This is a genomic window from Microcoleus sp. Z1_B2, from assembly GCF_036700325.1.
Classification (GTDB): Bacteria; Cyanobacteriota; Cyanobacteriia; order Cyanobacteriales; family Microcoleaceae; genus Microcoleus.
Genome location: NZ_JAUBOQ010000020.1, coordinates 86,677 through 128,529, shown reverse-complemented (window position 1 = coordinate 128,529; position 41,853 = coordinate 86,677). Strand labels below are relative to the sequence as shown.

The following is a 41,853-nucleotide window of genomic DNA, read 5'->3' as shown; positions in this document are numbered from 1 at the left end:
ACTTTGATTGGGGGTATGGGGAACGATCGCTTTGTGTTAAGCGCTAATAGTGGTATTGATACTATCCTCAATTTTTCCGTAGGAAGTGATAAGTTTGTTCTGGCTGGTGGCTTGAGTTTTGAGGCTTTGCAAATTAATTCGACTGCCAATAGCACACTGCTACAAGTTGCGGCGACTGGGGAGGTTTTGGCTCAGGTTTTTGGCGCTGATAATACTATTACTTCTCTGGATTTTATGACTCTTTCGACTTAAGACAATTCTCACAAAAAACAGCGTGTAGGGTTCCATTCACACAGCACCTTACCGCTGTTCATTCAAAAATTCTAATCCTAAAAAAATAGCTGCGATGCTTCCTGCTACACAAATTTCTCGGTTTTTTATTTTCAACAAAACTTCGGTAAGTGGGATTAAAACTACTTCAATATCTTCTGTAATATCTAATTGTATTTGGCTGGCAAGCTTGACATTTTTAGCAAAGTATAGGTAGATAGAATTGGTGTCTTTTACGGGGTTATCATATAAGGTTGCTAGTTCCAAAATTTCTTCAGCAACATATCCCGTTTCTTCGGCAAGTTCTCTGGCGGCTGCCGATTTGCCGCTCTCTTCAGCAGGATTGAAAGATCCAGCAGGCAGTTCCAGCAAAATTTCGCCTACTCCGTGCCTGTATTGGCGCACTAATAAAAGTTCTTGCTGCTCTGTCGTGGCAAATACGAGGGCGATGTTGGGTCGGACATTAACAAAAAAGTCGTCTATAATTTGTCCGCTTGGCAATTCTATTTCATCTTGTCTAACCTGACACCACTTGTTGTTAAGAACGAAGCGCGATCGCAATAATTTCCATTTAGTTAAATTTTTCATATCGCAATAATGTTAAACTTTCAGCGTTATCCGAAGGCAAAATTTTCCCATCCATAATCTATTTCAGATCAAAAATTTCACCCAGCAGCCATGCCATACAAAAAATTACCACGAAAATTTTGGGAAGACTTACAAAAATTGACTGTTAATTATCTAGCACCCGGATTGTTTGCGATCGAGTCACTGAGTCTGAGTCTAGCAGTCGTTGCCGCAGTTGCAGCAGTGCCAGCAACACTGGAACCAGCAAATGCTTCTACAGTCACAAGTTGGAAATTCGATCCGGCGACAAATCAGCTAGAAATTACTCTCCCAGAGGGAACAACCCCCAGATATTCTCTACTCAATCCGTCTCAGATTGCTGTGGATTTGCCCAATACTGAGATCGGAGTAGATACAACTCAGCTATACCCGCAAGGCAGAGTGCGTTCTGTGGAAGTGAGTCAACTTCAACCGGGAACGGCGAGAATTCTGGTCAATTTGGCTCCTGGAGTCGGTTTCAGCGCGGGGAAAGTTCAATTCCAAAGAAGCGGGTTAGAAAATCGCTGGGTGTTGCGTCCTTTGATCGAACCGACTCGAATTATGGAAACTCCCGAAACTCAACCCCAGCCTGCCATACAAGTACCGCAAAACCAGCGGCTGACAGATTCCAACTCAACTGCTGCCCCAGAGGTCGATCGACCTGAGCCTCCTACTTCCCCGAATCCCGCTACAAATTATTCGCAGCCGCCAACTCCCAATGACCAAATCCGGCCGCTAAGAGTGCCTTTAGTCAATGTTCGCCTTGACGAACGCCGTGGGGTACAAGCTGCTGCTCTACCCCGCCTAGATCCTCAAATAACGGCTGCTGCACCCCAACAGCGGACGCTTACTTTTGGTGAACCGCTTCCTGGGGGACGATCGAATGCTCCTTTGCAGGCTGCGACTGGGGCGAATGTCTTGTTGCCGGCGGGCACGGAGCTGAGTTTACTATACCCGGGCGATCGGGCTTTGCGGCTGCAAGCGAAGCCCAGCCAAGAGGAAGTGCTGTTGCTGCAAGGGGGAATTTTCGACAGTCGCGGCAATACGATCGTACCTGCTAATACGCCGGTCATCGGCCGATTTGAAACAACGAACCTCGGCAGTAGATTTGTGGTCGAAGCTATTAGTCTCAACGGCCGCAATATTCCTCTGTTGGCTCGCTCAGAACCCGTGGGAGGCCGCCGACAACAGCCTTCCGATCGCAGTTTGTTGCGAAATACTGGTATTGGTGGCTTAGCTTTGTTCTTGCTGAGCGGCTTTTCAGGTGTCGGTTTGTTGGCGGGAGCAGCAGGTGGTGTTGCTACAACTTACGTGGCTGCTCCTCAACCTGCTACGATTCAACCCGGCCAAATTTTTCAAGTTCAGTTAACGGAAGATTTCCCCCAGTTTGGTTTTTGAAGCCAGAAGGAGTTTTCCATTCTCTGAAATAAAGTAGGGACTTAGGCTTTGCCTAAATCCCTACCCCATATCTGTAATTGACTCAACTGAAAACCGCTATATCGGCGATTTAGAAATTTTGACCTTCACTGGTTGGAGCTATCGAACCCGGTTGGTTGAGGAACAGGTTTTTAGCGCCGTCGTTTTGGTAGATACAGTTAATTTCGGGTTGAGCTTCCAGGGGGCCGGTGAAGCCAAAGGTGTTCATGCGATTTTTGCAATCGCGCACTTGGTCTTGGCTGATGAGTTTTCTTTGTTCGAGAATTGCCCAGTTATTGGTTCGCAAAACGCATCCGGGGCGCATACTCGGCTGCGAGATGTAGACGTTGAAGGGGTTGAGGGTGACGTAGAGGCGCATATCTGTCACCATCGCGCTGGCTCCAAACTGCACGCAAAGTTCTGGGTTCGGGGCGCTGCGATCGATAAATTCGCGGGAGGCTACGTTCTCTGGGCTAATTGTAGCTGTGGAGCTAAAGGCAATGCCAATGCCAATTCCCAGAATAAAGACGGCTGTTAAAATCCCTAGGGTGGCGGAATTGAGGAAAGAGGGTTTACCGGACTGAGGTTGACGCCGCGACTGTCCGCCAAAGGAGCCTGGGTAGTCGGAGTCTTCATCTGCTCGGGATGGGTCGCCGCTGAATCTGTCGTTGTAGGATTTAGGTTTGCGTTTCATATAATGTTCGTTCCCTCAGTTCTGGAGACTCAACAGGTAGTAGTTTGTTATTTTTAACCGATCGCGCCTTTCTAATATTATGGCGCTAGGAAGGTGGTTGCCCAGGGCCCAGGACACGCCCTGTGGGTTTGGTGTTGGGTTCACAGCTTGCGATCGACCAAGGGGCTGCCTTGTCTGAATTTTCAGATTTCAATAAAATAGCTGAAAGTGAGATAGTCTTGCACAGCGGAGGAATCCGGCTCAAGATTGTTGACAAATTTTAACATTTTACAAGTCAGGAGGTATAGATTAGTGTCTGTCGAAATTATTCAAAAGCCTTCCACAGTCCGCAAGCTTGCACCACGCTACCGCGTTCTGCTGCACAATGATGATTTCAATCCTATGGAGTACGTGGTGCAGACTTTGATGGCGACGGTACCGAGTCTGACTCAGCCACAGGCGGTAAATGTGATGATGGAAGCCCATACTAACGGGATGGGATTGGTGATTGTTTGCGCTCTCGAACACGCTGAGTTTTACGCTGAAACGCTCAATAATCACGGATTGAGCAGCAGCATCGAACCTGACGATTAGAACCTGACGGTACTGCAACGGATTCGCCCAGCCGATTTCCGACTTATACCGTCAACCCTCATACATACCAAAAAGCCAAGGGTTAGGCCCTTGGCTTTTTGGTATATTTAATCGGGTAGATATGGAAATTTGAAGAGCATAGATTTTTCGGAACGACCGGAAGTGGTTCGGAGCTAGGTGAGCTCTGGCGCCAATTTCAACTCTCCAATCTCAAATCTTTCTCAGAGGAAATTAATAACGTCCTCCGCCGCCGCCCCCTCCGCGAGCAAATTTTCCAGGGCCACCGCCGCCCCGGTTGCCGCCACCCCGGCCTTCATCTTCGCGGGGTTTAGCTTTGTTAACTTTGAGGTCGCGACCCATCCACTCTGCTCCGTCGAGAGCGCTAATGGCTGCATCTTCTTCTGCATCTGTGGACATTTCTACAAAACCGAAGCCGCGGGGGCGACTGGTTTCTCTGTCGGTAGGTAGATGTACTCGCTTAACGGTTCCGTATTCGGCGAAGACGGTGGTGATGTCTTCTTGGGTAACTTGGTAGGATAAGTTACCGACGTATATCGACATGAGGAATAACTCCAAAATTTAGACAGTGCGAAGATTTCAGTTTCGGAGAGTCCCCTGCCGATACAGAAGGGCAAGTTTTTAGACAATTCTGTAGCAATGAACAAAGCCTGCAACTGAATCTGATTCACACTTGATACTTTAACATAGAATAGAGTCTTTTGAGTAGGTTTCAGGAGTTAATTAAGTTGTTCTAATTAAAGGTAAAACTTTTAGGGTATTCAGAAACCTGGTCGATCGGTGTGATGTTTTGCCTGCAGTGGAAGCAGAGAAAGTTATGCCGCGCCCTCTCATCGCAGGAAAGATACATCCACCTTGCCAAAGTTGGTACTCAAAGCTAGGTTTACGTTTTCCAGGGCTTTGACTAACCAGACTACGCCTTCTCGAGTACTGCATTCGTAGTGACCGAACAAAATTGCCAGCCGCTTTTCTAGGTAGGGCTTGACTTTGCCGCAAATTAGTACGATTTTCAGCAGCAAACCTGTGGTTTGGGTGGGACCGAGGTTTGAGATCAAGTCGATGAAGACAAAGTGGTTGGGCCGCACAGGACTCTCTACTACTAAAAAGTTCAATAACTGGCTGCAAGTTCTGATCATTAAAAATTCATTAAACTTCTGATCGTCGCTGTGGGGCAGGGTATTTTGTAGTTGCTTATACAATTTTTCGTTAAAGAGACGTTTGCCGTAGCGATCGTCGGTGACAGAAGAAATCAGGTATTCGTACAAGTCGTCTTTAAAGGAGCGGTAGGACTGATTTGTGCTGGCGTTCGCCGTGAAACGGCCCGCTAGCTGTCTGTAGGTATCTGCTCCTTCTACTTTTCCGACAAATTGCTTGAGGGCAAAGAATAGTTCCGGGTCGGTCAACAGGGTCGGATTTTTTATAGGTTGTATACTTCTTTTGAAGACAATTGAGGTTTCCCGACGCGCTGTTTGGGCTTTTCTCACTTGGTGAGCAACATACTGGGAGAGGTTGATCTCAAATTGCTGCTGCTTTTGAGCTTGGATTTTTTTAATGATTTTTTGCTGTTCGTAGCTGCTGTCGTCGCTGAGCAGGCAGTGTTTGTACAGGTAAGGGTAGCGGGGAATTAAGGTTCCGAGGGCGAGGGTAGCAGGGGTTTTGCTGCTGCTATCTTCATTGTTGTGAGTTATGACTTTGGCTAAACGTTGGAGGGTGAGGTACTGTTCGCTTTCGGTAAATTGATTTACTAATTGGGGGATGGAGCCTCGCCCCCGCGATCTATGGTATCCAAATAAGATTTTGGGTGCTTCTTCAAACAGAGCGATCAATTCAGGGATGGCTGCTTGCTTGCTGGGGTAGGTTTGCCAGCGGTTGATCAGGATGTGGCAGCAGCGGTTGAGAATGTATTTGAATTCTTGTTCGGCGTGTTTTGAGGCTGCTATTTTTTCGAGTGCTTCGGCGATCGAGCGATCGGGATATCCGGTACCCTGGATAAACAAAGTGCGAAAGCGGCTGATGAGTTCGGCAGGCTGCTCTCGTTGTACCAACTCCAGCCAGTGCTTGTAAAGTAGCTGTTCTTCTTCGTGGCTTTGTCTGTTGTAGTCGTTCACTGTGGATTAACCCTCCGAGGCTGGGGCAGGAGCTTTCAGCGCTATTATTTTGATGAATTGGCAAATGAATCGCAATAATTGAGTCAACCGAGCTTCTCGCCGGCGGAGACTTATGGGTAGAAGCGGTCAGCAGCTTATGCCGATCGATATTTTTTGCTTAGTTAAACTATTTATCAACACCAGCATGACATGAATTGTTGGTAATTAGCAAGGCCTTAAATACCATCGACTGTGTAAAGTATTGGTAAAGATCGTGGGTGGGTACGGGATAATTTTTTGGTGAACCGACGATTTAGTATTAGGATGATCGAGGTCAATCCCGATCCGCCGCCCGCTGTTAGTTAAATTTGAGGTTGGGCGAGGTAGAATTAGCTGTGAAAATAATTATTTTAAATGTGAGTGCTGGTTATGGTTTGTCGCGTAAGTATCGCCCAACTTGCTGAAATTTTAACTGTACCTTTGCCTACTGTGTCTGAAGGCGTTTTGACAGTTGTAGGGACAGGTATTGCCACAGATACGCGCACTCTTGAGGGGGGTGAAGTATTTTTGGCGCTGCGGGGAGACAATTTTGACGGCCATCAATTTGTGGCAAAAGCCAGGGATTTGGGGGCGATTGCCGCGATTGTCGATCGACATTGGCAAGAGGAATTGCCTAATTTTCCGCTGTTGCGCGTTGACGATACTTTAAAAGCTTACCAGTCGATCGCCCGTTGGTGGCGTGACCAATTCAGTATACCTATAGTTGCTGTTACTGGGTCTGTAGGTAAAACTACTGTTAAAGAGTTAATTGCAGCGGTTTTGTCAACGAGTGGAAATGTTCTTAAAACTCAATATAACTACAACAATGAAATTGGAGTACCGAAAACTCTGTTGGAGCTTTCATCGACACACAATTATGCTGTAATCGAAATGGGAATGCGCGGGAGTGGCGAAATTGCGCTGCTGTCGCAAATTGCGCGTCCTACTATTGCGGTAATTACTAATGTAGGAACGGCACATATCGGGCGATTAGGTTCCGAAGAGGCGATCGCCCAAGCTAAGTGCGAACTTTTAGCCGAAATGCCTGCTGATAGCATTGCTATTCTAAATCACGATTGTAACAGATTAATCGCAACTGCGACCGAAGTTTGGCAGGGAAAAACTTTAAGTTACGGTTTAGAAGGCGGGGATTTGTGCGGAGAATTGCTCAACAATGATACAATACTTATAGATGGTATAGAATTACCATTACCGCTGCCGGGACGGCACAATGCTGTAAACTATTTGGCGGCTTTGTCGGTAGGGAAAGTGTTAGGTATTGATTGGGAAGTTTTAAAGCAAGGTTTGTCTGTGCAGTTACCGGATGGAAGGGCGCGCCGTTACGATTTGCCGCAGGATATTGTGATTCTGGATGAGACTTACAATGCTGGTTTGGAGTCGATGTTGGCGGCCCTGAGACTGTTAGCAGATACTCCAGGAAAGCGCCGGATTGCGGTGTTGGGAACGATGAAGGAATTGGGCGACAGGGCGATCGAATTTCACCGACAAGTGGGAATGGCGGCGCGAGAGTTGAATCTGGATGCTTTGTTTGTTTTTGCTGATTTTGAGGAAGCAGCGGCGATGGCCGCGGGCGCGGCGGGTTTGCCTTTTGTGGAGATAGGAGATATTACAGCCAAGGATGGGCGGGAAGATTTAGCAAAGCGGTTGTTGGGATTTGTCGAAAAGGGCGATCGGATTTTATTTAAAGCTTCTCATTCGGTTGAGTTGAATCGAGTTGTGGAGAAAGTTATAGCTGATTTGGCGGGGGAATAGACAGAAAATCGGTGATTGAAACTCGGCGATTGAAATCGCTTCTTGTCAAACAAAGTCCGCCTGCGCGGACTGAGGAGAAATAGGGGCGATCGACCTTAATTGATATACTGGCAACTTGCTCTGCTTCCGCAGCTACTTCGATCGCCACTCTCGCCCTTACTGACTTACTCCGGCAAGCATTCGCTTCAGCACTCGCTGCATCACCTGAAGTTCTCGATCGTCCAGGTGACAGCCAAAGTATTCTGCAATTCCCTCAGCATAAACCGTCCACATTTGCTGTTGGATTGCCAATCATGCCTCAGTCAGCACGGCATAGGTGCCCCGCCGATCGCTCGGACAGGGTTCTCGATATAGCAGTCCGGCTTTTTCCAGGCGATCGGGATTTATTGTAGTGAAATTCGATTTTCTTTAAAGGGCGATCGCAGCTATCCTTCTTGTGGGTTTTTCAAGCGCGTTCTCAGGCGTTGCAGCACATCCATCCGCTCGTGATAAATAGCAACAACCACCATCAGACTTCCCGATCTCATGATGCCAAAAATATAATGGTGCTGACATCGGGTTACGCGCAAACGGGGATGAATGTTTTTCAGATCCCGATAGAAGCCCTGGCTACCCGCAAGGTTTTCAGCACAGGTTTCCAGCGCAGCAACGTAATCTCGCGCCTGGGCTATGCCGTAATTGTTAACGGTGTACTCGATAATATCTGCTAAATCCTCTTCTGCGTAGGAGGTGAGTTCGTAGGATGGCATTACACTTTTCCCATCGCCGCCAGCTTCTCTTCCAAAACCTGGCTGAATGTCTTAGCCGATACTTCGCCGCGTTCGGCTTCCGCTATGCGCTCCCTCAGCAGTTCTTTGAGTTCCTGCCAAGCCTGTTCTTCCTCTCGATCGTTAGAAGGAAACAGCCTTTCGAGTACAAACTCTTTAATAGATTTGCCCAGCACAGCCGCCATTGCCTTAATTTGCTGGTGCTGTTCGTCTGTTACCTCGATCGTTATCCTGCTCATAACGCCACATTGACGGAGTACCTTTCTAAGATATCCTAAAATGTAAAAAATTACAATTGTGATTTTTAGACTCTTCCTGGTGTCCCCAATGCGATCGAGCAGCTTAACTGGCAATTGTTATCATAAGTTTATGGATCGAGAGGTTATCTAATGCGATATAGTTACTAGATATCTCCGGAAATTCGCTCTCAGCCCACACAAGGCAAGGGTTGAAGGTATTCTTTCGGAGATGTCTACTAGCTATGCGGAACTTACGAGTTGTCTTTGATTCGCCGTATAGGTATTTTGTCAGCTACTACCTGAATACTTACCAAAGAACTTTCCCAAACTTATGTATATCTATATTACACAGCAGTGCCAGGATAACGTTGAAAAGTATGATCTTCAACCTGAAATCGATAAACTTTATGATAACTCCGAAGTGTTAGATCGCTTCGATCCAATTTATCCTTACTGGAAGCGAAGAATAGGGAAATACAGGTTATTAGCAAAGATCGAAGAGGTAGATAATGAGAAGATTCTCTGCTTAGTAAATATTCTGGAGCGAAAAAGTCAAGAGTATGAAGAATTTATAGACAAAAAGAAACGTCAAAAATTTGGTCAAGACAAGTTAGAGTCATTACTGAATGATGATGAGATTAAGGAATGGCTAAATGAACAAAAAGAATCGGTTTGTCAACAGCAAAACAAACGCGAGCCTCTTCCAAACGATCTGTTAGTCTGGCTAGAGCTACCTAGCTGGAGTAAAGACTCTAAAGACTTGGTGATTTACGAAAGCGAACAATGGTTGAAAAAGTGCGGACAACAGAAAATCAAAGACCGACGGGAAACTTTAAAAAATATTATTCTCGACATTATTAGTCAAAATGATGTGGAAGATGAAAGCACAAGTTGCTCTCGTGTAAAGTTATATAGCGACACGGAAGGGTTATCGATTTTGTTTAGTAGGATCGAAACTATTGCTACTGAAGATACGTCCTCTAGAAAAATTTTATTTTTGCTTGCTCCTTTTCTTGAAAAACCATCGGATGACCCTATAAGAGAAGTAGTAGAGGCGATCGATCTTCCCGACTTTGATGAAAATGTTAATAATCTTCCGGCTCAATTGAGTATGGATGAGTTAGCTCGTCTAGCCCGACGTTCTTATCCAGCATACCTACTATTAGATTTTGAAAGTTGGCTAGCTATTGAAAAAGATGACGAATCAAATCTAGCTCTCTCAGTGGAAGAAGAACAAATTTTAGAATCTATTTCAACTCCACAAAAACCCTCCCTACCGATGTTTATCAATGGACGAGCTGGGAGTGGCAAATCTACAATGTTATTCCACCTTTTTGCTGATTACTGCGATCGCCACTGGAATTATTGTCAAGAAGGAAATTATGATTTTTATGAAAAGCCACACCCTCTTTTTCTAACTTACAGCGAGAGTTTGCTCAAGGCAGCTAAAGATTCAGTGCAAAGCCTTTTAAAATCTCATCATAAATTTTTATCATATAGAGGAAAGCAAGAAGAAGAAATACCAGATGTAGAACCATTCTTTCAACCCTTCCAGAAATTTTTATTAAATTTTTTACCACCTACAGAATACGACCGATTTAAGCCAGAAAAATACATTTCTTATAACCAGTTTCGACAGCTTTATAATGATTCTAAACTCCCAGAAGCAAGAAATAAACGCTACTCAGCAGGGCGATGCTGGTACATCATTAGAACTTTGATTAAAGGCTACTCTCTTGATGGATATATAAACGAAGACGATTATAAAGAATTACCGCGCGAGGAACAACGTAAAATTCCAGAAGAGACATTCAAAGGAATTTATAAAACGGTTTGGAAATGGTATGAAAGGCTAATTGAAGATAAGGGCTACTGGGACGATCAAGACTTAATTAGAATAGTCCTAGAAGGGAAACGTTTCTCTTCTGAATACACGGCAATTTTTTGCGATGAATCTCAAGATTTTACGAGACTAGAACTGCAACTCATCGTCAAGCTTTCTGTTTTTTCTAAATATGATTTTGGATTTAACTATGTTTCTGTCCTACCCTTTACCTTTGCTGGCGATCCTTTTCAAACCTTAAACCCTACTGGATTTCGTTGGGATAGCGTCGGGGCATTGTTTTACAACGAAGTTGTAATGAGGCTCGATCCAGCAAGTAAACTTAATATAAAGATGAATTTTAAGGAGCTACAAGTTAATTATCGCTCTAGCTCATCTATCGTTAAAGTGACCAATTTAATCCAATTGTGGCGCTGTGTTCGTTTCGGCCTACCTGACATTAAGCCACAAACTCCGTGGGACAAAAAAGACAGTTTTTCTAAACCGCAAAAGTTTATTTTTGGTCAGAATCTCTCGTTAGACGATTTAAAAAGCCATATCGACAATAAGCCGATTTTTATCCTACCCTGTGAAGCTGGCGGGGAAATTGACTATATCAAAAGTGATGAAGTTCTTTTGGAATTATTTCCACAAGCCAAGGAGGGAAAAACGCCAGAGAACGTATACAGTGCCATCAAAGCAAAGGGTCTGGAGTTCCCGCTGGTCATCCTATACAAATTTGGGCATGAGTTGGCTCAAGAAAAATACGATGCGAAGGTTGTATGGAACTTTGACGCTAATGCTCAAAGAGATTCAGTAGAGTTAGAATACTACTTTAACAAGCTTTACGTTGCGGCTAGCCGAGCGATGTCTGATTTGGTTGTCATTGACTCACAAGAAGGAGATGAATTGCTGTGGCAGCAGGCTAGTGACGATCGGATCGCTGGATTCCTTGAGCGGTTGGAAGCTGGTAAACGCCACGATTGGACAGAGTTACTCGGAACTATCAGCATAGGGCAAAGTCTAGAAGTGCTGGATCAGGACAACCGAGAACTCCAAGCCAAGCAGATGAAGAAGCAAGGGTTGGCAGAGGAAAACCCAGAGTTACTCAGAAATGCAAAAGCGTATTACTATGTGTTAGGAGATACAAAAGAAGTTGAAATCTGCGAAGCTTGGGCGCTCAAATTCGATAATCAGTTTAGTGAGGCTGGTAAACTTTTCTTGAAGCTAAGTAAGAAGGAAGAGGCTTGGAAGTGCTTCTGGGAGGGAGCTTGTTGGAAAGAATTGAAGCGATGGTGTGAAGAAAACCCCAATCAGAAACCAGTAGAGCGTTCTTTAGTGGAATTCATGATGGAGGAAGCTCCAAAATCTTTCGATGTTCTCAATAAATTCACCGAGTTCCTTGAAAAGCGTAATGAGGACCACTCACTGAAAAACTGCCGTTCGAGCAAACCCTGGCAAGCAGCGATCGAGGAATATGCCAGCCAAATTGATATAAAGTTGATGAACGAACAGAGTCTCACCTGTGAGCAATGGCAACGATTTGGAAATCTATTAGAAGAGTTGCACCAAGCTGGGTATAACAAAACAATAGAAGTGGCGGGAAGTTCTTTCCACCAAGCCAAATATTATCAAGGTGCTGTGCGCTGCTGGGATCGGTGTGGAGTTCCCCAAAAGCGCAAATATAACTTAGCTAAAGCTGAAGTCGAAGGTTTTCCCCAAGGCTTACAATACCTCCAAAAAGAAGGAGAAGATCTGCGGATTATTCAGGAGTGGGAAACAAAAGGAAAACCCGATAAATCTCAATGGTTAGACTATGTTGTACCAGCCCTTCAAAACCAGAATGGACATCAAGAGCTAGTTGATTACTTAATTCAGCGAAAATTGTGGATCAAAGCCATAGAAGCAATAGCTAAGCATCCTGATGCCAATGAAGCAAAAAGTTTGAAGTTTAAGGTCGTGCGTGGAATTGCTTACTCAGATATTACACCAGATACTGCTCGATCGGAACGCCAACGTTATCAGAACTTTATAACTTCAGTTCGAGGTTTTTCCGACTGGCAGCAGCATCTAACTGTACAAGAAGTTGGTGCTGCAATGGAGAGAATTGGTGAGTTTGTGCCATGCTTAGAATTTTATGAGCAATTTGTTGTTGATGATTCCAGCTCTAAGCTACGAAATTTTGCACGAGAACGTTGGATTGCCACTAAGAAAAAGCAGGTAGACTACGAGCGAAGCACAGATGGTGTCAAATTGAAGCAAAGACAGGACGAACTTGATGAGAATGCTCGTAAATGGAGCATAAATCTAGATTCAGTCTCTGACCTTCCGGAGCTTGCTGTTCCACTAGCAGAGACATCAAAAACGGAAGTCAAGGGAGAAGCTGATTGGAAAACTTTAGGCCCTGGCATTGAACAGCGTGACATAGGTCGTCTTAAAGTGATGAGAATCAAGACTATGAAGCAGCTAACTATTACTGATGATACATCCAAGATATTGCAAGTAACTTTGGAGTCTGAGAAATGCACCGTCAAAGGTAAGGTTGAAGATGTGGAGGTATCGGGCAGCAACAGATTATTTTTCAAGGTTCCTGAAAGTGGTTACACCTGTGAAGTCTTTTACAGTGATGCTTCTCCCACGCTTGAATTGAAGATTCAAGGTCTATCAGATAAAATCATCATAAAACTCTAAAGATGAAAGTATCTTGAAGATAGCTGTTGCAGTCAGCTAGGGCAATTACAGTTCTGAGCTTAGGTTGAGTTGAGCGTAGAGGTAGCAGTTGGTAACGGTAATGATCGAACCCAGGTATATTGGCATGAATTGATGTGGGCTCAAGCGCACACGATACTCTGGCGCTTCTTTGAGCCTACATTCCGCACTTCTGACTATGTTAAGAAGTGCGGAATGTAGGTTAAAAACTAGAGTTTTCTAGTTTTTAACCTCGGTGATTGAGTGCGACGAATCGATTCGTCGCACTCAATACATTACTTCGCAGCTTGACGCTCTTTTGCCGCCTTAATAACTTCTTCAGCGATGTTATTCGGACAAGGAGCATAGTGCGAGAAGGACATTGAGAACTGTCCGCGCCCAGAGGTCATAGTACGCAAGTCGCTAATGTAACCAAACATTTCGCTCAACGGTACATCTGCCTTGATCCGCGCTCCTGTCTGGCTTGTTTCTTGAGATTTCATCATCCCCCGGCGGCGGTTGAGGTCGCCGATCACGTCGCCCATGTAATCATCTGGAGTGAATACATCGACATTCATAATCGGTTCGAGCAACTGAGGCCCCGCTTTCGGCAGAGACTGACGATAGGCCGCTTTGGCAGCAATTTCAAAAGCCATTGCTGACGAGTCAACGGGGTGGAAACCGCCTTCTAGAAGGGTGAATTTCAAGTCCAAGCAGGGGAATCCGGCCAAGACGCCTTTGTCGATGCAGCTTTCAAAGCCTTTTTCGACCGCTGGCCAATATTCTCTCGGCACGCTACCACCGGTCACTTTTGACTCAAACTGGAAGCCGCTTCCAACCTCACCAGGCTCGATCACATAGCCAATTTTGGCAAATTGACCGGAACCACCTGATTGCTTTTTGTGGGTGTATTCGTCTTCGAGGCGCTTGGTAATCGACTCGCGGTAGGCTACCTGCGGTTCGCCGACTTCTACTTCGATGCCGTGGGTGCGCTTGAGAATGTCTACTTTGATGTCGAGGTGTAACTCGCCCATCCCCTTGAGAATCGTTTCGCCACTTTCTTGATCCGTCACCATGTGGAAGGAAGGGTCTTCTTGCACCATCTTGGTGAGGGCTGCTCCCATTTTTTCTTCGCCGCCTTTTTGTTTCGGTTTGACCGAAATCGAAATAACGGGATCGGGGAATACCATCGGCTCTAGGGTTGCGGGATTTTTGGGGTCGCAGATGGTGTGTCCGGTGCGGACGTTTTTCATACCGACGATCGCCACAATGTCCCCTGCTTGGGCCGATTCAATTTCTTCGCGAGAGTTGGCGTGCATTTCCACCAAACGACTGATGCGCTCGGTTTTGCCTGTGGCGGTGTTGAGTACGGTGTCGCCCTTGGACAGAGTACCGGAGTACAAGCGTGTGAAGGTTAGAGCGCCGTAGCGATCGTCCATGATCTTAAACGCGAGTGCCCGCAATGGCCTGTTGGGATCGACGATCGCAAACTCGCCGGTTTCCTCGCCATCGAGATCGACTTCTGGCTGCGGTGTGACTTCCATCGGGTTTGGTAGGTAGTCAACTACGGCATCGAGAACCAACTGCACGCCTTTGTTTTTAAACGATGAGCCGCAGTAGGTGGGGAAAAATGCCCGATCGCGAGTACCTTTGCGAATGCAGCGCTTGAGGTCGTCGAGGCTCGGCTCGTTGCCTTCGAGATACTGTTCCATCACAGTGTCGTCTTGCTCGACGGCCAGTTCGATCAACTTTTCGCGCCAAGTTTCGACATCATCCACCATATCGGCGGGAACATCTTTAATTTGATAGTTCAGGGGATCGCCGGAATCATCCCAGATCCAGGCTTTGCGGGTCAGCAAATCGACTACGCCGCAAAACTTTTCTTCTATGCCGATCGGCAATACCATTACCATCGGTTTAGCGCCGAGGATTTTATCAACTTGCTGGACAACGCGGTAAAAATCTGCACCGGTGCGATCGAGCTTGTTGATGTAGATGACGCGAGCGACTTTGGAATCGTTAGCGTAGCGCCAGTTGGTTTCAGATTGCGGTTCAACTCCACCCGAACCGCAGAACACACCAATGCCACCATCGAGAACCTTCAAAGAACGGTAAACCTCGATCGTAAAATCGACGTGTCCGGGAGTATCGATGATGTTGAGCTGATGCTCGTTCCAGAAGCAGGTGGTAGCAGCGGATTGAATCGTAATACCGCGCTCTTGCTCCTGTTCCATGAAGTCAGTAGTCGCCGCGCCTTCGTGAACTTCACCGATTTTGTGGATTTTACCCGTCAGTTTCAGGATTCTTTCAGTTGTGGTGGTCTTGCCAGCATCTACGTGGGCGAAGATGCCGATATTTCGATAACGAGTGAGATCTTTCATAAATTAGTGTTGAGATTAAATGCGACGAACCGTCGGCGACCACCTGCAAGCGTGACAAGCGAGGAATCAATGTTGCCTGGTAAGGCCAGTACAGGCCGGATTTCCTTTTTCCTGTTTCTGGCAGGACTATCTTAATTTTGACACTTCTCCGTCATTCCTGCGAAGGATTCTTGGTTTAATAAGAGCCCCAAGCCTGACAACTCATAAAAATACCCTAGACCAAGGGAAAAATCGTCTCCGAAAGTAGGTTGGGTTGAGGCACTCCTACCCAACAACTTCGTGTTTTTGACGTTTCGCTCAACCTGATATTTTGCAGCAGTCTCAGCAAAAAAGTATAAACCGCGTTTCCTGACAAAAAACCTAGGATTTTACGTGAGTTTATGGGAAGAAAACCGATTTCTTACATTACTGACATTAAATAAGTAGGTGCAAATAAACCTCCCTGTGGGGAGGAGGGGGGCTGAGTGCAGCAATAAACTGGCAGCTTTGATATATCTTTGCTTAACCGGCCACTACAAAATATTATTAAAAACCCCGTTGCTGCGTTCAAAACACTCTAAGTCAAAATCGACCCACTCATCATCCGCTGATATCTCCGCTCCAATTCATCCCGCACCACCGGCCATTGATTCAAACTTTCATCATTCTCAATTACCATTTGAGCCGCCGCCCTCGCCAACTCCAAAACCTCCTGATCCTCCACCAAACTCGCCAAAGCAAAATCCGGCAAACCCGACTGCCGAGTTCCCAAAACCTGACCAGGCCCGCGCAATCTCATGTCCATTTCCGCAATAAAAAAGCCATCTTGAGATTGTTCTAAAACCTTCATTCTCTGCATAGCTTCCGCCGTTTTGGAACCGGGCATTAACAAACAATAAGAACGGTTGCTGCCCCGACCGACTCGGCCCCGCAACTGGTGCAGTTGCGACAGTCCAAAACGCTCTGAATTTTCAATCAGCATTACCGTGGCATTCGGCACGTCTACTCCCACTTCGACCACAGTAGTAGATACTAAAATATCAGTTTCTTTGTCCCGAAACTTAGAAATTGCGTCATCTTTGTCGGCACTGCTCATTCTCCCGTGGAGCAAACCCACCTTAAACTCAGGAAAGACACTTTTTTCAAGTTTCTCTTTTTCCTCAATTGCCGATCGCACATCCAACTTTTCCGACTCCTCCACCAGCGGTAGCACCACATAAACTTGACGCCCGCTCGCCACTTCCCGCCGAATCAAATCGTAAGCTTGGATTCGTTCTTTGGCAGACAGTACAGTGGTTTGAATCGCCTGCCTACCGGGGGGAAGTTCATCAATTTGACTCACATCTAAATCCCCGTGCAGCGTCAGCGCCAGCGTTCGGGGAATGGGAGTTGCCGTCATCGTCAAAACGTGGGGAGCTTCGCCTTTTTGCTGCAATTTAGCGCGCTGCTGCACACCGAATCTGTGCTGTTCGTCAATTACCGCCAAACCCAATTTATGGAAATTCACTGTATCTTGAATCAGCGCGTGAGTTCCCACTAAAACAGGTAATTCTCCGGTTTCTAATTGGTTGTGAATTTCGCGGCGCTTGGCTACTTTTGTGGAACCAGTTAACAGTTCGACAGACAAGTGCATCAAGTTAAACCAACCTACCAATTTGCGGTAATGCTGTTCTGCTAAAACTTCTGTCGGCGCCATTAAAGCGGCTTGATAGCCGGATTGAATTGCTGCTAGCATTGCCACGACAGCTACTACGGTTTTGCCAGCACCGACATCGCCTTGCACTAATCTGTTCATCGGTTGCGATGAAGCTAAATCGTTGAGGATGTCATTGATGACTCTTTCCTGAGCATTAGTCAAGGCAAAAGGCAAGATTTCATAAAAATGTTCGATCAATTTGCCAGTAGGAAGGATGACTGCACTAGCTTGAGCTTTTCTTTGGGTTTGGCGGCGCTTTAAAAGTCCTAATTGCAGGTAGAAAAATTCGTCAAAAACTAAGCGACGGCGGGCGGCGGCCAAACAATCTCGATCGAGCGGAAAGTGAATATTAGTCACGGCATCGGCTAAACCCATTAAACCGTAACGCTCGCGCAAATCCTCTGGTAGCGATTCTGGCAACATTTTCGCCGCCGGCATTGCAGCCAAAATCGATCGCCTCACCGAACCGGCATCCACCCCTTCCGTCAGCGGATAAACTGGTATCAGGCGGCCGACTTTCATTGATTCGATCGCACCGCCGGAGTCGTCTAATACTTCTAACTCAGGATTTTCTAAAGTAATTCCATATTTACCCTGCTTCACCAACCCCGAAGCTGCCAGCACTGCACCAGTACAATACTCGCGCTTTTTGAATTCTTGCCAACCGCGATTGCTGTAGCGAGGGCCTGCAAAAAAACGACTAATTTTTATCTCTCCGGTGCGGTCTTTTAAAATTACTTCTAATATGGTTAATTTCTTATTCTTCGGACTAGAAAAGCAATTGCATCGCTTTACTTCGGCGATTAAAGTGACAGTTTCCCCAGCTACTAGCTCGCGAATTTGTACTTGCTTTGCATAGTCGATGTGATTGCGGGGATAGTAGTAAAGCAAGTCATATACAGTGTATAAACCAAGTTTGACCAAGCGGTTGCCGTTGGCAGGGCCGATGCCGGTGACGCGGGTTAACTGTTGGTCAAGAGTCAGGCTTGGTGGTGCGGCGGCTGTACTCAGGGGTGCTGTTCGGGGAACGGAAACTGCCGGGGCGGTTGGTTGGGGAGCGTTTGCGGGTCTGACTTGTGCTACTTGTTCTTGCTGGTGGCGAGTTTCTTGTTCCCAAACTTGCTCCATTTGTCTGAGGAAACTGACCGTAATGGCGATCGAATGTTGGCGCTGTTCGAGATCCTTCTGAGGGTAGATGTCAAATTCAGCGGCTAGTTGTCTAGCTCGATCGCGCGCCGAAGCCGCCACCGAACCTGCCAACTGTCTCAAACTCAGGCCCAGAAACTCGCTGAAGCGGTATTGACTGCCTTGGATGTCGTTAAATCCGCGATCGGCTTCTACTGAAAGAGCTTTTTGCAATCGCTGCCATTCGGGTTGATTATTAGTCATCAGTCATTAGTTATTAGTCATTAGTTATTAGTCATTAGTCATTGGTCATTGGTCATTAGTCATTAGTGGTTAGTCATTAGTTATTAATCATAGCTCAAGAATTCCCGACAATTACCTACGGACAACTGACAACTGTCAACTGACAACTGTCAACTGACAACTGCCAACTGACAACTGTCAACTGTCAACTGACAACTGTCAACTGTCAACTGACAACTAACAACTGACTAATCTTCAAACCAACTCGATCGCCAAGCCGACTCAGCCTCCACCACAGCAAGTTCCCGCTGCTTTTTCTGGTAATCGCGGCCCAGCGAGTTCAACTTGACAGACAGGTTACGAATTTGCTGGCGCCAAGCCGAGGTTCCCGCATCGGCAAACTCTATTTCCGACAGCCGCAGTTTAATCGCTGTAATGTGCAGTGCCCTACTACCAAAGGTTGCTGCCGCCAATTTGCGCGATGCTGATGAGGCATCGGTTTCAATAATTATGTTTAATAAGTTAGGCGGCCCGGCAACACTATCGCCGGAGGATTCAGCAGCAGAAGCAGCTTCTAGAACCGGTTCTGGTAATTGACTCGGCAAGATTCCCGACTGTTGCAGCAAGCGGTTGGTGTCGCGAGAAAGCAGCTTGAGTATATGGACGATCGACTTTTCAATACTATTTTGCCAGCGTGCCAAACTTTCCGGGGAATTGGCATTTGGCAATTGATAATTTGCCAATGAAAATAGATAGTTAATCGCGGAAACTTGGTTTTTTTCCTTTTCGTCTTCTTCGTCTTCCTCTTCTTCCTCTTCGTCTTTGTCGAAGTCGTCTTCCTCTTCCTCTTCGTCTTCCTCTTCCTCTATTTCTTCCTCTATTTCTTCCTCTGTTTCTGATTCAGTCACCAGCGATCGCAATTTTTCCTCCGACGCCGCAGCCAAAGCCTTTACAGACTGCTGCATTTTTTGCCGCCCATCGAAGGACAACTTAAGAAACGACTCCGGTACTGCTTGAGTGCAAAGGTGATAGCAAGCCAAAATTAACTGCTGTCGCACCGCTTGTCCCAACGCAGTTAAATAACCATCGTAGGTACTGCGAAACTCCATATTCAAGGCTGCTAAAGCCTCTTCGAGTCCTGCCAAATCTTGCTCTATTCTCTCTCTTGGTCGCACCATATCTCTCGTATAAAATTAAAATAAGCTAATCCACTTTTAAATTCCATGGTCAAATAAATTTTCACTTTTGTGGCGTGGGCAGCCGATCCCGCCCTCAACAAAAAATTTAAATGCACAACAGCTTAAGACTTACGCAAATTTTAACTTTTTACGCTGTCTGTAGTAGTAACTTTTGCAGTGCCCAGCCTACAAATATAGTCTGTCCATAAGTCCTATAAAAATTAAAAATTAAAAATGCAAAAAATCAAGTTTTCACATTTTTAATTTTTAATTCTCAATCTTAATTGGGATTATTGAACACCCATTTGGGCTGCCACTTCATCGGCAAAGTTAGCTTCTACCTTTTCAATGCCTTCGCCCAAGACAAAACGCACGAAGCGGCGCACTTGGATATTTTCTCCAATTTGGGCGATCGTTTGTTTCACCAACTCTTCCACCGAGATATTCTGATCTTTAATAAAAGGCTGATCCATCAAAGATAACTCTTTCATGCGCTTCTCAATCCGCCCTAGAACAATCTTTTCTTTGATGTTTTCCGGCTTATTGCCCAAGTCATCTTTGCCCATTTCAATTGCCTTTTCTCTTTCGACAACTTCGGCGGGGATATCTTCAACTTTCACGTATTCCACATTCGGGCAAGCTGCAATTTGCATCGCAATATTCCGCACCAAAGTTTGGAATTCTTCGCGACGTGCCACAAAATCTGTTTCGCAGTTAACTTCCACCAGCACTCCCACGCGGCCGCCCGTGTGAATGTAGCTACCTACAAGTCCTTCTGAGGCAACTCGTCCACCTTTTTTACCTGCCGAAGCCAGACCTTTTTTCCGCAGCCACTCGATGGATGTTTCCATATTGCCTTCGTTTTCAACGAGGGCTTTTTTGCAGTCCATCATGCCCGCGCCAGTTTTTTCGCGCAGTTCTTTAACAAGTTTTGCAGATATGTCCGCCATCTTCTTTAAGTTCCCAATCAAAATTAGTTATTAGTCATTAGTCATCAGTCATTAGTCATCAGTCACTAATTTTAATGTTAATGATTAGACCAGAGTGAAGAAATACCCAGTCGATCTTAGTACCGACTTTGTAGGTGTAGCGCCAGAATTAATTCTGGCCCTCACACAATGAATGCTTTTGCCAGATATCTACTAATGACTTAGACTCGTGCTAAGCAGTCGCCCATTTAAATTGTATATTCAGGGCGGCCGGGACGCCCACCCCACAAGACTTTAATCTTTTTTGACATACAATTTAAATGCAGACCAGCTTATGTACAATTAAAAATTAAAAATATCCAACTAAAAATAATTATTATTTTTAATTTTCAATCTTTAATTTTTAATTTCCTGGTGTCAGATTCCGATCGCAATACTAGCTCTCGGTTTCTTCGCCGTCAGCGTCAGCGGCGTCGTCGGGATCTACATAATCGGGGTCATCCAATTCTTCGATTTCGACATCATATTCAGCGCCTTCGTAACCACCGTCGTAGTCGTAGTCTTCATCAGAGTCGCCGCCTTGCTGACCGTGACGACCTTCGTAGATGGCATCAGCCAACTTGCCGACAATCAGCTTGATCGATCGAATAGCATCGTCATTTGCCGGAATCGCAATGTCAACCAAATCCGGGTCGCAGTTGGTATCCAACAGAGAGACGATCGGAATTCCCAACTTTTGGCATTCCAACACCGCATTATACTCGCGGCGTTGGTCTACCAGCACCACTCCGTCGGGAATCTTCCGCATAGATTTAATCCCGCCCAGATATTTCTGGAGTTTTGCCATTTCTCGGCGCAGTACCGAAGCTTCTTTTTTCGGCAACAAATCGAGGGCGCCGATTTCCTCGCGGCGTTCCAAATCCTTGAGGCGCTCCACGCGGGACTTAATCGTCGTCCAGTTAGTGAGCATTCCCCCCAGCCAGCGCTGGTTGACGTAATAAGCACCGCAGCGTTGAGCTTCTTGGGCTACAATCCCGGCAGCTTGGCGCTTTGTACCCACGAACAAAAACTTTTTGCCTTTTTCTGAGGCAACTCTCATGTACTCGTAGGCGTCTTCCATAAGCTGAGCGGTTTGCACGAGGTCGATGATGTGAACCCCGTTGCGCTCTGTAAAAATGTATGGAGACATTTTCGGGTTCCACCGACGGGTTTGGTGTCCGAAGTGAACCCCTGACTCTAACATTTGAGCCAAACTGACTACTGGCATTGTATTTTTAACTCCTAATTCGGGTTAATCCTCCACCCGGTCGTATTTCTGAAGGTTTGCGCCCTAGAAACACCCGAAAACCCGGATGTGCGAATTTAAACAACTTTTCTAGTTTATCACAGCGCGCGCTACTTTTTCTGACAATTTTATATCACTAGGTTTAAACTCAGATGTTGCAGCAATATCAATAAGAGGATTTTTCGTGGGGTCGGGCGGGTTTATAGAACCTATTTGCAAGCTTTAAGGCTGTTGGCGAACCCGCCCCTACGGCTAATTGAGAATGGTGCAAGATATCAGTTTAAACTCAGATGTTGCACCATTGTCAAGAACGGGCTCTGGGGCCCGTTCCACAAAGAACGAGTTTTCTTGTGGAACAGGCCGAAAAGCCTGTTCCTAAACAAGTAATTGAGAATGGTGCAAAATGTGAGTTTAAATGGGCGGTGGGCAACCGGAGGTGAGATAGAGTCCGGGGTGCAGAGGCTGCGGTTAAAGTTACTTGCAAGCGCTTCTAAAAAACAAAAAATCCAAGTGGGAAGTTGCCAAAGCCTTTGTTGGCTTGTGAGAGAATGGCCTTGTTGGTGCGCCTCTGGTACCTTCTACCTTCGATCGAGCTGGTATCGATTTTTTTCGATCGGCAATTCAGTCAGCTTTACTACCCTGCCCTCTCCATCCGCAAAAATCCCCAAGCTAAAAACGCCATGCCCATACCCATTCTCGTCCTGCTTGAAGTTCTAATTGTTATCGCACTTTCGAGACTTGTCGGTTTAGGATTTCGAGCGATCAAACAACCTCAAGTCATTGGAGAAATTGTAGCAGGAATTATGCTTGGGCCTTCTCTATTTGGCTTAGTTGCACCAGCCACCGCAACTGCACTTTTTCCAGCCGAAGCCGTTCCCTTCCTCAACGTGTTGTCTGAGGTGGGGCTGATTTTTTTCATGTTCTTGATTGGTTTGGAACTGAATCCCAAGTACCTCAAAAGCAATTTAGATATAGCGATTTTAACTTCCCACGTCAGCATTCTAGTGCCGTTTTCCCTGGGAAGCTTGCTCGCACTGCTGCTGTATCCCATCGTTTCAAATAATAGCGTTTCCTTTACCGCATTTGCTTTGTTTTTGGGCGCGGCGATGTCAATTACGGCTTTTCCAGTGCTGGCAAGAATTATTACAGAACACAATTTGCAGAATACCAAATTGGGGACGCTGGCCTTGACTTGCGCTGCGGTAGACGACGTGACAGCGTGGTGTTTGTTAGCGGTGGCGATCGCAGTTACTCGTACTAATTCGATGATCGGTGCTTTGCCGACAATTATTCAATCTTTAATTTACATCGGTTTCATGCTGACTGTAGTGCGCTGGTTCTTGCAGCGACTTTCCAAACAGTACAACCGCACTGGCAGATTAACACAGTTATTGCTGTCCGGCATTTACATGGGAGTTGTAGCTTCTGCCTTAATTACTGAATGGATCGGCATTCATTTAATTTTCGGTGCATTTTTGCTGGGTGCTGTTATGCCTAAAAATGCGGGATTAACCAGAGAATTAGCTGAAAAAACCGAAGACTTTGTACTAATATTTCTGCTGCCCATATTTTTTGCTTACAGCGGCTTGCGGACTGAAATCGGCTTGCTCAACAGTCCCGAATTGTGGCTGCTGTGCGCCGCAGTTTTGGGAGTGGCAATTATCGGCAAATACCTCGGCACTTACGTTGCGGCCAGAGTTTGTGGCATCAGCAATCGCGAAGCTTCAGCCCTGGGATGGCTGATGAATACTCGCGGTTTGACTGAACTAATTGTGCTGAATATCGGTCTTTCCCTAGGTGTAGTTTCGCCGCTGCTATTTACAATGTTAGTCATCATGGCTTTAGTGACAACTTTTATGACTTCGCCTCTGTTGGAGTGGACTTATCCAAAACGGTTAATTAGGTTAGATATTTCAGAAGTTAACTCTGAGGATTCAGAATTAGAAAATTCACAAATGGCTGACAGCAGCGAAGAAACTGCTAACAAATTGCTGCCAACTTATCGAATTTTAGTACCGGTTGCCAATCCCAGCACGCAGAAAGGTTTACTGCGACTAGCGGTAGCGCTGGCGCAGCCGGCTGCTGGTATGGGTGGTGAGGATTTACAGTCGGCGGCGGTTCATCCTCTGAGTTTGATAGAATTAAATGATGACTATGCCTTTGAAAGTACGCCTGCGGAAGCCGATCGCATTATTCAAGAACGCCGCTCGAAATTATCAGAATTGATTGAGAGTTTGGAAGTGCCGGAGGCACAAAAATTCGTACATCCCATCATTCGGGTTACTAATGATGTTGCCAGGGAAACGGCACAAATTGCGGAAATAGATCGCGCGGATTTGATTTTAGTAGGATGGCACAGGCCAACTTTTAGCAGCAACCGTTTGGGAGGACGTGTCGGCCAAATTCTCAGCAACGCTAAGGTGGATGTAGCAATTTTTGTTGACAGAGGCCGGGAAAGGTTGAATAACTTGTTAGTACCTTACGCGGCAAACATTCATGATGATTTGGGTTTAGAATTGGCGCTGAGACTATTAGTTAATAGCGAGGAACGCCGTTTGACGGTGCTGCGGGTGGCGGTTGACGGGGAAGCTGAAAACAATCTGAGTTACGAGTTTGGGCGAGTGATGGATCAGTTACCAGTTGAGGTGCGATCGCGCATTGAGACTCCGATTGTGGAGGCTGCTGAGCCAATTCAAGCAGTAGTAGCGGCTTCTGCTAATGCTGATTTAACTATTGCGGGTACGAGTCGGGAGTGGGGAATTGAGCGCCAAACTTTGGGACAGTATACTGATGAATTGGCTGTGCAGTGTCATTCTTCGCTACTGATTGCGCGGTGTTACGTTAAAGTGCGATCGCACTTGGCATCGGTACTCAGTCAAACTACTCAGTATTAGTCATGAGTAGGGGCGCACTGGGCATTTTACCCAATTACCGATTACCAATTACCAATTACCAAGATGATGAATCATTTAAGCCTCAAATCCCTGGCATTTTACGGGATTGCGATCGGCTCAGTTTCACTGCTGTTTAAAGTAGTAACTGCTTACGGGGAAGCAAATTTAAAGGCGGCCCCGGCAATTGCGGGAACTTATCGCTTCGATCCTAAAAGTTTGCCCGAATGTCTGAATTCTGATGTTTTGGTATTGACAATCGAGCAATCGGGTGTTTATTTGAGCGGTAATTTGCGATCGGGCAGCAGGGAGGGCAGGGAAAAAACAGCCCAAGAGAAACCTTCTCTATTTGGTAGGTGGGAAACTCAAGGATTGAACTTGTCGGGTGCGGTTCCTAATTTAGCGGGTTGCAGGGACTCCACAGCAACCGGTCAAAACAGTTCTGTTAAAATGCGCGGAATTGTGGAGCAAGAAAGCCTCAAGGGAAAAATTAGTCTAACTGATAAGACGGCGGCTACTGATTTTACTGCTCAAAGAGAAGCGGCGGTGCAACCCCAGAAGCAGGAAGATTGATCGATCCCAATAGAGAATAAGAAAGGGGAAATGGGTAATTCTTGGTCGCTTTCCGACAGAAAGCATCCAGGATACCCGCCACGTAATTCATCCGTCCAGAAATAAAAAACCTGTATCCGATAAAGGAACCCCAGAATTTATCCGTGGGATCAATGCTTCAATTCTAAAATCTAAAATCTAAAATCTAAAATCGCGCAATCGATTGACTCTCCCCTTCTCCCCCCTCAAGAAGCAAGGAATCACAAAGCGGCGGGGTGGGGGAGTGGGCGATCGAACTCCGGCCGCCGGAGCTCGCCCGCGACGGTCGGTTGCTGCTAAATTAGAAAATATACCTAAAAGTCAATGATAAAAATAAAGTATCCCAGAGAAGTTCTTGGTTGAGAATTTGTCTTGCTCAAGACCCCCCGTGCCCGTATAGTTTGTTTGGAATGGATGTTGCCGTGATATTAATGCCGTCAGAAACTTCGCTTACCCAGTCAAACCCGTTGATTTTAGACAGTTTGCCAGACTTGTCGCCCTCCGATGGGGGATGTCCCCGCCGAGCCAGATTGCAAATTGACTTGATGTTGCTGGCGATCGAAGCCTTGTATCTCGGAGGTGCAGAAGAAATGCTGGCTGTGTCAAGGGACCTGGAATTGGAATCAATTATCAAAAATCGGGTTGCTCTTTGGCTGATGCGTAATACTAACCCGCTGAGACGCTACACCCAGCGCCGCTCCCTTACGATGGTGGAGGCAAAAGCGCTGGTGGCGATCGCCTGTAATATGGCGCGCAAGTTAACCGCCACAATTCGGCAGTTGCTGCTAGACTCCCAGCAGTTGCGATCGAAAAATATCCCCCTCAACCAGAACCAGTCGCTGGCGGAGTATTTAGAACGCTTTCGAGCTCACTTTCGATCGCGCATGAACCCCAAGCGATCGCTAGTTGCAGCTTACGATTCCGACGACAAGCTCAACGAACTAGCTTTGAACTTGTTGAGCAAACTGCTATTTTGTACAGGCACAGCCGGAATGCAGCGCTTCTGGGTTAGCCTGTTTGATGGAGAAGTTGAATAAAAAATGACTATTAGGCGTCAGTACAGTCTGCCAAATTGCACCCTGGTTCTAGAAGGGTTGAGCGATGGATCGGCAGCCAGCCAGTTAGATTTACGGCCGGTGCTTTCAATATTAATGAGCGCTGAATGCTATGTTACAGGTCTTGGCGAGCCTTTAAGCGGGGGACGGGAGTTTTTTGAAAGCTTGGTGAGGGCCGTCAGCAGCTACGCTCAAGAATTTATGAGCGGAGTGCATTATCCCGATCGCTACGGCCCGAATGTGGGTATGGTGCAGTTGCACAGAATTGACGGGAATTTGCACCGATTGACCGTTCTACCCGCCTCCACAGGCAGCGCCACCCAAATCGATCAAAAAACAGAACTGTCGGCAAAAGTGGATTTGACGACGGTACAGCTATTTGACTTGGTAGAGGCGATCGATCAGTTTTTTGCCGACACGCAGACACTGCCGGAATTGTCGCTGCAATTAACCCCAATTTCCAAGCGTTACGTCAAGTCGGCCGAACCTTTGGCGAAGCGGACTTTACCTGCTGTCGTGGGGGTGTCGAGTTTGGCTTTGGCTGCGATGGCGTTTTTCTTGGTGCCGATACCGGAAGTCCAGCGGCCGAGAGATCCGGTGCCGCAGCCCAATCCTGCAGGCCAGAATCAGGGGACGCCGAATCCGGGCGGATCGGGTTCGCCTAATCCCAATCCCACGCCCCCTGCTGACGGTTTGCTGCCTGGGACTCAAACTCCGAACGCTGAATCGCTTTCGCCGACTCCGATCCCCGCGCCGCAGCCGGACGCTTCACCGTTGGCCACACCGCAGTCGAGCACTTCGCCGGAAAGCACGCCCACTCCTGTTGCGGAAGGTTTGGCAAGCCCAGATGTGGCAGCGGTGCCAATTACAGATCCAGGGGAAATTGACCTGTTGAGGGGCAAACTTTCCCAGCAAATTGACGGAGTTGTGAAGGATAAGCCTCCGGTTGATGCGGAGTTGGTTTATCGGGTGAGTGTGGCCCCAGACGGGGCGATTGTCGGTTACAAGCCGGAAAATTCGGCAGCAGTCGATCGATCAGAAACGCCGTTGTCTGAGTTGCTTTACCAACCGGTTGGCACCAGGACACCTGCGGAACCGCTGGCTGATTTCCGCGTAGTTTTGGCACCAGACGGCACTGTTCAAGTCACTCCTTGGTAATGGTTAACTGTTGACTGTTGACTGTTAACGGTTGACTGTTGACTGTTAACGGTTGACTGTTGACTGATACCAAATCCCGCTTAAATGCTGCCTCATACCATGTCCGATCGATCGCGCATAATACAATTGCCGGGGCGGGTTTTTGAGATTGTCGGTTTTTAGCAAATATTGTTGGTGAACCCGCCCCTACAGGAATCAGGGTAATTGACCGGACATGATATCAATCTCTTAGTCTGGGGAGGCAGACTTGGTTTTTCTAGTAGCGATTTAAATCGCCGAATCATCTACAAACCGATTGCTGATTCAAAACCCTGTTGGTGCGATCGGCTTAATGTCTGGGTCAAATCCTCCAACTTGATTGGTGCGAATTATCCACAAAAAAGCTCCTTGTTTTAATAAAACTTTGGCTATTTCATCTTGGGTTCGCCTCGGCAGCATTGTTCGGTAACTAATAGCAGTTTTTATCAGGGTTGCTATACCTGCAAAAAAGGTTTTTTTCAGTTCCGCATCAATCCCCGCCAATGTCGAATTTTTCCGCCAATCTGGACGAACAATTCCGAGGGGCATTAATACTTTTTCTAAACTCTCTCCTAAAGCTACTAATTGGTGAAACCTTTTGCTTTGTGCGTCGGTGGGATGTGTTTTTAACCAGTCTTGAATCTGAGGATTTGACTCTATTTCGGAAGTGATTTTTTTAATTGTGGCGTAAATTGCCTGACTTGAATCTTGGACGCAAGAAGTTGCTGGCGTGACTAAACTTGCGCCGGTGCCGTCTCCGCTGCGGTAGCGGGCCATCATGATATCTAGTTGCTGGTTTAATTCGGTTAAAGGTGACAAGGTGATGCCGTCAAAATCGTAGTCGCAACACACGCAGTCTAATTTACAGATGATATCGCAAACCGGGCGATCGCCCAACCAGCCGCGCTGCAAGTCTCCCATGTAGCTTTGCCATTTGCTGGAACCGGCAACAATTCCGTCGGGATTGTGGGCGTAAACTTGTTTGTATTCTATGTCAAAACGCAGTTCGCTGGTAAAGCGATCGCGCACTACTTTTGCTACTCCGAAAGCAAAATGTCCGGTGACAATTCCCAGGGGTTGCCGTTCGCCTTTTTTGCCGCCGATACCCCCGAAACTGTGAATCACTATCCCGATATCTCCTTCTTGCCAAGGAGAGATTGAAGCGTTTTCTTTAGCGTCATTTGGGGTTAACAATACTATTTTTGCTTGCCCTTTTTGGGCTGGTGTATTTTCCCAATTTTGGCTGCTTAAATAATCGATAGATTTTTTTAGTCCGAAATGTGTTTCATCTGGGATTAATTGGGCAATTTTGCGGGGTTCGATTGCCTGTACTACAAATATACTGTCTTCGTCTCTTTCGCCGTAAATGTACCAGCCTTCTGGATTTAAGGGCGATTGTTCGATTAGGTGATTGGTAGACCTCGCTACGCCATTTTTGTCTGGCTGTACTTGTGGAATCCGAATGATTTCGGCGGCGCCGTCAAATTGTTGAGATGTTTTGTTGAAATGCCGGACAATAAATTTGTCGCTGTCGCGTTCTTTTCGCTGTAAAATAGAGACTAAGGCGCAGAAACGTCCGATAATTTGTACTGGTTCGCGATCGATCGTGAGTTCCTGGCGATCGCTGCTGCTATAATGAATCGCAATCACCGGCCTCCGCAGCATCACAGTCACGCTGTCTTCAAGTCTGCTGCCTGCTAGAGTTTCTAAAGGCCCGACATTTCGCCAGCCGTTTAATCTATCTGGATGGATGTTGCCAGATTTTTGACTTTTTTGAGTTTCTTGTGTGAAGTTTATATCTTGACTGACTGCGTGGACAAAAAACTGTACTTCGCGATTTGTACTCCATTTCAAAAATGCTGTTTTGCCAATAAAGTTTTTATATTTTTTGGGTGCATTTATTACTTCAAAAAACACTGTGCCGTAGGGCAGCCGCTGTTCGTTTGATGGCAAAATTAAGCGCCCGTGCCAAAGAGCGATCGGCTTGTAGAGATAGGCAACTGCTGCTGATTTTTCGCAGATTATCTCCGGCTCAATCGCTCTTGAAATATCGCTTTTGCCTCCAAAAATAGTAGCAGTTAAATTGCCGTCACTTTCTACGAATCTGGGTTCTAAAAAAACCTTTTCAGGTTCGGAAATATGAGCGGTTGAATTGCCCGTCTTTCTGGTGAACGAGCGTATAAAAAAATGGCGGTTTCCCTCCAATTTCGCTTGCAACCAATTAAGAAAAATCCGAATAAAAATAAAAGCTGTTAGACCGGAAATAACAGCCAGAACTATCAGCCCCAGGGTCAAAATGAATTGGTTAAAAGACTGACCTGACACTAGAAAAATTGTGGGCCATATCCAAGAAAATGCCGCCATAATATCTAAAAACGAGTTTTAGGTTCGATCCAGTCTGTGCTGGCTTGACTGCCGAAAACTAGGGGTTTGTCCTCGGTGACTGCTACTGTTTGCCCTGTCATATCCACTGCACAAAGAGGCCAAGATCGATCGCCCAAATTGCCTGCGCGGAACAGAACTTTTCCGGGACAAACTTGACTCCAACCCAACAATACAGCATGAGTGTAAAGACTGCGAGCAGGAGCAACGGTATAAGTGTAATTATCATTTTTGTCCCAAATGACACCGTAGTCGGACATATCGGAAGAGTTGAAAAGTGCTTCAAATTCGCGGGCGAGAATGCGGGAACCGTCTTGATTCCAAGAAACAGGCACTAAAATGGCGATCGTCCCGGACATATCTGTATCATCGCTAGCATACATCCCACTTTCGGCCAGTGGCGAAGCAGCCGCCACTGTTTGCAGTTCGCCGGTTTTGAGATTTTCCACAAACATGACGCTGCTAACCCGACATCGGGAGAATTCCGGCTGTACTTGCAACTCAATTCGACTGTAAGCTGCGTATTGGCCGTTAGTTGATACTAGAGATGGACTGCGATAATAGCGGAGGCCTGTGCCTGCAGTGGAGCTCACTTTAGCATGAGTGGCACTAATCCACTCCCAAGGAACGGGATAAGGGCTATTTAAAGGGTCAGTCATCGGTTTTTTTTCCAAAAGTTTTACTGAATTATCCAACAGATTCAGGCTGGCACGCAACGGACTAGAAACCAGGTTTCTAGTCCGTTGCGTGCCACCAAACCACAGATTTATATAAACCGGGTTTCTTTTTTATATTTTAGATTGGAGGACAAATCTCAAATCTCAAATCTCAAATTTCAAATCGGATAGGTAAGATAGTATCGAAATTAATGTGGTCTGTACACGGAGAGGGATGAAATATGACGCGATCTTTTAACCAAAAACCTTCAATCCCCCCCACTCGCGTCTCCAAGTCGCGGGGAAAAGGTTTGCTTGTACTGTCGCTGATTTTTCGACTGCTGCTGCTGGGGGTGGGCAGCGGTTTTGCGTGGGTTTTGGGGATGGCGATCGCTCAAATTTATCCGTCAGGGGCGACGGAAATGCCGATCGCAGAGAGATTGCTGCGTGTAACTCAAAATTTGACCTCCAGCCCGAAACGCGCCCCAGCAACGCCAATTCCGGCACTCCCGCCACCAACCGCTACACCGACTCCCCAGTCAACAGTCAGTCCTGCCCAGAGAGAGAAATTGCAGTCGGATTTGAGACAGTTGCAGGGCGAACTCAACGCGCTGATTGGTCGCACTGCCGCTTTGGAGAGTCAGTTGGGCAGCAGCCGCCCGACGGAAACTTTGGAAAAGCGTTTGCAGTTGATGTCGCGGGAATTGGCGGGGCCGGAAACGGCGGCAACTCCTGTTCCGCCTTTACCGGCGATCGGCAGCAGCCCCAGTCTGAACCCTGAAACGGTGAATACTGCCCCACAGAATGCCAATAATCCGGTGTTTGGGGGAGATGGGCTGATGGTGACTCTGCCCAGCGATGTTTTGTTTGATACTGGCAGCATTTCTTTGCGCGCGGGCACAAGTGCGATTTTGGACAATTTGGTGGCGGAGTTGGGCAATCACGAGGGGGCAACTGTGCGGGTTGCGGGCCACACTGACGACGCGGGGGAAGCGGCGGATAATCGCAATGTGTCGTTTGCCCGGGCTCAGGCTGTGGTGCAGTATTTGTCTGGTGTGCTCGGTCAGAAGTATCATTGGGTGGCGATCGGCTATGGGGAAAGTCGCCCTTCGGTAGACAATAGTTCTGATACTAATCGGCAGCGCAACCGCCGCATTGAGGTGGCAATTAGTCCTTAGTTTTTAGTCATCAGTCATCAGTTATCAGTCGGCAGACTTGTAGATACTGTTGAAGTGTTAATGGTAGCGATCGAATAATTGGAGTCAATCGATTTTAGATTTTAGATTTTAGATTTTAGATTGACTTGCGCGAGATAAATGCGGGGGCAATAAGTGATTTTCGATTTTCGATTTTGGATTGATTCCACGGATAAATAACGTGGCGGGTACCACATGAAGAAATTCGTGGTCATATCACATCCGGTTGAACCGGAATGATTTAATCGCAGAGGGCACAGAGGACGCGGAGGAAGAGAAGAGAGAGATGAATAATTCCGATGCCAACGGGTTTGATATCGAACGGCTTCTGGGATGTTAAAATTGCTGTTGTGAATTTAAGATCAAACCTGGCAACTACGGAATTATACCCAAGTACGAGTGTCCCCGCGATCGGTCACGTAAGCGCTGAACTCCGAAAATTATTATTCCGATGCCAACAGAAACGATATAAATTGTATGTTTCAATTCCCTACTCCCCTTCTCCTCTTCTCCCCTGCTGTCACGCCGAAGGTGTAAGAGGTGGCAAGTCAGAATTATTTTTAGCCCGATCTATTGCCTCTCGATGTTCGCTCCTAAGTTTCGGTTTTAAATACAAGTTCTCAATCAAAGCTGCCACTCCCGCAAACCAAGGCGGCACAATTACTGCCCCAATAATTCCTAATACTTGAACGCCTCCCAATACAGACAGCAATTGATATAAAGGATGCACACCAACCGAGGAACCAACCAGCAAAGGATCGAGTACGTAAGTTTCTAAATTCTGGATAATTACAAATAACAGTAATACCCACAAAAGTACCCAGCCACCTTTAGCTAATGCTACAATTAATGCTGGTACTGCTCCCAATACTGGGCCGATGAACGGAATCAAGTTTGTCACACCTGCGATCGCACCCAAGCCTAAAGCAAATTCCGGCATTCCCAAAATGCTTAAACCTGTGGTAATAAATATCCCTAAAATGCCCGAAACTAACACTCGCCCGCGAATATAGCTCCCCATTCTTTGACCAATTGGCGCCACTTGTGCGGCTAATCTTGTATCCCAAGGTTTTGGGAAAAATTGCACCAAACTTTTGATTAATGTGTCGCTGTCGGCAACCATGTAACCGGAAATAAATAATGCTAAAACTAAGCTGAAAAAACCGCCTAGAATGCCTCTGGTTAAACTGTACGATCGCAAAACCAGTTGTTGACTCGATCGAATCAGCCAATTAGTCAGCGATTGAGTGTCCACCAGACCCACCAAGGTTGGGGCGTCGTCGGTTAGGCGACTCAATAGATTAGTTGCCACAGTTCGCAAACTTTCGACATAAACTGGTAACTGCCGCAGCAGTAACTCTATTTGTTCGATGACTGTGGGCCCGATTAACACTACCGTCCCGCTAAATCCACCGATGAGAGTTAAATAAACCATAATCACCGCCAGCCAGCGGGGAACCCGCATCGTTTGGGCCCAATTAACGATCGGGACGATCGAAGCAGCCAGCACAACTGATATCATCAGAATTACTAGCAGGCTCCGCAATTGCCACAGCAGCACTAGCAGCAAGGACGATGCTACAATTAGCAGCAAGTTAGGTAAAGAAATGGTAATCCGCTGTTCTGACATGATTATTCTGACAAAATTGAGTAATGATATTGTTGTCGATCGTGTCACTCTCTATTTTATGATAAACGATATGATATAAATAATATAATTAAGATTATGAAGTCGCTCTTAAAACCCGTTGAATGGATCGGCAGTTCCCGTGACGACTTGCGCGACTTTCCTGAAGATGTTCAGCAAATTATGGGTTTTGCTTTGTACCGCGCTCAACTGGGTAAAAAGCATCCTGATGCTAAACCGCTTAAAGGATTTAAAGGTGCTGGCGTTCTAGAAATTGTTGAAAATTTTGATGGAGACACTTACCGAGCTGTATATACCGTAAAATTTGAAGGAATAGTCTATATTCTTCATGCTTTTCAAAAAAAATCAAAGCAGGGAATTGCTACCCCCAAGCAAGATATAGATTTGATTGAATCTCGACTTAAGCGTGCCAAAGAACACTACAAAAAATATTTAGAACAGCAAGAAGTGGAGGAACAAAATGACTGAAAAAATAAAAGTGCATTCCAGTAGTGGAAATGTTTTTGCTGATTTAGGGCTACCCAATCCAGAGGAATTACTGATTAAGGCAGAACTAGCTCATCAGATTAGTGAATTAATTTCGGAACGCCAACTAACCCAGAACCAAGCAGCAAAGCTATTAGGAATCGATCGACCTACACTCTCAGCATTGATGCGCGGTAAATTATTAGATTTCTCTACGGAACGCCTATTTCGTTTTCTCAACGCACTCGGCAGCAACGTAGAGATTAGGATTGCCCACTCGCCACCAAATGTTCAAGCTAAAACTCACATTGTCGTAGCATCATAAGTAAACAAACAAGTAAAAAATTAAAAGATTAATATGCAATCACCACCTTCAAATAAAGATTTGTCAACCATTTCATCTATAAAATCACCAACGCTGTTTTACGAATGGCAAAACTATCGCTGTGCTTATGATGTTTATAACCCAACTACTGCGACAGAAGATAGCATCCCTTTGTTATTAATTCACCCGATAGGAGTTGGTTTGTCAAGAATCTTTTGGCATAGATTTTGTGAGAGTTGGTACAAAGCAGGGAACAGTAATCCGATTTATAATCCCGACCTTTTGGGCTGCGGCGATTGCGAAATGCCGGCTGTGGCCTGCTATCCTGACGATTGGGCGGCACAGTTGCAGTATTTCTTGGAAACTGTAGTCAAAAAACCTGCGATCGTCCTCGTGCAAGGTGCTTTACTGTCTGTAGGCTTGGCTTTAGCAAAAAAGCAGCAGGAAAGCGGCTCAAATTTAATTCGCGGCTTAGTTCTCGCAGGGCCTCCAGCTTGGGCGGTGATGAACAAACATTCGACAGAAAGACAGCAAAGAATTGTCTGGAATTTGTTAAATTCTCCCCTGGGAAACGCTTTTTACCGCTACGCCAGACGCGCTGAGTTTTTGCGTTCTTTTTCTGTGAAACAACTGTTTGGCGATGCGGCACAAGTTGACAGCGAATGGTTGGATGCTTTGCAGGCTGGGGCGGCCAATCCTGACAGCCGTCACGCGGTTTTCTCGTTTTTAGCGGGGTTTTGGCGCCAGGATTATAGTAACACGATTCAAAAGTTCGATCGACCTGCACTCATTGTCATGGGAGAAAAAGCCTCAAGCATCAGTCAAGCGGGTAAGGAAGAGAAACCGGATGAAAGATTAGCGCAATATTTAGCTTATTTTCCCAATGGGGAAGGTTTATTAATGCCGGGGCGCAATGTTTTGCCCTATGAATCCACCGCAGAATTTGTCGCGGCTGTTGCCGAATTTGTGAACAAGTTAAATAAAACTTAAATCTATTTGTGGAGTTATTATCTAATAATAACTGATATCGTTTCCGGTTGCATCGGTATTGTTCAAATACTCAACAGTTAACAGTCAACAGTCAACAGTCAGAACCAGTTGTCTCATGCTTCCGGCTCGTCCAAAGACTGGCGTAATGTTGCAATAACATCCTCGGCTGACTGGTGTCGAAATTTGCCTGTACGGAAATCAGCTAAGGTTCGTTGGGCATCAGCAGCTATTTCCGCGCGGACACTCTCGCGGTGACGGTTTTGCAGGATTTTTATCAGCATTTCCTGCTGTTCGTAGGACAGTTGTAAAGCAGTTTCTAGCACTTGGTCGAGGGTATTCATAGAGCTAGGCTATTACCTCTAAGGTTGAACAAATTGCGAAGTTGAGTAAATTATATCGCTTATTCAAAGACTAGGCTACACTAAAAAAAATGTACTAAACTCGGTTTGGTCATGAGCGATCGCAAAATCATTACTATCGAACCAGGTAAACGCGGTGGAAAGCCTTGCATCAGGCGAATGCGAATTACCGTTTATGATGTGTTGGGTTGGCTGGCTGCGGGAATGTCTCACGCAGAGATTCTAGACGATTTTCCAGAGTTGACGGAGGAAGACATTAGAGCGTGTTTAGAATTCGGCGGTTGAAACCGCTTCTTGTCAAACAAAGTCTGCCTCCGCAGACTATGAATTTAGTTTCAACCACGATGCCAGATGGTTGTACCATCCTTTTGATCGATCAAAGTAATCCCATTATCCTTAAGCTCGTTGCGGATGCGATCGCCCTCAGCAAAATCCCTAGCTTTCCGAGCATCTTTCCGCTGCTGAATCATCACCTCAATCTCCCCATCACTCAAACCATCAACAGCATCATTGCTGTCACCTTCCGGCTGAACTTCTAAACCCAAAACCCCCGCCAAACTCACCAATGTCAGCCATTTTTGCTGCAACAAATCCGGCGCAGTTTCTGTTTTTCCCTGATGCACTAAAACATTGCCTTCTTTGGCCAATTCCTTAGCCAATTCAAACAAAATCGTCACAGCGCCGGGAGTATTGAAATCATTGTCCATCGCTGATTGGAATTCCTGCACAGCTTTGCTATCCTGTCCAGTTTTCTCAACGTCCCAATTCAGTTGAGAACCGTAGCGCAGCCCAAACAGCAAACCTTCATTGATGGTATTCCAGCCATTTCTAGCGCTAGCGATCGCCTCTTCGGTAAAATCAATTTGACTGCGATACTGCGCCATCAACACAAACAGCCTCACCGCCATCGGTTCCACCGCTTTTGCATTCTCGCTTTGATTCTTACTCCCATCCTGCGTAGGGGCGGTGCCCCCGTGCCCGCCCTGGGCTGCGGGGGGGTTAGATTCCAAATCGCCCGACCAATTCCCATCCAACAAATCGCGAATTGTAATAAAATTGTGCAAAGATTTCGACATCTTTTTGCCATTGACAGTCACAAAAGCATTGTGCATCCAATAATTAGCAAGCGACTTGCCAGTCGCGGCTTCAGATTGAGCAATTTCGTTTTCGTGGTGCGGGAAAGTTAAATCGGAACCGCCGCAGTGAATGTCAATTGTTTCGCCCAAGCAATCGCGCACCATCGCCGAACATTCGATGTGCCATCCGGGACGACCTTTTCCCCAAGACGACTCCCAAGCAGGTTCTCCCGGTTTAGCGCTTTTCCACAGGGCAAAATCAGAGGAATCTTGCTTTTTTTGAGCTTCTATTTCTGCGGTTTCCAATCTACCGCTAGCCCCTGCCTGCATTTCTTCCAACTTGCGGCCGGAAAGTTTTCCGTAATCGGCAAACTGCCTCACGTTGTAGTAAACGTCGCCGCCGTTCGCATAGGCATAACCTTTATTTTCTAATTCGTGAATCAGCCGTTTAATGCCGTCGATTGTATGGGTGGCGCGGGGATATTCATCGGCCCTGAGAATATTCAGTTTGTCCATATCTACGAAATATTCATCGATGAAGCGTTCCGCCACGGCTTCCATTCTGGAATTGGTTTCGCGGGCGCGATCGAGAATTTTGTCGTCAATATCTGTAAAATTCTGCACGTAGCGCACATCGTATCCCCGCCACATCAGATAGCGGCGCACCATGTCCCAAACAATGTAAGCGCGGGCGTGGCCGACGTGGCAGTAATCGTATACCGTAACGCCGCAGCAGTACATCCGCACCTTTCCTGGTTCGAGGGGCTCAAAAGGTGATTCGCGACGGGTCAAGCTGTTGTAAAGCGTTAGAGTCATTCGATTTTAGATTTTAGATTTTAGATTTTAGATTTTACAAGATTTACGCAGAAGCTCTATGTGTAGGGTGTGCAGTGCCCACCTTATCTGTATAGGTAGCGTCAAACCTTTTTTGGGTTCAGGAATGTTGGTTTGTAGTTGCGATCGCCCGTTAGCGAAGCTAGCACAAGAGTACCGCCCAACTGCCAGCCTACCAAATTTTGTACTAAATCTCCTCTATCCATAGTACCGCCCTGGCCGACTCAATCTCACATCTAATTTATGTCAGGAAATGTTGACAATTGTTTCCCTGACGATCCCCACAAGCGCTTAATTGTCAAGATTCCCTGACAAAGTGATCCCCAAAATCACGAAAATGCGTATAAGTACCCAGAATTAAAGGAAAAGACCCCTTGACCCGATCGCAAGTTGTCTGCAACATTGAGTCATGACAAAACGATCCCAAAGAAATGCTTCGATTAAGCAGCACTGGGAGTCGAATAGCGCGTGTGCTGCCAGCACAGCGTTGCTAGCAGCACCGATCGCACTCACAAAATCGATCTTGTCAATCAAGAATCGACAGATAAAGCTTTATTTAGATCGAACGGTGCGCGCAGAAGCCAATAAGTCCAAACCCTCGATCGCATGGGGGAAAAGACAAGCTAAAAACAAGCAAGGCTTCAAAGGTTGGAGAGATTTGGAAGCTCGATAATATGTAGATTTAAAAGAGTTTCTAACTCAAAAAGTCAACACATTTGTGTTGGAAGAAAAAATCTAACCCGCCATCCTAAATTAGTGGAGAACCAACTCATGGCAAAAGAACGCCCACCATTAGAAGAGATGACTTTGCGACAACTCCGCAGAGTTGCTAGCGAATGTGGAGTCTCTCGCTACAGCCGGATGCGGAAATCGCAACTCCTGGCATCAATTCAAGAAATTCAGCGCACCAAATTTTCCTACAGCCCATCTCGCAAACTAGAGGCACAAGAAGCAGTGGAAGCAGCAAAGTTTGAACTCGGTCAAGAAGATAGAACAGGCGGTTCTTTGTCGTCTGTAGATGAAGGTTTAGCAGATTTGCCCAACGGCTACGGCGAAAGCCGGGTGGTTTTAATGCCCCGCGACCCAGAATGGGCCTACACTTACTGGGACATTCCCAACGATCGCAAAGAAGAATTGCGTCGCCAAGGAGGACAGCAACTCGCCCTGCGGATCTACGACGTTACAGATGTTAACCTCGACACTCAAAGCCCGCACAGCATTCAAGAATATCCCTGCGACGAACTGGCGCGGGAATGGTACGTGCCAATCCCCGTGAGCGATCGGGACTACGCGATCGACATCGGCTACCGCTGTGCAGATGGTCGGTGGCTGGTATTAGCTCGATCGGCTGAAGTCCGCGTTCCTCCCGTCTATCCCAGCGACTGGATTGAAGATCAATTCATCACCCTCGACTGGGAAGAAGAATTGCAGGGCAAAACCTTCGCCGAACTGGTTCCTCCGGCCAAGAAACTCGCAAAAGCAGTCAATGGCGGTGGTTACAGCACCAGCAACGCCATCTACGAACAAATCTTCGGCATGGCAGAATCTGCCGAATCCCTGCGCGTAGCGGGTTCTGTCTTCGGTTCCATGCAGCACGTCGCCGGTTCCGTCCAGCAAGTCGGCATCCACGAACAAGCTCTCAGTTCCTACGTGTTCCCCTCCGGCGTCGGAATGTGGGCGGCTCCCACCATGTCCGGCCTCACCGCGTCGGGTGTCGGTATGTCCGGCCTCACCGCGTCGGGTGTCGGTATGTCCGGCCTCACCATGTCGGGTGTCGGTATGTCCGGTCTCACCATGTCAGGTTTCGGTATGTCCGGTGTCGGTATGTCGGGAGTTGGCTTCGCCGCCCCGATGCGCCCCCGCCAGTTCTGGTTAGTTGCTGATGCCGAACTGATTGTCTACGGCGCCACCGAGCCTGACGCTACCGTCTACGTAGGCGGACAGCCGATTAAACTCAATCCTGACGGCACTTTCCGCTTCCAGATGTCTTTCCAAGACGGCTTAATCGACTATCCGATTTTTGCAGTAGCAGCAGACGGCGAACAAAACCGCGCCATCCACTTGAAATTCAACCGCGAAACCCCAGAACGGCGCACCAATACCAAGCAGGATGCTGTTGTGGAATGGTTGGGCTAATCGCTCGCGGTCGATCGAGCAACGGGCGATCGTGCAGGTTTGTGCCAATTTTTTAACCATCACAAGGCATAGCCTCAGCCGATCGTAATTTGTTAAGGTTAATCCCAGACAACAACCCATAACACCCCCTATACACCGTTCTCCTGTTTTGAGGAGCGGTGTTTTTTGTATGTAGGATCGCGAATTAAATAACTTACAATTTTAATTGTTATTGTGGGATGGGCGGGACGCCCATCCCACTTTCAAAAGTGGAAGTTATTTAATTCTCATTCCTTAGTTTGTATTTAGGATTTACTCAGAAACCGGGTTTTTATTGGAGAATAGATCGTCGATCAGGCGATCGACAAAAGTTATACCAATGCTTAAAAGTAGGGATAAATATAGATTGGATGCGAGCATCTGTAGGGACTTAGGCTGGGTGTAAGTCCCTACTTTGTTTCATCTGAGATATTGCACAATTCTCAATTACTTGTTTAGGAACAGGCTTTTCGGCCTGTTCCACAAGAGATGAATTTCATTGTGGAACAGGCCGAAAAGCCTGTTCTTGACAATGGTGCAAGATGTGAGTTTCATCCGATTGACAACTGCTATAGCAATCCTAAATGAGTCGTCAACTTTTTACCCCACCCCAACCCTCCCCTTACCAAGGGGAGGGAGTAAGAAATTCACAAATGATTTAGGATTGCTATATATTAGACAATTTTCTCAATATCTCTCTATAGATAGATGTCTACTCAACTCCCCTTCCACCTACTTAAATCAAAATGTGTACTCTTCACTCAAGCATTATTAAGTAAGCTAAAGTTTACTTAAACTTTTATTGCACAAACTGGCTAAATCCAGCGAAACAAAAGAAAGCGAGTTATGAGAGAAATAAGGCGATCGCACCGCCATTCCTCAAAAGCAAATGCAAAAAATAAATTCCCTGCTGCAACGAAGCCAGAAGCGTCCCCGTCTTTTAGCCTTATTCGCTGTCACATTAGCCGCCGTCTTACTTTTATTTATTCTGCCGGCACTGACTCAACAGCCAGTCGTGCTCACCATGTTAATGCAAGGTCAAGACCTTGTTAACTGGAAACCCTTTGTCAAAGAATTTGAACAGAAAAACCCCGACATTCGCATCAACCTCATAGAAGGGCCTTTTGACAGCAACCTCATAGAAAATCTTTACACATCTGCCTTTCTTTTAGGCGAATCGCCCTACGACATCATCAACATGGATATTGTCTGGGTTCCCAAATTTGCAGCCGCAGGTTGGGTAAGCGATTTGACAGACAGAATTCCCCCCGAACAACTATCAAAATTTATCCAAGGAAACGTCGAAGGCGGGCGGTATCGGGGCAAACTTTACCGAATTCCCCACGCTTCCGATGCCGGAATGCTTTATTACCGCAAAGACATTTTAGAACAAGCGAAAATTCCAGCCCCGAAAACCTTTGAAGAGATGGTAAAAATCTCTCAAAACTTGCAAAAACAGGGAAAAGCAACTTGGGGTTATCTGTGGCAAGGTAAACAATACGAGGGAGTATCTGCGATGTTTGTCGAAGTGCTCTCCGGTTTTGGTGGCTTCTGGGCAAACCCGCAAACTTTTGAAGTTGGGTTAGATAAACCAGAAGCAATTAAAGCAGTGGAATTTCTCAAAAATACGATCGCCTCTGGCATTTCTCCTCCCGGTGTCACCACCTACGGAGAAGAAGAAACCCGGCTTTTGTTTCAAAACGGCCAAGCGCTGTTTTTGCGAAACTGGCCCTATGTTTGGAAGCTGGCAAATGCCGAAGGATCGAATGTTAGAGGTAAAATTGCGATCGAGCCAATGCTCAGCAGTATCGGTCAAACAGGCGGTTCCTGCTTGGGCGGCTGGGGCTGGGGAATTGCCAAAACCTCAAAACATCCAGAACAAGCGTGGAAAGCAATTCAGTATCTTACCAGCGAGGAAACCCAGCGCAAATTTATTTTACAAACCGGTTTAGTTCCCAGTTACAAATCCCTATTTACCAACAAAGAAATAGTCGCCAAATATCCCCACTACCCGCAACTGCTAAAAGTAGTGGAACGATCATCTTTGCGCCCGCCCCTGGCACAATACGCTCAAGCTTCTGATATTTTGCAGCGCTATTTGAGTTCAGCTTTTACCGGGAGAATGAGTGCAGAACAAGCAATGAAAGCAGCAGCTAGCGAAACTCGTAATTTATTAGGCAGTTTGAAACAACCCCAAGCTTCGTAAATTTGACATCTTGCCTCTGTTAGAAACAGGCAAGATGCCTG

36 protein-coding genes and 1 pseudogene are annotated in these 41,853 nt (G+C 46.5%); 18 read left to right on the top strand and 19 right to left on the bottom strand.

What is annotated here, in order from left to right:
- Positions 1-252 (top strand): annotated as a pseudogene (locus tag QT984_RS14120) (calcium-binding protein); the annotation flags it as partial.
- Positions 253-300: 48 nt separating this feature from the next.
- On the opposite strand, the gene QT984_RS14115 reads toward QT984_RS14120, so the two are convergent.
- Entirely contained in the window at positions 301-858 is a 558-nt protein-coding gene (locus QT984_RS14115) for an NUDIX hydrolase (protein WP_333057007.1), read from the bottom strand.
- Between the two features lie 90 nt (positions 859-948).
- On the opposite strand from QT984_RS14115, the gene QT984_RS14110 reads away from it, so the two are divergent.
- On the top strand, positions 949-2,274 hold the full coding sequence (locus QT984_RS14110; protein WP_333233462.1) for an AMIN domain-containing protein: 1,326 nt from the start codon (positions 949-951) through the stop codon (positions 2,272-2,274).
- A 109-nt stretch (positions 2,275-2,383) separates the two neighbouring features.
- On the opposite strand, the gene QT984_RS14105 is transcribed toward QT984_RS14110, so the two are convergent.
- Positions 2,384-2,986: a DUF3172 domain-containing protein gene (locus QT984_RS14105; RefSeq protein WP_333057009.1), complete on the bottom strand. Its 603-nt coding sequence runs from the start codon at positions 2,984-2,986 to the stop codon at positions 2,384-2,386.
- 291 nt (positions 2,987-3,277) lie between these two features.
- Here QT984_RS14105 and clpS point away from each other — a divergent pair, with 291 nt between their 5' ends.
- Positions 3,278-3,559 (top strand): ATP-dependent Clp protease adapter ClpS, encoded by a 282-nt coding sequence (gene clpS / locus QT984_RS14100; RefSeq protein WP_015178019.1) that lies wholly within the window; start codon positions 3,278-3,280, stop codon positions 3,557-3,559.
- A 231-nt stretch (positions 3,560-3,790) separates the two neighbouring features.
- Here clpS and QT984_RS14095 read toward each other — a convergent pair whose 3' ends face one another.
- The gene (locus tag QT984_RS14095; protein ID WP_172192890.1) at positions 3,791-4,120 is read right to left on the bottom strand and encodes an RNA recognition motif domain-containing protein; all 330 of its coding nucleotides are present in this window, start codon (positions 4,118-4,120) and stop codon (positions 3,791-3,793) included.
- Positions 4,121-4,407: 287 nt separating this feature from the next.
- The gene (locus tag QT984_RS14090) at positions 4,408-5,685 is read right to left on the bottom strand and encodes a hypothetical protein (protein ID WP_333057011.1); all 1,278 of its coding nucleotides are present in this window, start codon (positions 5,683-5,685) and stop codon (positions 4,408-4,410) included.
- Positions 5,686-6,093: 408 nt separating this feature from the next.
- On the opposite strand from QT984_RS14090, the gene QT984_RS14085 reads away from it, so the two are divergent.
- Complete coding sequence (locus tag QT984_RS14085; RefSeq protein ID WP_333374233.1) at positions 6,094-7,476, top strand: UDP-N-acetylmuramoyl-tripeptide--D-alanyl-D-alanine ligase; 1,383 nt, start codon at positions 6,094-6,096, stop codon at positions 7,474-7,476.
- Between the two features lie 156 nt (positions 7,477-7,632).
- Here the strand turns inward: QT984_RS14085 and QT984_RS14080 are convergent, their stop codons facing one another.
- Genes QT984_RS14080 through QT984_RS14070 form a run of 4 tightly spaced genes read right to left on the bottom strand, consistent with a single transcriptional unit; the run spans position 7,633 to position 8,482 of the window.
- On the bottom strand, positions 7,633-7,767 hold the full coding sequence (locus QT984_RS14080; RefSeq protein ID WP_333206524.1) for a hypothetical protein: 135 nt from the start codon (positions 7,765-7,767) through the stop codon (positions 7,633-7,635).
- The gene (locus QT984_RS29810) at positions 7,768-7,863 is read right to left on the bottom strand and encodes a MarR family transcriptional regulator (protein WP_071884039.1); all 96 of its coding nucleotides are present in this window, start codon (positions 7,861-7,863) and stop codon (positions 7,768-7,770) included.
- Positions 7,864-7,901: 38 nt separating this feature from the next.
- The gene (locus QT984_RS14075) at positions 7,902-8,225 is read right to left on the bottom strand and encodes a type II toxin-antitoxin system RelE/ParE family toxin (RefSeq protein ID WP_015178023.1); all 324 of its coding nucleotides are present in this window, start codon (positions 8,223-8,225) and stop codon (positions 7,902-7,904) included.
- Positions 8,225-8,482, bottom strand: a complete 258-nt coding sequence (locus QT984_RS14070) for an antitoxin (protein ID WP_333179728.1) — start codon at positions 8,480-8,482, stop codon at positions 8,225-8,227. The genes QT984_RS14075 and QT984_RS14070 overlap by 1 nt, the downstream gene beginning before the upstream one ends.
- Positions 8,483-8,813: 331 nt before the next feature.
- Here QT984_RS14070 and QT984_RS14065 point away from each other — a divergent pair, with 331 nt between their 5' ends.
- On the top strand, positions 8,814-12,995 hold the full coding sequence (locus tag QT984_RS14065; RefSeq protein ID WP_333374230.1) for a hypothetical protein: 4,182 nt from the start codon (positions 8,814-8,816) through the stop codon (positions 12,993-12,995).
- Between the two features lie 293 nt (positions 12,996-13,288).
- On the opposite strand, the gene fusA is transcribed toward QT984_RS14065, so the two are convergent.
- From fusA to rpsB, 5 genes are all read right to left on the bottom strand, one after another.
- Positions 13,289-15,373: an elongation factor G gene (fusA, locus tag QT984_RS14060; protein WP_333313122.1), complete on the bottom strand. Its 2,085-nt coding sequence runs from the start codon at positions 15,371-15,373 to the stop codon at positions 13,289-13,291.
- A 556-nt stretch (positions 15,374-15,929) separates the two neighbouring features.
- Positions 15,930-18,437 carry an ATP-dependent DNA helicase RecG gene (recG, locus tag QT984_RS14055; protein ID WP_333374228.1) on the bottom strand — a complete coding sequence of 836 codons (2,508 nt, stop codon included), beginning with the start codon at positions 18,435-18,437 and terminating at the stop codon, positions 15,930-15,932.
- A gap of 227 nt (positions 18,438-18,664) precedes the next feature.
- A complete protein-coding gene (locus tag QT984_RS14050) occupies positions 18,665-19,594 on the bottom strand; it encodes a hypothetical protein (RefSeq protein WP_333056025.1) in 930 nt (309 codons plus the stop codon).
- A gap of 290 nt (positions 19,595-19,884) precedes the next feature.
- Positions 19,885-20,544 carry a translation elongation factor Ts gene (gene tsf, locus QT984_RS14045; RefSeq protein ID WP_333056024.1) on the bottom strand — a complete coding sequence of 220 codons (660 nt, stop codon included), beginning with the start codon at positions 20,542-20,544 and terminating at the stop codon, positions 19,885-19,887.
- A 415-nt stretch (positions 20,545-20,959) separates the two neighbouring features.
- Positions 20,960-21,790, bottom strand: a complete 831-nt coding sequence (gene rpsB, locus QT984_RS14040) for a 30S ribosomal protein S2 (protein WP_333056023.1) — start codon at positions 21,788-21,790, stop codon at positions 20,960-20,962.
- A gap of 536 nt (positions 21,791-22,326) precedes the next feature.
- Here rpsB and QT984_RS14035 point away from each other — a divergent pair.
- The 5 genes from QT984_RS14035 (at position 22,327) to QT984_RS14015 (ending at position 27,503) form a co-directional block, all read left to right on the top strand.
- Positions 22,327-24,702, top strand: coding sequence for a cation:proton antiporter domain-containing protein (locus tag QT984_RS14035; RefSeq protein ID WP_333056022.1), 2,376 nt, complete (start codon positions 22,327-22,329; stop codon positions 24,700-24,702).
- A gap of 63 nt (positions 24,703-24,765) precedes the next feature.
- Positions 24,766-25,272, top strand: coding sequence for a hypothetical protein (locus QT984_RS14030; protein ID WP_333056021.1), 507 nt, complete (start codon positions 24,766-24,768; stop codon positions 25,270-25,272).
- A 202-nt stretch (positions 25,273-25,474) separates the two neighbouring features.
- Positions 25,475-25,618, top strand: coding sequence for a hypothetical protein (locus QT984_RS14025; RefSeq protein ID WP_333272794.1), 144 nt, complete (start codon positions 25,475-25,477; stop codon positions 25,616-25,618).
- A gap of 82 nt (positions 25,619-25,700) precedes the next feature.
- The gene (locus QT984_RS14020) at positions 25,701-26,327 is read left to right on the top strand and encodes a DUF3038 domain-containing protein (RefSeq protein WP_333056020.1); all 627 of its coding nucleotides are present in this window, start codon (positions 25,701-25,703) and stop codon (positions 26,325-26,327) included.
- Between the two features lie 3 nt (positions 26,328-26,330).
- Positions 26,331-27,503, top strand: coding sequence for a DUF4335 domain-containing protein (locus QT984_RS14015; RefSeq protein WP_333056019.1), 1,173 nt, complete (start codon positions 26,331-26,333; stop codon positions 27,501-27,503).
- Positions 27,504-27,806: 303 nt separating this feature from the next.
- Here QT984_RS14015 and QT984_RS14010 read toward each other — a convergent pair whose 3' ends face one another.
- Positions 27,807-29,816, bottom strand: coding sequence for an abortive infection protein (locus tag QT984_RS14010; protein WP_333374225.1), 2,010 nt, complete (start codon positions 29,814-29,816; stop codon positions 27,807-27,809).
- A 74-nt stretch (positions 29,817-29,890) separates the two neighbouring features.
- Positions 29,891-30,562: a hypothetical protein gene (locus QT984_RS14005; protein ID WP_333056017.1), complete on the bottom strand. Its 672-nt coding sequence runs from the start codon at positions 30,560-30,562 to the stop codon at positions 29,891-29,893.
- A 239-nt stretch (positions 30,563-30,801) separates the two neighbouring features.
- On the opposite strand from QT984_RS14005, the gene QT984_RS14000 reads away from it, so the two are divergent.
- Positions 30,802-31,737 carry an OmpA family protein gene (locus QT984_RS14000; protein WP_333056016.1) on the top strand — a complete coding sequence of 312 codons (936 nt, stop codon included), beginning with the start codon at positions 30,802-30,804 and terminating at the stop codon, positions 31,735-31,737.
- 538 nt (positions 31,738-32,275) lie between these two features.
- On the opposite strand, the gene QT984_RS13995 is transcribed toward QT984_RS14000, so the two are convergent.
- Positions 32,276-33,385, bottom strand: coding sequence for an AI-2E family transporter (locus QT984_RS13995; RefSeq protein WP_333056015.1), 1,110 nt, complete (start codon positions 33,383-33,385; stop codon positions 32,276-32,278).
- 96 nt (positions 33,386-33,481) lie between these two features.
- Here QT984_RS13995 and QT984_RS13990 point away from each other — a divergent pair, with 96 nt between their 5' ends.
- The 3 genes from QT984_RS13990 to QT984_RS13980 are packed head-to-tail and all read left to right on the top strand — an operon-like array spanning position 33,482 to position 35,183.
- On the top strand, positions 33,482-33,871 hold the full coding sequence (locus tag QT984_RS13990) for a type II toxin-antitoxin system RelE/ParE family toxin (RefSeq protein ID WP_333056014.1): 390 nt from the start codon (positions 33,482-33,484) through the stop codon (positions 33,869-33,871).
- The gene (locus QT984_RS13985; RefSeq protein ID WP_333233448.1) at positions 33,864-34,193 is read left to right on the top strand and encodes a helix-turn-helix transcriptional regulator; all 330 of its coding nucleotides are present in this window, start codon (positions 33,864-33,866) and stop codon (positions 34,191-34,193) included. The genes QT984_RS13990 and QT984_RS13985 overlap by 8 nt, the downstream gene beginning before the upstream one ends.
- Positions 34,194-34,226: 33 nt before the next feature.
- Complete coding sequence (locus QT984_RS13980) at positions 34,227-35,183, top strand: alpha/beta hydrolase (protein ID WP_333056012.1); 957 nt, start codon at positions 34,227-34,229, stop codon at positions 35,181-35,183.
- 113 nt (positions 35,184-35,296) lie between these two features.
- Here the strand turns inward: QT984_RS13980 and QT984_RS13975 are convergent, their stop codons facing one another.
- Positions 35,297-35,524 carry a hypothetical protein gene (locus QT984_RS13975; protein ID WP_333210616.1) on the bottom strand — a complete coding sequence of 76 codons (228 nt, stop codon included), beginning with the start codon at positions 35,522-35,524 and terminating at the stop codon, positions 35,297-35,299.
- Positions 35,525-35,635: 111 nt separating this feature from the next.
- Between QT984_RS13975 and QT984_RS13970 the strand changes: the two genes are divergently transcribed.
- Complete coding sequence (locus QT984_RS13970) at positions 35,636-35,827, top strand: DUF433 domain-containing protein (RefSeq protein ID WP_333056010.1); 192 nt, start codon at positions 35,636-35,638, stop codon at positions 35,825-35,827.
- 50 nt (positions 35,828-35,877) lie between these two features.
- Here QT984_RS13970 and cysS read toward each other — a convergent pair whose 3' ends face one another.
- The gene (gene cysS / locus QT984_RS13965; protein WP_333233446.1) at positions 35,878-37,434 is read right to left on the bottom strand and encodes a cysteine--tRNA ligase; all 1,557 of its coding nucleotides are present in this window, start codon (positions 37,432-37,434) and stop codon (positions 35,878-35,880) included.
- A gap of 101 nt (positions 37,435-37,535) precedes the next feature.
- Positions 37,536-37,658 (bottom strand): hypothetical protein, encoded by a 123-nt coding sequence (locus QT984_RS13960; RefSeq protein ID WP_333056008.1) that lies wholly within the window; start codon positions 37,656-37,658, stop codon positions 37,536-37,538.
- Between the two features lie 203 nt (positions 37,659-37,861).
- On the opposite strand from QT984_RS13960, the gene QT984_RS13955 reads away from it, so the two are divergent.
- From QT984_RS13955 to QT984_RS13945, 3 genes are all read left to right on the top strand, one after another.
- On the top strand, positions 37,862-38,125 hold the full coding sequence (locus QT984_RS13955) for a hypothetical protein (protein ID WP_333056007.1): 264 nt from the start codon (positions 37,862-37,864) through the stop codon (positions 38,123-38,125).
- Positions 38,126-38,223: 98 nt separating this feature from the next.
- Positions 38,224-39,588 (top strand): DUF4912 domain-containing protein, encoded by a 1,365-nt coding sequence (locus QT984_RS13950; RefSeq protein WP_333056006.1) that lies wholly within the window; start codon positions 38,224-38,226, stop codon positions 39,586-39,588.
- Positions 39,589-40,495: 907 nt separating this feature from the next.
- Positions 40,496-41,812 (top strand): ABC transporter substrate-binding protein, encoded by a 1,317-nt coding sequence (locus QT984_RS13945; protein ID WP_333056005.1) that lies wholly within the window; start codon positions 40,496-40,498, stop codon positions 41,810-41,812.
- The last annotated feature ends 41 nt before the right edge of the window (positions 41,813-41,853 follow it).

Bases quoted from the DNA above. Each gene is read 5' to 3' on its own strand.
- QT984_RS14115 (WP_333057007.1), bottom strand. From the start codon at position 858: ATGAAAAATTTAACTAAATGGAAATTATTGCGATCGCGCTTCGTTCTT.
- QT984_RS14110 (WP_333233462.1), top strand. From the start codon at position 949: ATGCCATACAAAAAATTACCACGAAAATTTTGGGAAGACTTACAAAAA.
- QT984_RS14105 (WP_333057009.1), bottom strand. From the start codon at position 2,986: ATGAAACGCAAACCTAAATCCTACAACGACAGATTCAGCGGCGACCCA.
- QT984_RS14095 (WP_172192890.1), bottom strand. From the start codon at position 4,120: ATGTCGATATACGTCGGTAACTTATCCTACCAAGTTACCCAAGAAGAC.
- QT984_RS14085 (WP_333374233.1), top strand. From the start codon at position 6,094: ATGGTTTGTCGCGTAAGTATCGCCCAACTTGCTGAAATTTTAACTGTA.
- QT984_RS14075 (WP_015178023.1), bottom strand. From the start codon at position 8,225: ATGCCATCCTACGAACTCACCTCCTACGCAGAAGAGGATTTAGCAGAT.
- QT984_RS14070 (WP_333179728.1), bottom strand. From the start codon at position 8,482: ATGAGCAGGATAACGATCGAGGTAACAGACGAACAGCACCAGCAAATT.
- QT984_RS14065 (WP_333374230.1), top strand. From the start codon at position 8,814: ATGTATATCTATATTACACAGCAGTGCCAGGATAACGTTGAAAAGTAT.
- fusA (WP_333313122.1), bottom strand. From the start codon at position 15,373: ATGAAAGATCTCACTCGTTATCGAAATATCGGCATCTTCGCCCACGTA.
- recG (WP_333374228.1), bottom strand. From the start codon at position 18,437: ATGACTAATAATCAACCCGAATGGCAGCGATTGCAAAAAGCTCTTTCA.
- QT984_RS14050 (WP_333056025.1), bottom strand. From the start codon at position 19,594: ATGGTGCGACCAAGAGAGAGAATAGAGCAAGATTTGGCAGGACTCGAA.
- tsf (WP_333056024.1), bottom strand. From the start codon at position 20,544: ATGGCGGACATATCTGCAAAACTTGTTAAAGAACTGCGCGAAAAAACT.
- rpsB (WP_333056023.1), bottom strand. From the start codon at position 21,790: ATGCCAGTAGTCAGTTTGGCTCAAATGTTAGAGTCAGGGGTTCACTTC.
- QT984_RS14030 (WP_333056021.1), top strand. From the start codon at position 24,766: ATGATGAATCATTTAAGCCTCAAATCCCTGGCATTTTACGGGATTGCG.
- QT984_RS14020 (WP_333056020.1), top strand. From the start codon at position 25,701: ATGGATGTTGCCGTGATATTAATGCCGTCAGAAACTTCGCTTACCCAG.
- QT984_RS14015 (WP_333056019.1), top strand. From the start codon at position 26,331: ATGACTATTAGGCGTCAGTACAGTCTGCCAAATTGCACCCTGGTTCTA.
- QT984_RS14005 (WP_333056017.1), bottom strand. From the start codon at position 30,562: ATGACTGACCCTTTAAATAGCCCTTATCCCGTTCCTTGGGAGTGGATT.
- QT984_RS14000 (WP_333056016.1), top strand. From the start codon at position 30,802: ATGACGCGATCTTTTAACCAAAAACCTTCAATCCCCCCCACTCGCGTC.
- QT984_RS13995 (WP_333056015.1), bottom strand. From the start codon at position 33,385: ATGTCAGAACAGCGGATTACCATTTCTTTACCTAACTTGCTGCTAATT.
- QT984_RS13990 (WP_333056014.1), top strand. From the start codon at position 33,482: ATGAAGTCGCTCTTAAAACCCGTTGAATGGATCGGCAGTTCCCGTGAC.
- QT984_RS13985 (WP_333233448.1), top strand. From the start codon at position 33,864: ATGACTGAAAAAATAAAAGTGCATTCCAGTAGTGGAAATGTTTTTGCT.
- QT984_RS13980 (WP_333056012.1), top strand. From the start codon at position 34,227: ATGCAATCACCACCTTCAAATAAAGATTTGTCAACCATTTCATCTATA.
- QT984_RS13975 (WP_333210616.1), bottom strand. From the start codon at position 35,524: ATGAATACCCTCGACCAAGTGCTAGAAACTGCTTTACAACTGTCCTAC.
- QT984_RS13970 (WP_333056010.1), top strand. From the start codon at position 35,636: ATGAGCGATCGCAAAATCATTACTATCGAACCAGGTAAACGCGGTGGA.
- cysS (WP_333233446.1), bottom strand. From the start codon at position 37,434: ATGACTCTAACGCTTTACAACAGCTTGACCCGTCGCGAATCACCTTTT.
- QT984_RS13960 (WP_333056008.1), bottom strand. From the start codon at position 37,658: ATGGATAGAGGAGATTTAGTACAAAATTTGGTAGGCTGGCAGTTGGGC.
- QT984_RS13955 (WP_333056007.1), top strand. From the start codon at position 37,862: ATGACAAAACGATCCCAAAGAAATGCTTCGATTAAGCAGCACTGGGAG.
- QT984_RS13950 (WP_333056006.1), top strand. From the start codon at position 38,224: ATGGCAAAAGAACGCCCACCATTAGAAGAGATGACTTTGCGACAACTC.
- QT984_RS13945 (WP_333056005.1), top strand. From the start codon at position 40,496: ATGCAAAAAATAAATTCCCTGCTGCAACGAAGCCAGAAGCGTCCCCGT.